This is a genomic window from Ruegeria sp. AA6 (assembly GCF_056542865.1).
In genome coordinates this window covers 57,672-115,342 of the sequence record NZ_JBQGAN010000012.1, presented here as the reverse complement: position 1 = coordinate 115,342, position 57,671 = coordinate 57,672, and the positions used below count along the sequence as shown (strand labels likewise).

46 protein-coding genes and 1 pseudogene (2 of these 47 cut by a window edge) are annotated in these 57,671 nt (G+C 57.2%); 20 read left to right on the top strand and 27 right to left on the bottom strand.

The window, feature by feature from the left end; all coding sequences use genetic code 11:
* Nucleotides 1-85: the 3' end of an AfsR/SARP family transcriptional regulator gene (locus ACR0LN_RS14840; protein ID WP_480430694.1), read on the top strand. It extends 794 nt beyond the left edge of the window; only the last 85 of its 879 coding nucleotides appear in the window; its start codon lies off the left edge, out of view; the stop codon is at nucleotides 83-85.
* Nucleotides 86-90: 5 nt separating this feature from the next.
* Here ACR0LN_RS14840 and ACR0LN_RS14835 read toward each other — a convergent pair whose 3' ends face one another.
* From ACR0LN_RS14835 to ACR0LN_RS14790, 10 genes and pseudogenes are all read right to left on the bottom strand, one after another.
* On the bottom strand, nucleotides 91-462 hold the full coding sequence (locus ACR0LN_RS14835) for a hypothetical protein (protein WP_480430692.1): 372 nt from the start codon (nucleotides 460-462) through the stop codon (nucleotides 91-93).
* Nucleotides 456-1,835, bottom strand: a complete 1,380-nt coding sequence (locus ACR0LN_RS14830) for a peptidoglycan-binding domain-containing protein (protein WP_480430691.1) — start codon at nucleotides 1,833-1,835, stop codon at nucleotides 456-458. The genes ACR0LN_RS14835 and ACR0LN_RS14830 overlap by 7 nt, the downstream gene beginning before the upstream one ends.
* Nucleotides 1,816-5,451 carry a S8 family serine peptidase gene (locus ACR0LN_RS14825; RefSeq protein WP_480430689.1) on the bottom strand — a complete coding sequence of 1,212 codons (3,636 nt, stop codon included), beginning with the start codon at nucleotides 5,449-5,451 and terminating at the stop codon, nucleotides 1,816-1,818. Before ACR0LN_RS14825 ends, ACR0LN_RS14830 begins: the two co-directional genes overlap by 20 nt.
* A 66-nt stretch (nucleotides 5,452-5,517) precedes the next feature.
* A complete protein-coding gene (locus ACR0LN_RS14820; RefSeq protein WP_480430687.1) occupies nucleotides 5,518-6,177 on the bottom strand; it encodes a hypothetical protein in 660 nt (219 codons plus the stop codon).
* Between the two features lie 27 nt (nucleotides 6,178-6,204).
* Complete coding sequence (locus tag ACR0LN_RS14815) at nucleotides 6,205-6,915, bottom strand: hypothetical protein (RefSeq protein ID WP_480430686.1); 711 nt, start codon at nucleotides 6,913-6,915, stop codon at nucleotides 6,205-6,207.
* A gap of 28 nt (nucleotides 6,916-6,943) precedes the next feature.
* A complete protein-coding gene (locus ACR0LN_RS14810) occupies nucleotides 6,944-7,372 on the bottom strand; it encodes a hypothetical protein (protein ID WP_480430684.1) in 429 nt (142 codons plus the stop codon).
* Between the two features lie 12 nt (nucleotides 7,373-7,384).
* Entirely contained in the window at nucleotides 7,385-8,230 is an 846-nt protein-coding gene (locus ACR0LN_RS14805; protein ID WP_480430682.1) for a hypothetical protein, read from the bottom strand.
* A gap of 24 nt (nucleotides 8,231-8,254) precedes the next feature.
* Nucleotides 8,255-8,470 (bottom strand): hypothetical protein, encoded by a 216-nt coding sequence (locus ACR0LN_RS14800; protein WP_480430680.1) that lies wholly within the window; start codon nucleotides 8,468-8,470, stop codon nucleotides 8,255-8,257.
* A gap of 145 nt (nucleotides 8,471-8,615) precedes the next feature.
* Nucleotides 8,616-9,189 (bottom strand): annotated as a pseudogene (locus tag ACR0LN_RS14795) (transposase); the annotation flags it as partial.
* 86 nt (nucleotides 9,190-9,275) lie between these two features.
* Nucleotides 9,276-10,136: a LysR substrate-binding domain-containing protein gene (locus ACR0LN_RS14790; RefSeq protein ID WP_480430679.1), complete on the bottom strand. Its 861-nt coding sequence runs from the start codon at nucleotides 10,134-10,136 to the stop codon at nucleotides 9,276-9,278.
* A gap of 79 nt (nucleotides 10,137-10,215) precedes the next feature.
* Between ACR0LN_RS14790 and ACR0LN_RS14785 the strand changes: the two genes are divergently transcribed.
* From ACR0LN_RS14785 to ACR0LN_RS14765, 5 genes are read left to right on the top strand one after another with little or no spacing between them, the layout of a single operon-like run.
* Nucleotides 10,216-11,790, top strand: coding sequence for a trimethylamine methyltransferase family protein (locus tag ACR0LN_RS14785; protein WP_480430677.1), 1,575 nt, complete (start codon nucleotides 10,216-10,218; stop codon nucleotides 11,788-11,790).
* Entirely contained in the window at nucleotides 11,787-13,076 is a 1,290-nt protein-coding gene (locus ACR0LN_RS14780) for an aspartate aminotransferase family protein (RefSeq protein ID WP_480430674.1), read from the top strand. Before ACR0LN_RS14785 ends, ACR0LN_RS14780 begins: the two co-directional genes overlap by 4 nt.
* Entirely contained in the window at nucleotides 13,073-15,472 is a 2,400-nt protein-coding gene (locus tag ACR0LN_RS14775) for a GcvT family protein (protein ID WP_480430671.1), read from the top strand. The genes ACR0LN_RS14780 and ACR0LN_RS14775 overlap by 4 nt, the downstream gene beginning before the upstream one ends.
* On the top strand, nucleotides 15,469-17,871 hold the full coding sequence (locus ACR0LN_RS14770; RefSeq protein ID WP_480430669.1) for a GcvT family protein: 2,403 nt from the start codon (nucleotides 15,469-15,471) through the stop codon (nucleotides 17,869-17,871). Before ACR0LN_RS14775 ends, ACR0LN_RS14770 begins: the two co-directional genes overlap by 4 nt.
* A gap of 4 nt (nucleotides 17,872-17,875) precedes the next feature.
* A complete protein-coding gene (locus ACR0LN_RS14765) occupies nucleotides 17,876-19,540 on the top strand; it encodes a thiamine pyrophosphate-binding protein (RefSeq protein WP_480430666.1) in 1,665 nt (554 codons plus the stop codon).
* Nucleotides 19,541-20,071: 531 nt separating this feature from the next.
* Here the strand turns inward: ACR0LN_RS14765 and ACR0LN_RS14760 are convergent.
* Nucleotides 20,072-20,839 (bottom strand): helix-turn-helix domain-containing protein, encoded by a 768-nt coding sequence (locus ACR0LN_RS14760; RefSeq protein WP_480430663.1) that lies wholly within the window; start codon nucleotides 20,837-20,839, stop codon nucleotides 20,072-20,074.
* Nucleotides 20,840-20,959: 120 nt separating this feature from the next.
* Here ACR0LN_RS14760 and ACR0LN_RS14755 point away from each other — a divergent pair, with 120 nt between their 5' ends.
* Complete coding sequence (locus ACR0LN_RS14755; protein ID WP_480430660.1) at nucleotides 20,960-22,561, top strand: ABC transporter substrate-binding protein; 1,602 nt, start codon at nucleotides 20,960-20,962, stop codon at nucleotides 22,559-22,561.
* Between the two features lie 82 nt (nucleotides 22,562-22,643).
* Nucleotides 22,644-24,119 (top strand): M81 family metallopeptidase, encoded by a 1,476-nt coding sequence (locus ACR0LN_RS14750; protein ID WP_480430657.1) that lies wholly within the window; start codon nucleotides 22,644-22,646, stop codon nucleotides 24,117-24,119.
* Nucleotides 24,120-24,124: 5 nt separating this feature from the next.
* Here the strand turns inward: ACR0LN_RS14750 and ACR0LN_RS14745 are convergent, their stop codons facing one another.
* Nucleotides 24,125-25,033 (bottom strand): LysR substrate-binding domain-containing protein, encoded by a 909-nt coding sequence (locus ACR0LN_RS14745; protein WP_480430654.1) that lies wholly within the window; start codon nucleotides 25,031-25,033, stop codon nucleotides 24,125-24,127.
* 92 nt (nucleotides 25,034-25,125) lie between these two features.
* Here ACR0LN_RS14745 and ACR0LN_RS14740 point away from each other — a divergent pair, with 92 nt between their 5' ends.
* From ACR0LN_RS14740 to ACR0LN_RS14730, 3 genes are read left to right on the top strand one after another with little or no spacing between them, the layout of a single operon-like run.
* Nucleotides 25,126-26,646 carry a trimethylamine methyltransferase family protein gene (locus tag ACR0LN_RS14740; RefSeq protein WP_480430652.1) on the top strand — a complete coding sequence of 507 codons (1,521 nt, stop codon included), beginning with the start codon at nucleotides 25,126-25,128 and terminating at the stop codon, nucleotides 26,644-26,646.
* Entirely contained in the window at nucleotides 26,633-27,808 is a 1,176-nt protein-coding gene (locus ACR0LN_RS14735; protein WP_480430649.1) for a mandelate racemase/muconate lactonizing enzyme family protein, read from the top strand. Before ACR0LN_RS14740 ends, ACR0LN_RS14735 begins: the two co-directional genes overlap by 14 nt.
* A 12-nt stretch (nucleotides 27,809-27,820) precedes the next feature.
* Nucleotides 27,821-30,289, top strand: a complete 2,469-nt coding sequence (locus ACR0LN_RS14730; RefSeq protein WP_480430647.1) for a GcvT family protein — start codon at nucleotides 27,821-27,823, stop codon at nucleotides 30,287-30,289.
* Between the two features lie 401 nt (nucleotides 30,290-30,690).
* On the opposite strand, the gene ACR0LN_RS14725 is transcribed toward ACR0LN_RS14730, so the two are convergent.
* From ACR0LN_RS14725 to ACR0LN_RS14710, 4 genes are all read right to left on the bottom strand, one after another.
* Nucleotides 30,691-32,433 carry an adenylate/guanylate cyclase domain-containing protein gene (locus ACR0LN_RS14725; RefSeq protein WP_480430644.1) on the bottom strand — a complete coding sequence of 581 codons (1,743 nt, stop codon included), beginning with the start codon at nucleotides 32,431-32,433 and terminating at the stop codon, nucleotides 30,691-30,693.
* Between the two features lie 381 nt (nucleotides 32,434-32,814).
* Nucleotides 32,815-34,350, bottom strand: coding sequence for a trimethylamine methyltransferase family protein (locus ACR0LN_RS14720; RefSeq protein WP_480430641.1), 1,536 nt, complete (start codon nucleotides 34,348-34,350; stop codon nucleotides 32,815-32,817).
* Nucleotides 34,347-35,699: an MmgE/PrpD family protein gene (locus ACR0LN_RS14715; RefSeq protein ID WP_480430638.1), complete on the bottom strand. Its 1,353-nt coding sequence runs from the start codon at nucleotides 35,697-35,699 to the stop codon at nucleotides 34,347-34,349. Before ACR0LN_RS14715 ends, ACR0LN_RS14720 begins: the two co-directional genes overlap by 4 nt.
* On the bottom strand, nucleotides 35,696-36,895 hold the full coding sequence (locus ACR0LN_RS14710; RefSeq protein WP_480430635.1) for a zinc-binding dehydrogenase: 1,200 nt from the start codon (nucleotides 36,893-36,895) through the stop codon (nucleotides 35,696-35,698). Before ACR0LN_RS14710 ends, ACR0LN_RS14715 begins: the two co-directional genes overlap by 4 nt.
* 73 nt (nucleotides 36,896-36,968) lie before the next feature.
* Between ACR0LN_RS14710 and ACR0LN_RS14705 the strand changes: the two genes are divergently transcribed.
* Nucleotides 36,969-37,844 (top strand): LysR family transcriptional regulator, encoded by an 876-nt coding sequence (locus ACR0LN_RS14705; RefSeq protein WP_480430633.1) that lies wholly within the window; start codon nucleotides 36,969-36,971, stop codon nucleotides 37,842-37,844.
* An 802-nt stretch (nucleotides 37,845-38,646) separates the two neighbouring features.
* Here ACR0LN_RS14705 and ACR0LN_RS14700 read toward each other — a convergent pair.
* Nucleotides 38,647-39,741, bottom strand: a complete 1,095-nt coding sequence (locus ACR0LN_RS14700; protein WP_480430631.1) for a tyrosine-type recombinase/integrase — start codon at nucleotides 39,739-39,741, stop codon at nucleotides 38,647-38,649.
* Between the two features lie 353 nt (nucleotides 39,742-40,094).
* Between ACR0LN_RS14700 and ACR0LN_RS14695 the strand changes: the two genes are divergently transcribed.
* Nucleotides 40,095-40,529, top strand: coding sequence for a helix-turn-helix domain-containing protein (locus tag ACR0LN_RS14695; RefSeq protein WP_131726293.1), 435 nt, complete (start codon nucleotides 40,095-40,097; stop codon nucleotides 40,527-40,529).
* 963 nt (nucleotides 40,530-41,492) lie between these two features.
* Here the strand turns inward: ACR0LN_RS14695 and ACR0LN_RS14690 are convergent.
* From ACR0LN_RS14690 to ACR0LN_RS14655, 8 genes are all read right to left on the bottom strand, one after another.
* The gene (locus ACR0LN_RS14690) at nucleotides 41,493-43,010 is read right to left on the bottom strand and encodes an aldehyde dehydrogenase family protein (RefSeq protein ID WP_170463253.1); all 1,518 of its coding nucleotides are present in this window, start codon (nucleotides 43,008-43,010) and stop codon (nucleotides 41,493-41,495) included.
* A 34-nt stretch (nucleotides 43,011-43,044) separates the two neighbouring features.
* A complete protein-coding gene (locus ACR0LN_RS14685) occupies nucleotides 43,045-43,389 on the bottom strand; it encodes a cupin domain-containing protein (RefSeq protein WP_170463252.1) in 345 nt (114 codons plus the stop codon).
* A complete protein-coding gene (locus tag ACR0LN_RS14680; RefSeq protein ID WP_170463251.1) occupies nucleotides 43,386-43,751 on the bottom strand; it encodes a cupin domain-containing protein in 366 nt (121 codons plus the stop codon). The genes ACR0LN_RS14685 and ACR0LN_RS14680 overlap by 4 nt, the downstream gene beginning before the upstream one ends.
* A complete protein-coding gene (locus ACR0LN_RS14675) occupies nucleotides 43,748-45,034 on the bottom strand; it encodes a glycosyltransferase (RefSeq protein WP_170463250.1) in 1,287 nt (428 codons plus the stop codon). Before ACR0LN_RS14675 ends, ACR0LN_RS14680 begins: the two co-directional genes overlap by 4 nt.
* Nucleotides 45,035-45,058: 24 nt before the next feature.
* Nucleotides 45,059-46,120 carry an ABC transporter ATP-binding protein gene (locus ACR0LN_RS14670; RefSeq protein ID WP_480430627.1) on the bottom strand — a complete coding sequence of 354 codons (1,062 nt, stop codon included), beginning with the start codon at nucleotides 46,118-46,120 and terminating at the stop codon, nucleotides 45,059-45,061.
* Nucleotides 46,117-46,899, bottom strand: a complete 783-nt coding sequence (locus tag ACR0LN_RS14665) for an ABC transporter permease (RefSeq protein WP_480430625.1) — start codon at nucleotides 46,897-46,899, stop codon at nucleotides 46,117-46,119. The genes ACR0LN_RS14670 and ACR0LN_RS14665 overlap by 4 nt, the downstream gene beginning before the upstream one ends.
* A complete protein-coding gene (locus ACR0LN_RS14660) occupies nucleotides 46,899-47,753 on the bottom strand; it encodes an ABC transporter permease (protein ID WP_170463247.1) in 855 nt (284 codons plus the stop codon). Before ACR0LN_RS14660 ends, ACR0LN_RS14665 begins: the two co-directional genes overlap by 1 nt.
* Before the next feature lie 78 nt (nucleotides 47,754-47,831).
* A complete protein-coding gene (locus tag ACR0LN_RS14655) occupies nucleotides 47,832-48,902 on the bottom strand; it encodes a polyamine ABC transporter substrate-binding protein (protein WP_170463246.1) in 1,071 nt (356 codons plus the stop codon).
* Here ACR0LN_RS14655 and ACR0LN_RS14650 point away from each other — a divergent pair.
* The gene (locus ACR0LN_RS14650) at nucleotides 48,886-50,004 is read left to right on the top strand and encodes a GntR family transcriptional regulator (protein ID WP_170666104.1); all 1,119 of its coding nucleotides are present in this window, start codon (nucleotides 48,886-48,888) and stop codon (nucleotides 50,002-50,004) included. The two genes, ACR0LN_RS14655 and ACR0LN_RS14650, sit on opposite strands and share 17 nt — an antisense overlap.
* A 4-nt stretch (nucleotides 50,005-50,008) precedes the next feature.
* The gene (locus ACR0LN_RS14645) at nucleotides 50,009-51,307 is read left to right on the top strand and encodes a nucleotide disphospho-sugar-binding domain-containing protein (protein WP_480430621.1); all 1,299 of its coding nucleotides are present in this window, start codon (nucleotides 50,009-50,011) and stop codon (nucleotides 51,305-51,307) included.
* 353 nt (nucleotides 51,308-51,660) lie between these two features.
* On the opposite strand, the gene ACR0LN_RS14640 is transcribed toward ACR0LN_RS14645, so the two are convergent.
* Together ACR0LN_RS14640 and ACR0LN_RS14635 are read right to left on the bottom strand one after the other, a co-directional pair.
* Complete coding sequence (locus tag ACR0LN_RS14640; RefSeq protein WP_170666102.1) at nucleotides 51,661-51,864, bottom strand: hypothetical protein; 204 nt, start codon at nucleotides 51,862-51,864, stop codon at nucleotides 51,661-51,663.
* 236 nt (nucleotides 51,865-52,100) lie between these two features.
* Nucleotides 52,101-52,856 carry a helix-turn-helix transcriptional regulator gene (locus tag ACR0LN_RS14635; protein ID WP_170463244.1) on the bottom strand — a complete coding sequence of 252 codons (756 nt, stop codon included), beginning with the start codon at nucleotides 52,854-52,856 and terminating at the stop codon, nucleotides 52,101-52,103.
* Nucleotides 52,857-53,009: 153 nt separating this feature from the next.
* Here ACR0LN_RS14635 and ACR0LN_RS14630 point away from each other — a divergent pair, with 153 nt between their 5' ends.
* The 5 genes in view from ACR0LN_RS14630 to ACR0LN_RS14610 are tightly spaced (at most 37 nt apart) and all read left to right on the top strand, a layout consistent with a single transcriptional unit that may run on beyond the window.
* On the top strand, nucleotides 53,010-54,122 hold the full coding sequence (locus ACR0LN_RS14630) for an ABC transporter ATP-binding protein (protein ID WP_171176816.1): 1,113 nt from the start codon (nucleotides 53,010-53,012) through the stop codon (nucleotides 54,120-54,122).
* A gap of 34 nt (nucleotides 54,123-54,156) precedes the next feature.
* Nucleotides 54,157-55,320 carry an ABC transporter substrate-binding protein gene (locus tag ACR0LN_RS14625; protein ID WP_171176818.1) on the top strand — a complete coding sequence of 388 codons (1,164 nt, stop codon included), beginning with the start codon at nucleotides 54,157-54,159 and terminating at the stop codon, nucleotides 55,318-55,320.
* Nucleotides 55,321-55,357: 37 nt separating this feature from the next.
* Complete coding sequence (locus tag ACR0LN_RS14620; RefSeq protein ID WP_142638982.1) at nucleotides 55,358-56,209, top strand: ABC transporter permease; 852 nt, start codon at nucleotides 55,358-55,360, stop codon at nucleotides 56,207-56,209.
* Between the two features lie 7 nt (nucleotides 56,210-56,216).
* Complete coding sequence (locus ACR0LN_RS14615) at nucleotides 56,217-57,038, top strand: ABC transporter permease (RefSeq protein ID WP_171176822.1); 822 nt, start codon at nucleotides 56,217-56,219, stop codon at nucleotides 57,036-57,038.
* An 18-nt stretch (nucleotides 57,039-57,056) separates the two neighbouring features.
* Nucleotides 57,057-57,671, top strand: the 5' portion of a protein-coding gene (locus tag ACR0LN_RS14610) for an SDR family NAD(P)-dependent oxidoreductase (RefSeq protein ID WP_170463241.1). It continues 144 nt past the right edge of the window; only the first 615 of its 759 coding nucleotides appear in the window; it begins with the start codon at nucleotides 57,057-57,059; the stop codon falls past the right edge of the window.

Below are 57,671 nucleotides of genomic sequence, written 5' to 3'. Positions count from 1 at the left end.
AGATCTACTGACGGCCGAGTCACGGGTGCGCCGGGCCCGTCTCAGGCTTTTGGCCACGAAACGGGGGACCGCGACGCAGGTGTAATGCGCCTATCGCCGCGCCTGGCAATTGGCGCAACCGCAAGACTCCAATCGCAGGACCGCCGTATCGGCAGGCAGTCGCTCGCCGGGCCAAACCTCGGTCGGGTCGTCCATGTCGGCGACGCGAATGTTCCCGATCGGGCCTTCGCCGAAAGCCCGTGTGACGACATAGTCACCTTCCATCAGATCGCGCAGCAATTCTCCGGGAGTGCCGATGACAGTAATATTATCTGGCACATGATGTTGCCGGGCCGCATCGAACAGCGCGGCTGGGCTCAGGCCGCCACTTGCTTCGCCAAGCCAGGACAGGCGTTCACCTGTCTCGCCACCAAGACACATCGCGTCGATATCGGCTTCAATCGGGTCATAATCTGTCAGCATGGCGATATTCCGGGCAGGTAAATGGCGCCGGGCGTGCTCAGGCGTTCCCAACGCGGGGTTGCAAGGCTGGTTTCGTTCAGTCGACTGGGGGCATGAGGCGAAAGCGAACGTATATGCGTCACAACCGCCGGGGTCGGGCTTCCGATACCCGCAAAGTGATGTTCGACCTGTTCGGCGATTTGCTCGGCCGCGTATCGACCAAACCTGCGCCCCGCCACATAGGCATAAGCCTGGGCCGCTTCTCGCGCGGCTGCGGCTGTGGCAATCGCGCGCAGGCGGCCCGGGTCGAATATACCGCGCCGGATGGCCGCAGCCGTGGCCCGCGCACCCGCCGCCGCTTTGGCAGCGGCCTGGTCGGCTGCGGCGCGGGCCTGGCTCAGGGCAGAGTTGGTCATGAAGGCAGTCGGCGATGACGGGTGGTGCTGGCTTTGCCAGGCATGGGCCAGTTCGTGGATCAAAAGCCGGCGGTCGCAGGCGGGTCTGCTGAACGGGCCGGGCCCCATATTCATGACGATAAAGTCACCGGCAGAAGATGGGACATAGGTGGTAAAGGGCCGCCCGGTCCCACCGGACAGGTTTGCCCCAAGCCCGTCCGAGATAAGCACTTTCGTAAAATCGATGCTGCCGTTGTAAACGGAATTTGCCAACGTGATCTCTCCGGCCGTCAGGAACCGCACCGATGTAGGCAGCACGATACCAATCCGTCCAAGGGGCAAGCGGCCCAGGATTCGGCGCGCCTGACGCACGATCTCCTGAATATCCGGAGGCACTGATGGCGTCACCGGCGGTGGCACAACCGGGGGCGGCGTCACGGGTGGCGGGGGAACAGGTCGCACCGGCGGTAACGCCACGCGCATCAATTCCAGCGGCGGCCAGGTGATCGGGCCGATTTTGCCGTCCCATTGCCGCCGATCCGCGAAAGTGCAGGCCTGAAACAGTTTGGTAGCGGCCTCAGTAATCGGACCGAACCGGCAATCGACGGGGATGGGAACCATTCCGATTCCGGCCCGCAACCGGTTCAACTCGGACGTCGAAGTGCCCGAGATACAGGTGTACCGCCCTGCGTCGTAACGTGACAGGAACTCGTTCAAAAGCTCTTGCGCATCGCCGACGGCCGGATTGCGCGACCTGCGCTGCGACGTGCCGCGATAGATCAGGGGGTGCAGCCCGCGCCCCTCGGGGTCGGGCAAGGCAGCGGGGGGGCCTTCGCCGGGGCGGCAGGTATGCGTTCCTTCGGCAAGCGCCGGTTCGGTTTCATCGGGCCAGATTTGACCGTCCCAGAATTCCGGTTCCGTCTCTTCGAACGCGTCCTCGATGGTTGGATACTCTTCTTCTGCGAGGTCACCTTGCTCTTCAAACATAGACATCGACATTCACACCGCCTCCCTGTTCCAAAAGCTCGTCAATACGTGCACGGCGGTTGGCGGGTACGCGCCGCCAGGCGTCGTCGAACCCGTGGCTGCGACCCCGGCGCAAATAGGGGCGATACAATCCGTTGGGCTGGGCATGCCACAACCGAACCCCCCGCGCCGCCTGCAGGTCCGATGCGCCCGCCGCCCGCAATTCGCGCCAAAGTTCCGCGTATTTTGTGATTGGGCGTTCGATTTCTTCGGCGGGTGTGCAATCCCAGGCCTGCACGCATCCGCCGCGCGCGCCGCACCCTGCCTCGCCTTGCGCAAGGAATGACCGGCTGCTCGCCCGCTCAGCAACCGGGACGATGCCGGTCCAAGCGCCACGATTGAAATTGAAAACACCCCAGGCGGTGATCAGCGGCTTACCCACCGGGCGCGCCGTTCGGGGGCGAGCATCGAATATGTTGGCAGGCAAGGCATAGGTCCCCCGGCTTTCCGAATAAGCAAGGCTGCGGCAGGTTCGGACAAAGGTGTTGCCCAGACCATGGGTTCCCGCCTCGGCCTCGACAGCCGCGTATGCCGCGCCCGTTGTACTGGCCTGCCGCGCCCAGGAGGGAAGACCCGGCGGGCGACGTGTGCGCCAGCGTCGGCCATAAGGGCGCGCGGCGTCCACGGGATAGGGCAACCCGCCGGGCGTCGGGGTGACGGGTGTTGGTGTGACCGGGGTTGGCGTCAGCGGAGTCGTAGCCCGTAATGGGCTCAGCGCGGTCCAGGTTTTCGGGCCCACAACGCCATCCCATTCGGCTGGTGTGTTCGGGAATGCACAGCGCTGGAACAGTTTGACCACGGCCTCGGTCTGAGGACCAAACCGGCAGTCGACCGTCATGCGGGTCAGGCCCAGCCCGGTCAGGCGGCGCTGTAGGTCGGCGATATTCGCGCCCGGACCGCACGGGGCCGTCCCCACGCGCAACATGTCAATGAAGCGGTTCAGCAAAATCTGCAAATCGCCCACTGATGGGTTGCGGGATTTCGACCGTGTCGTGCCCCGCCGCACCGCCGGGTGCGGGCCGCGCCCGGTTGGATCGGGCAGGGCAGCAGGCGGACCTTCGCCGGGACGGCAACTATGCGCCCCCGACGGGGCGGGAGGATCGACCACACCGGGCGGCGAAACGGGCGTGACCGCGCCTACCGGGTCCAGACCGTTCTCTTGCAGATCCAGCAGCACACGCGTCGGGTTCTGAAGGCGCGCCGGAGCCCGCCGCCCGCGCATCCAACGGCTGTTGCGCGTGGTGCCGGGCACGTAGGTTTCGAAGTGGATCATCTGGCTGCCGCCGGGATTGATCCCGATCGTCGCGATCTGTTGACCAGCCCTGACGGGGGACCCCCGACCAAGGCCAAGCCGCGTCCACGAATTTGGTTCGACCTCGCCGTAATTGACCACGACAAACCCGTGATCGACAAACAATGCCCATGAGGTCTTGGTCTTGCCACAGCAGAATCCGTAGAAATTGATGATCGTGCCATCCGCAATCGCGTGCACCGGGTCCCCCCTTCGCCCAAATAGATCGACACCGACATGAATCCGTGCCCCACCGCCGCGCGATGCACCAAAGATGCGTCCCCTGCGACCGATGTAAGCGCCGCTGTCGGTCTGGTAGCTTACCAGCCGCCCTTGCCGCACCGACGTGACAATGGGCCAGTAAGACCCCGCAGGGAACAGCGGTGCAAACGGTGCACCTCGGTGCCCGTTCGGGGCCTCGTTCGGCTCATCCGCTTCCTGAAAATCTTCCCAGGCGTCTTCATCGTCTTCCGGCAAACCCAGTTCTTCGTCGTCGTCGAGCAAGCCGAGCGGCTCGGCTTCTGAGGTTTCGGCCCAGGCATCGCCGTCGTAAGCCTCTGACCTGTTTCCACAACTACATCCACGGGACATTTCCTCAATTTCGATCTCTTCCTCAAGTTCTTCCATTGTGTCCTCCGTTTCCAGGGGCGCGACGGCGTTGAGCATGGTGTCAACGTCCAGATAGCCGCGCCCATAGCGATTGGGCTGGTCGGGTGGTCCGGGGGTGAGGGCCGCAAGAACATGACCTCGGGTCTCCTGCATCGGTAGCGCGCGGCCCGCGGCCTCGAACAGGAGTGCGACCGCGCCGGTGACATGCGGTGTCGCCATGCTGGTGCCGGACATGTGGCTGCTGCCGCCGCCTGAGCGCGCGCCCAGAACGGATACGCCCGGGGCCACCAGATCCGGTTTTTGACGGCCATCGCGGGTGGGACCTTCGGATGAAAACGGTGCAACTTCCCGCTCTTGCGAGAACCCGTCATAGGCGCCGCAGACCAGCGGCAGGTGCCCGGTGCAGATGGTGCCTATGGTGTGAGTTGGATCGGCAAGGCGGGCGGGAAATCGCGATTGGTTCCGACCCCGCGAATCCCGTTCGATCCAGGCATGAAACCGCCCCGACGGTGCATTCACAGCCCTCAGCGCAACCTGATAGGCGCCCGGTGCCGCCGCACGATCCAGAAAAATGTGGGCCACATTGTCCCCATTGGTGCTGTCGAGCGCGCGATTGTGCAGGTGGCCGACCTTGCCCAGCGGCCCGTCGATCAGCATCCGTTCACCCAGCCCGGCGGTGATTGGCCTACCATCAGGCGGAGTCAGTTCGACGGTGACATCCGCGTTGCCGGGATACCAGATCTCAAGCTCATTGTCCGTCAAATCAGCGGGGTCGATAATCCATTCCAACCGCTCGGTCCTGCCGTCCTCCAGTTGCCCTTGCATATGTGTGCGGGCCGCGCGGTAATTGCCGCAGCTCTGACAGATGGCGCGGCCCGGACGTTCACTCAACAGCCAGTCCATGGCCCGCTCGACCAGCGCCTGACCGTCTTTCGGCCCGCCCATACCACCGATTGAGCAATTGACGGCGACCGGTGTGTCCTGAGCGGTGTCGAAAATAAAATGCAGTGCTTCAAGCAACCGCAGGCTATCGCCCAGATCACGTTCCCCCTTTGTGTGGCGGGTAGACAGGTCCACGAACAGCAGATCGGCCGCGGGGGCCACGCCAGAGCGACCGGCGGCTATCGAGAGCACATGCGTTCCATGGGATCCACGCCCGCGATCAGAGCGGCTTCCGTCATAACCAAGCGCGTCGAACGGGTCCGGCGCGGCAAGCGCTTCGTTGATGTCATCGCGCGAGAAGATTCGGCCATACCCGTAGGGATTGTCATAGGTCGGTGGGCCGGATTGCCGCCACAACCCCAGCAACCGGGTCGAGCCGTCCGCGTTGCGAAACTCGGGATGGGTGAAATCCAGCCCAAAATCAACCGAACCGACGATTTGCCCGCGCCCGGTCCACCGGCGACGCCGTCGCGCGTGTCGTGTGTTCGGATCTGCACCACGCCCCCGGATGCCTTCGGTCACATCTTCGATCCCCAGCAGATTGGCAACCTTCATGCTTTCGACCACGGCGAGATCATAGATCTCGGCGGCGCGGTCACGTGGCACACGCGCAGTCACCACATCGCCAAAACGGCAAACGACCTGCAACGCCTCGGGGGGCGCGGCATCGGGCGATGACAGGCGCAACAGCACCTCAAGCTCGTCGCTTTCGTCTGTGTCGATCCTGGTGATGAGGTTGGGGTCCATAGGTCCGCCCATGCTGGCGAATGGGGAAGGTGACGCGCCACTGACAATTGGCGCGTCGTCAAAATTTTACCGCTTGCGAGACGTCGAACTGCCGCCCTTTTGCGGCGACGTCGCATCGGGTTCAACGGCTACCTCCGGCGGGGCGTCATTGCCAACCGACCCATCATCGTCTGTGCCGGCGGACACGGACGGTTGATTGCTCACGAAGGTGCCGTCGTTTTGTTGGGCGGCGTTTTGTTGCGCGATCTCGTGGATAAGCGCGACGACCGTCTGCTTCGCGGCCTGCATCGTGTCGCCCAGCGTGACTTCCGAGAATTTTTTGTCGAATTCCGGAACCGTAGCGCCCGGCAGAACAACATTTCCATCGTCCAGCGAAACGGGTTGCAGGCTCAGCATATTGGCCTCTTCACTGGTCGAACCGATGAACTGGGCAATCGCCTCGCTGCTGCCCGACGCGACCAAAGCCTCGCCCGACTTCTTGTAGAGCGACTGTGACGCTTCCGTCTGATCGGCAGACTTCTCGGTCATCTCTTTCAGATCGTCTTCGGCTTTTTTCGCTCGGTTTTTGGCAATCTCGGCCCGTCCCAGCGCATAGGCGGGAACTACACCACCCAACCCGCCGGTGCCCATGGCCCCGATCAGGCTGTAGCTTGTCTTTTTCTTCTTCGGCAGGTCTTTGAGGGCCTGGCTCAGAAGGACGAAGTTCCGGGTGTCAAAGTTTTTCATAGCGGTCTCCTTTCCTTCGCCCGATCCCTAGAGATTTCCGCTGATCGCCAGCAAAGCAATCGGATCAAGACCACCCGAAGACCCGCCCGAGCCGCCCAGACCGCCGGTCAGCGCCAGCAGCACAATGGGATCAAGGTCGCCATCCTCGCCGCCCGACCCGATCAGGATCGGCAAAAGCGCGGCTTGTTGCGCTTCTTGCTTGGCGGTTGCGATCTGCTTTTTCACCGACTTCTCAAAGCTGGACAGGCGGTTGTTCTGCTTTGTCATCGCCTTGCGGTTTGAACTGTCGATGCGCTTGATCTCTTTGTCCAGCCGGGCAATGCCGGTACCGTTCTTGCGCACGTCTTTGGCCAGCGTGTCGATGGCCTTCTTGACTTCGGCGGTGGTTGCAAAGCTCTTGCTGAAGCGGACGGTGGCACTGCGGCCCCCGCGGGTCATCACCTGGGCGCTTTTCTTGCCTCGGAACGCAAAACGGCGGCGGGGCGAGCGACGGAACCGGCGACCGCGACGCCTGCGTCCACGCACCCGGCGACGACGGAAATAGCGGCGGCGCTCGGCCTCGTCATCGTCGTCATCATCCAGATACTCGGCCTCGTCGTCATCGTCATCATCAAGATAATCAACGTCTTCGAAATACGCCTCGTCATCATCGTCATCATCGGAAATGATCTCTAAGGTCTCATCATCGTCGTCATCGTCGAGTATGGCCTCGAGCTCTGCGTCGGAATAGTAGCGCATGGCAATCTCCTTTGCCCTTGTTTGGCAGTTAGTCTTCCGGGGACGCTTCCATCGCGTCATCTTCCGTCACAAGGCCGGTTCGGATGAGAAGCGGCAGGACGAATTCATCAAAACGGTCGGGATCGGCAGGCAAGGCACCCGGGACGCCTTCGCCACGGCAACCGCGGCAGGTTTCGTCCTCGCCCCAGCAGTAGCAAGCGCCCAAAGCTTCAGCGAGCGCGTCCAACCGCGCCTGCATCGCCTCATGCGAGGCCTGAAGCCTGCGGATATGCTGGATCAGTCGGGCCTTGCCGCCATCGCCATTCGGGGTGTCTGGTCCGGTATTGCTGTCCAGCAAGCGTTTGACCAGCATTGCCTTTTCGATGCTTTGCGGCGACACGCCCGACTGCCTGGCCAGTTCCAGGAAAGCCGTGTCAGGGGCCGCCTTTTCGGTTGCGATCTGTGGTAGCTGGTTCATGTCCTCGCCTCTTCAGTGCATGGGTTCGAACTCTTCAAAAAAGTCGTCTTGCAGTTCGAACATCTCGTCCTCATCGTCGTCTTCGGCAGCAATGGCATCTTCGAGCAGCCCTTCCTCGACCAGCAGGTCCCACAGGCGTTCAGCCCGGATATCCGCGCTTTCGATGCCCTCGATCGCCTCGCCATACTCATCCATCAGATATTCTGGCAGAGCATCCGTGCCGTGCAGTTCCTCGGCCTCCATCGCGGCTTGCGCGAAAAGGGTCCCGGCCAGATTGGCCAACGCACCCACCGGTATGTTCGAACCGCCGACCCGCACCGAACCGCGGCCACGGCCTCCGGCAACAAGACTGCCTAGAGCCTGACGCAATTGCGGACTTTGCAGAAGCCCGGTCAGACGACCCGCGGCACGGCCGGGTCTGCGCCGCGCGCGACCACGTACCCTGCGAGGACGCCTGCGGGTCGGGCGACGTCCGCCGCCTTTGGCAAGCTGCCCCAGAAGCGACGCGCCCGCCTTGCCGGCAAGAGCGCCAACAGGCCCGCCGATCACGGTGCCAACGGCGGGCAACGCAATCTGCGCAAACGGTTTAACGGCGCGGGCGACGGGACGTGCCACTTTGGCCACAACGCGCCCGGCCTTGCGCAGACCCTTGCCTACTTTCTTGACCAATTTTTTGAAAAACTCGGCTTCTTCCGCCGACATGCCAGCTGTGATCTCGGTGAATACGGTGTCCAATTCCTGATAGTCCGCGTCGGCATATTCCTCGCCCAGAACCGAGCGCAGGCCCTCATACGCCTCAATCGCCTCAACCATCTCGGGCGTGATGTCATATTCCTCGTCGAAGATGTTATCGTACATGGTCCTCGCCTCTCTGGTCGGCCATCAACTTTCGGCCATGAGTTCGCACACAACCTTTGGCAATTCGTCCAGCGATCGGAACCAGCGCCGTTCCAGCGCCGGGTCGTCCGGGTTCGGCGCACCCATTGGCGGTGGCACCATCTGCACCCATCCCCGCCAGCTTTCAGACGCGCCGGCTATGGTGCGCGCCTCCTCGCGGTAGACGCAGATGAAGCGAAAGCTTCGGGGTCGCGCGTGCATCGGTCCTTCACTCCGAATCCCTTTTGAAAATCTTGCGGCGAGGGCGGTCTCAGCCCGCTCTCGCCGCGATCACAAATGGATCACAAGGACATTTCTGGTGGGTTCTGTTGCGAAGTTTCTTGCTGACCGAAGAGGTCACGCCGGACTAGCGGGTTATGCGCGGGCGACTAGAGCCCCGAAGGCTTCCCCCCTTGCTCATCAAAGCCCAACCGATATTCGCCATCTTGTTGGCCAGGGCTACGCGAACCAGTAGTGGTGGCTTGCACTCGGTCATGCGGGCAAGCCAGGGATCGTTTCCTGGCGTTTTCCGCGAACGCCATATAACAACGCTGTTGGCACGGATGATCAACAATTGTCTGAGCGAACGTTCTCCCATCTTTGTTGTCGCCCCGAGACGCTGCTTGCCCCCTGTTGAATGCTGCCTTGTTACCGGCCCGAGCCAAGCCGCGAAGTCGCGCCCTCGACAGGACGTTTCCGGCGGAGGGGCCAGGGCCACGAGCGGATGCGATCAGCGGGCCAATTCCAGGCACCGTCATAAGTCGGCGTGCGATTTCGCTTGACCGCGCACGGCGGGCAATCTCGGTACCCAACTCTTTGAATTGACACTCCAGCTGATCCAGCATGCTGATCAGCCTTTCAAGGCATTCCCGGGCCACAATCGGGATCCTGCTATCGCCAGTATTCACCAAGGCAACTAACTTGCGAATATTGACTGCTCCAACCATATAAGACCGGAAGTCATTCACCCACATTTACACAGCGTGTCAAAGGGCCAGAGTTTGCTGCAGATCGCAATAGTATTGAGTTAGTTTACAAGCCAGTTGACGACCTTTTGCACCTCCCGTCTCACAGGATCGCTTCCTCGAACTTCGAGAAAATAGCCGTGTGTTGGGGGGATGTCCTCATCAAAAAGCCGAACGACCCTTCCTTCGGCGAGGTCAGGGTCAATCAATGGCAGCCAACCGATCACGATTCCCTGTCCTTCGGCTGCGCCGCGCAGAAGGGCGTTTGCGTCCTGGAAGATCGAGCCGCGCAGCCTGTCCGCGACAGGGACATCCATGGCGGAGAACCAATCCAACCACCCCCAGTGGTTCCTTTGGTGTAGCAGGGGTAAATCTAGCAGGTCTTTTGGATCGTCAATCGGTCCATGGGCGGCAAGAAAGGATTTGGACGCAATGGCGACCGGGCTGAGTTCAAGCAGTTTGACCGCGTTGCCGGCCGCTTCCGCCATGCGATCCCAACGAATTACGATGTCGAGGTTTTCCCGAGCGCTTGTGCCGGGTTCGAAGGTTGGTAGAACTTCAAGTTCGATATCCGAGTAGGATTCCCAAAAGTCACTTATCCTTGGCATCAGCCAACGCGCCGTGAGGATCGGACCTGCGGCCAGACGGACCACCTTGCGGGTGTGCCGGTGGAGCGTGCGTACGGCTTCGTCCAATATTCCAAAGGCCTGTGCGGCAGCGCCAGCAAGCCTCTTGCCGTCTTCGGTCAGCGTGACATCACGCCCACTGCGAACAAAAAGCTTAGTCCCAAGTTGGTCTTCCAGACCGCGAATGTGGTGACTGATCGCTGTCGGGGTGACCGATAAAGCCTCGGATGCGGCGCGGAAACTGCCCAGACGGGCGGCTGATTCAAAGGCCCGCAAAGCGGAAAGAGAAGTTTTCATACCAGGTCTATTGCATAGTTTTACTCATCTATTGATGAGCATGATGCCTTTGTAAATAAAGAAAAGCTCTGAAAAGGTAGTGCTGACGAAAAGCAAATCTCATGAATTGATGGTCAAACCCATGCGCCGCCGAGGTCGAAAAGACCGACTGAAAGATACCACCCAACACGAAAAGTCCCTGCCAGTCTGGCCGGGGGTAATCGGTGGTCGTCTTAAGCCGCTTTTTACGGACGAGGTCGCGCTGGTCGAGCACACTGCTTTTTCGCTGCTGGAAACGCTCGGCTTAAATCAGGCCATCCCGTCGATGATTGACAAAGTGCTTGCGGTTGGCGGGTCGATCACGGATGACGGGCGTTTGCTATTTCCACCCGATCTGGTTCGTTGGGCGATTGACGGGGCGCAGCGCGGTTTCACTCTCTGCGGACAACAACCTGAGCGAGATTTGAAGATCGAAGGGTCGCGAGTGCATATGTCGACCGGCGGTGCAGCTCCGGGAGTGTTCGACCTTGAAACCCACGATTATCGCGACTCTACTTTGCAGGATCTTTATGATGCGGCGCGGATCGTGGATCAGATGGACAATATCCACCATTTCAGCCGGTCAGTTGTGGCGCGGGACATCGAAGATAACGCCCTGATGGACCTCAACACAGCTTATGCCTGTCTGGCGGGCACATCCAAACATGTGTCGATTTCGATCACCGAACCACAAAACGTTACTCAAATCGCCGAGCTTTGTTATCGCATCGCAGGTGGTGAGACCGCGTTTCGCGACCGCCCTTTTCTGACGGTCATGGTCTGCCATGTGGTCCCACCAATGCGCTTTGCAGAAGAAGCCTGTGAAGTGCTGGAATTGGCGATCAGGGCAGGCTTTCCCGTTCAGCTGATCAGTGCCGGACAGGCCGGGGCGACAAGCCCTGCGACGATTGCGGGATCGTTGGTGCAGGCGGTGGCTGAAACTCTGGCCGGGCTGGTCTTTGCGCGCCTGATCGACCCCGAGGTAAAGGCGATTTTTGCACCCAAGCCGCTGGTTGCCGACCTGCGCACCGGCTCGATGAGCGGCGGTGGCGGCGAACAGGCCATTCTGATGGCGGGGGCCGCGCAGATGGGGCGGCATTGGAATCTGCCCACCAGCTCGATCGCCGGGATTACCGATGCCAAGCGGCTGGACGCACAATACGGGGCTGAAAAATCATTGGCCGTGACAATGGCGGCCCACGCGGGCTCAAACATCGTCACCCAGGCAGCGGGCATGATGTCGAGTCTTCTGGGTGTCAGCCATGCGGCCTATGTCAGCGACAATGATCTGCTGGGAAACATTCTGCGCACCATTCGCGGGATCGAAGCGACGCCGGAGAACATCGCTGCGGATGTCATCGCGGATGTATGCCGCGGCGAGGGCCACTACCTGGGCGAAATGCATACGTTCCGCAGGATGAAATCGGACTATTTCTACCCCGAAATCGGTGACCGCCGGGCGCCGCGTGATTGGCAGGAGCATGGCGGCCCTAGGATTGGGGATGTGGCGCGCGAACGCGCGCGTGAAATCCTAAAAAGCCACTTTCCTACACATATCCCGGATCACTTGGACCGCGCGTTACGGGATATTTTTGACATCCGCTTGACACGGACCCAAATCGGACGACCTGAATGAGCAACTCTGAGCTTAGTATGCGCGCCTGTGCGGCCCTTCCCGGCGGTGTCAGCCACGAACTGCGCTATCGCGATCCGCACCCCATATACATTGATCGCGCGCAAGGGGCCGAGAAATGGGACGCCAAGGGCCGACGCTATATAGACTTCAAGATGGGCAGCGCCAGCCAGATGCTGGGACATGGTCATCCCGCGATTGTCGAGGCGATCAGAAAACAGGCCGGACAGGCAATTTTCAGTGCCGACTGCCACGAGGCCGAAATCCTCTGGGCCGAATGGGTCAATCGACTTTACCCCTGCGCTGAGCGGACGCGATTTACCGCGTCGGGCAGCGAGGCGACCATGCTGGCCTTGCGTCTGGGCCGCGCGCATTCCGGCAAGGATCATGTGCTGCGGGTGGACGGGCATTATCACGGTTGGCACGACCATTTGGTCAAAGGAACAAAACCGGGAACCGATCAAGCCACGTCGCTGGGCGTCCCAGAGGCGGTGAATGAGTTGATCCATGTCTGTGCGGCAGAGCCCAAAGCGATGGAACACTCTCTGCAGGATGATCGCATCGGCACAGTTATCATCGAGGCTTCGGGGGCCAATTACGGCTCGGTACCGCTGTCGACCGAGACATTGCGGGCATTACACAACGTGGCGCGGTCGGCGGGCGTGGTGCTGATTTTTGATGAAATCATTAGCGGTTTCCGCTGGTCGCCCGGTGGGCGGCAGGCCCGTGATGAAATCGTGCCCGACCTGACAACACTGGCTAAGATCGTCACAGGGGGTCTGCCGGGCGGCGCGGTTTGTGGCCGGGCCGAGATCATGGAACTGATGAACAACACAACCATCCGCAAGGGCATCGCGCCGGCAGTCAGCCACAAGGGCACTTTCAATGCATCGCCACTGGTGGCCGCCGCAGCCTGTGCTGCGATGCCGTTACTGGCAAGCGGAGAGGCGCAGGCCCAAGCCGATGCAATGGCGGCTCGGATGCGCGACGGCATGAACGCTGCTTTGTCGGAACTGGGCGTCGCCGGGTTGGTCTATGGCGACAGCTCGGTTTTTCACGTGTTCTTTGGGAGAGACTGCATAGACGGCCTCAGCCCTGCTCAGATCCGGGGGCTTCCCAAAAGGACGATCAAAGCTTACCGCGACGGATTGTTGGCGCGTGGGGTGGATATGATGTCCTACACCTCGGGCCTGACCTCGGCGGCCCATGATGCGGAATTGATCAATGAGGCGCTGGAGGCGTTTCGTGCGACCTTGGCAGATATGATCCGCGACGGAGTGCTGCCATGACTCTGCCGTCCCAAGCCCGCACCGTTGTGATCGGTGGCGGCGTCATCGGTTGCTCGATCGCTTATCATCTGGCGCGCGAAGGGCGCAAGGACATCGTGGTGCTGGAGCGGTCAAAGCTGACCTCGGGCACCACATGGCACGCGGCGGGTCTAGTGCGGCGCCTACGGCCCTCGGCGACACTGACAAAGCTGATCAACTATTCGATTGATCTGTATGGTGAGCTGGAGCGCGAGACGGGACAAGCCACCGGCTGGACCCAAACCGGATCGCTGACGCTGGCCACCAATGCGGATCGGCTGACCAATATCAAACGGCAAGTTTCACTGGGTCGTGCCTTTGGTCTTGAGGCCGAGGTAGTCGATGCATCCCGCGCCAAGGAACTTTGGCCACTGATCGAAACCGATGACGTGATCGGCGCGGTCTGGTCTCCGGCGGATGGTCGGGTGAACCCCTCGGATGTGGCGCTGGCGCTATCCAAAGGCGCACGGGCGCGGGGGGTGCAGATTTTCGAAGACACCGCGGTCACCGGTTTGCGGAAAAAGGCCGGGCGTATCTCGTGCGTCGCGGTGGGGGATCATGTAATCAAAGCCGACGAGGTGGTGATTGCCTGCGGCCTCTGGTCCCGCGATGTGGCGGCGATGGCGGGTGCTCATATGCCGCTTTACGCCTGTGAACATTTCTACATCCTGACCAAACCACTGGCCGAGGTGCAGGCGCTTGGCAAAGGGGCACATCTGCCGACGCTGAATGATCAGGACGCGTTCCTGTATGCCCGCGACGATGTCGAGGGGCTATTGGTGGGTTGTTTTGAGCCCCATGCCAAGGGCTTGCCTCTGGACCGTTTGCCCGCCGATTTCAGCTTTGACCTACTGGATGAAGACTGGGATCACTTCATGCCGATGATGGAAAACGCACTGCGCCGCATCCCCGCTTTGGAACGCGCCGAGGTACGGATGCTGCTCAACGGACCCGAAAGCTTTACCCTCGACAGCCAATTCATGCTGGGCGAAAGCCCCGAAGTGCCGGGTCTGTTTCTGATGGGCGGTATGAACTCGACCGGGATTGCTCTGGCTGGCGGAGCGGGCAAGGCGATGGCCGAATGGATCATCGCTGGCGAGCCGACCATGGAACTGAGCGAGGCCGATATTCGCCGGTTCAGCCCTGAGATGAACGTGCTGGGCGCCCTGGAGGCACGCATCCCCGAGGTTCTGGGCCGTCACTATGACAACCCCTATCAGGGGCGCGCGATGCAGACGGCGCGCGGACAGCGCCGATCCCCTATTCATGCCGGGTTGGTCGCGGCAGGGGCACAGTTCGAAAGCCGGGGCGGCTGGGAACGCGCGGTGCATTTTGGGGGTGAGGCGGCACATCTGCCTTTGACCTTCGGCGTGCCTGCATGGCGCGCACAGGTGGGGCTAGAGGTGCGGGAATGCCGCGAAGGCGCAGCAATTCTGGATCAATCGGCCTTTGGCAAGATCATGGTACAGGGGCCGGATGTATGTGCGTTTCTCAACCGTCTTTGCGCGGCGCAGATGGACATCCCCGAGGGACGCATCGCCTATAGCCAGGTTCTGAATGCGCGCGGCGGGGTGGAAAGTGATCTTACGGTACAGCGCCATGGGCCCGAAACCTATCTGATGATCGTGGGTGCGGGCGAAGTCGTGCGCGACCTGAAGCGTATGCGCGAAACCCGGCGCGAGTTTCGTGTGGAGTTCACGGATGTGACCAGCGGCTACGCCATTCTGGGGCTGGCGGGCGCACGGGCGCGCGATGTGTTGCAGGCGACCTCGAACACCCCCGTACCGGATTTGAAACGCTTTCATTTCGCACCGGTCGAGATCGGTCTGGCGCGCGGTTGGGCTGGGCGGATGAGTTTTACGGGCGAAGACGGCTATGAGCTTTACATCCCCGCCGACATGGCCATGGCCGCCCATGAGGCGCTGCTGGCCGCCGGGGCTAGCCATGCGGGGCTTTACGCGAGTGGCAGCTTGCGCATCGAAAGCGGGTTCCGCGCCTTCGGGCACGAATTGACCCCCGGCATCACTCCGCATGAGACTGGGCTTGGCGCGTTCTGCGCCATGGGCACCGGGTTCGTGGGAGAGGATGCCCTGCGAGACCGCGCGCCCGCGCGCCGGATCGTTTCGTTGCTGTTCGACGACCCGAGTGCGATCCCGATTCATGACGAGCCTATCTATTTCGACGGCAAGGTCGTCGGGCAAATCACCTCGGCCGCATGGAGTTATCGTTTCGGGCGCTCTGTTGCACTGGCGATGATCGACGCGCCGCTTGATCTGCTGGCCGCAGATGAGGTCGTTGCCGGGTTCGAGGTCGAAATCTCCTGCCAGCGCTATTCCGCCTCCGCATCGCTCAAACCCGCCAAGGAGGCCTTCGCATGACCCGCACCACTCAGGTCGCCATCATCGGCGGAGGGATCATGGGCGTCGCGGCGCAGTTCCAACTGGCTGAAAACGGCTGGACCGACACAATCCTGTTCGAAAAGGCCGAGCTGACCTCAGGCTCCACATGGCACGCGGCGGGGCAGATCGCCCATGCGGTCGGCAGCCGGATCGCGGGCTGGATCAACAAGACCTCGATCGAAACTTACAAGCGCGTCGAGGCGGAAACCGGGCAGAGCATCGGCTGGCACGAAGTGGGCGGGTTCCGCATCGCCACCACGGATGATGAGGTCGACTGGATGAAGTCGATCATGGGCGTCGGCAAGCTGCTGGACCTGCCGATGGAACTGGTCGGGCCGGACGAAGTGGCAAAGGGAAACCCGTACTACCGGACATCGGACATAAAGGCCGCTGTGCAGACCTTTGAAGACGGCCACATTGATCCGTCTGGCGTCACCATGGCGCTGGCCGCCGCCACCCGCGCACGTGGGGCCAAGATCGAGCGACACAACCGAGTCATCGGCGCGTCGCGTAAGGGCGATATGTGGCTGTTGCGCACTGAAAAGGGCGATGTGCTGGCCGAGCATGTGGTGATCGCCGCCGGCTCTTACGCCAATCAGGTGGGCGAATGGTTCGGGCTGAAAATACCCAGCGTTTCGTGCCTGCATCACTATCTGGTCACCGATACTGTGCCCGAATTTCTGAACCGCCCCGAACTGCCCGTCATGCGAGACAACGCCTTTGGCGGTTACATCCGGCAGGAACAGAAATCGGGCCTGATCGGGATATACGAGGGCCATGTCTGCCCGACGGTTTGGGAAATGCCTCAAGGCGCGCCCTGGGCGGCCGAGAATGAGCTGTTCGAGGCGGATTACGACTCGATTGGCGACTTCCTGATGGTGGCGTTCGACAAGATGCCCGTTCTGGCCGAACTGGGGATCAAGCGCGTGGTGCGCGGGGCGATCACGCATACGCCGGATGGAGGGATGCTTGTCGGCCCGTCGGGCGCGCCGAATGTCTGGTTGTCCTGCGGGTCTTCGATTGGCCTCGCGTGGGGTGGCGGGGCTGGCAAGGTGCTGGCGGATTGGATGGTGCACGGCGAGACCCAGATCAACACGCGCGGTATGGACCCGCGCCGCTATGGTGATTTCAGTACGGATCATTTCATTGTCGAGCGCACGAAGGACGAGTTCATGCGCCGCCATGACACGCCATGCCCCGGCAAACAATTTGAAAGCCTGCGTCCTCTGAACCGCCATCCGCTCTATGACCGGCTGGCCGCCAAGGGTGCGGTGTTTGGCGAGGTCGCGGGCTGGGAACGCCCGCGCTATTTCGGTCAGGTGGGCGAGGTCGAGCAGATCGGATGGGGCCATCAGAACTGGCACGACAACGCCATGGCCGAGGCCAAAGCCACCCGCGCTGCTGCGGGAGTAATCGACCTCTGCGCCTTTGCGCAGTTTGAGATTACTGGCAAAGATGCGGGCGCTTTACTGGACCGGCTGTCGGCCAATAAAATCCCGGCCAAGGACGGGCGGATCAGCCTCAACCACTTGCTGACCCCCAAGGGGCGGTTCGAGACCGAGATCACCATCTGGCGCATAGCCGAGGATCGGTATTTCACCGGCTCCGCCATCGCTCGGGCCAATCCGGATTTCGATTGGATCAGCTCTCATATCCGACCGGGCGAAGATGTGCAGATGGTCAATCGTAGCGCGGATTGGGGGATGCTGGCGCTGTCCGGCCCGGCCTCGCGCCGGATCATGGCCGAGTTGACGGGCGCCGATCTGGGTAACGCAGCTTTCCCATGGCTTTCGGGGCAGGAGATCGCAGTTTCAGGCGTCGCTTGTTATGCTTTGCGCGTGTCCTTTGTGGGTGAACTTGGTTGGGAATTGCACGCGCCGCTGGACCAGATCGGCGCGCTGTATGATGCGTTGTTCGAAGTCGGGGACAAGCATGGGCTGGTCGATCTGGGCTCCTATGCGTTTAACGGAATGCGGATGGAGAAAGCGTATCGCGCGAGTGGAGAGCTGACCACAGATGTCGGTCCCTTCGATGTCGGGTTAGAGCGGTTTGTGCGCGCCGATGGGCGGGGGTTTGTTGGAAAAGACGCCCTTTTGGCCCGCGAACCGGATTGGCAACTCTTCTACGCCGAGCTTCACGCCGACGACATCGATATTCATGGCGGAGAGCCTGTTTTGCTGAATGGAACGCCCGTCGGCCTGACCACCTCGGGCGGGTACGGTTACACGGTGGGCAAGTCGCTGGGCTGGTTGTTCGTGCGCAAGGGCACCCCGCGCGACGGGCTAAGCGTACAAATCCTGAACCGTACAATCCCCGTGACCATACATGACGATGCCGTTTTTGACCCGCTCAACCTTCGACCCCGATCCGAGGACTAGACCCATGACCAACATATCTGGCGGCGAGGCCGTCTATCGCGTGCTCAAAGCCAACGGGATCGACACCGTGTTCGGCCTCTTGGGCGGCTCGATGCTGGAACTGTACGACGCCATGTATCAGGGCGGCGAGATCGCCTATGTGGGCGCGCGCGACGAACGCGCGGCTGGGCATATGGCCGATGCATGGGCACGGATGACCGGCAAACCTGGTGTTGTGCTGGGCGCGCAGGCTGGGCCGGGTGTGGTCAATATTGTCACCGCTGTAGCCGAGGCGCAGCTGGCCTATTCGCCGCTTGTGGTCATCGCAGGTGCTATCACGCGGGCCGATCAGCACAAGGATACGTTTCAAGAGGTCGATCAGGTGGCACTGTTTGCCCCGATCTCCAAACGCTCGGTCATGGTCACGGACCCGTCGCGGCTGGCACCAATGCTGGAAGATGCGATCCGGCTGGCCAACTCGGGTCGTCGTGGTCCGGTTGTGCTGCATGTGCCGCGCGACCTCTTTGCCGCCGAAGTGCCCGCATTTGACCCGGCGCCTGTGAACATCGCTCGACCGGGGCCAGCCGCCCCACAGGACGTCGAAGCCATCGCAGCGCTGCTAAGTGGAGCCAGGCGCCCGGTAATCTTCGCGGGTGGCGGTTTCAAATGGGGCAAGGGACGCGATGCCCTGACTGCCTTGGCCGAGACGTTGGAAGTACCGGTTGTTGCCTCAACCGGCCATGCGGATGTGATGCGTCATGGTCATCCTTGGTTTGCAGGACAAGCCGGGCCGCGCGGAAACAGGGTGGCCAGCGGCCTGACGAAAGAGGCTGATGTGATGGTCGTTCTGGGCGCACGGTTGGGTTTCAATTCCACCTTTCACAGCAACGATTATGTTGGGGCAGAAACCCGTATTGCCCATGTGGATATCGATGGGTCCGCCGTTGGCCGCTACTTTCCTGCCGAAATCGCGGTTCAGGCTGACGCGCGCCTGACCGCAGAAGCCCTCACAAAAGCCACATCAAAGCCAGAGGCAGACGAATGGCGTGCGGCCTTCCGCGCTGACATGGCAAGCCTCGCGGCTGAGCGCGCAGAAGAGGCGCAGATTGCAACTCTGCCGATGCACCCCCGCCGTGCGTTGGGCGAGATCCGTTCGGCTTTGCCGGAAAACGCAATCGTCACGCTGGACACAGGCAATACTTGCCTGCAAGCCGCCGACCGGCTGGCGCATTACGAGCCTCTGTCATTGATCACGCCGCTGGATTTCGGGCTGGTCGGGTTTGGCCTGTCTGCGGCTATCGGTGCCAAGGCGGCAGCCTCCGAACGTCCTGTCGTCGCAGTGATGGGTGACGGTGCGGTGGGATATTCGATGATCGAGATTCAAACCGCCATATCACATGACTTACCCATTGTGATCGTAGTTCTGGATAACGAAGCCTGGGGAGCTGAGAAAGCCTATCAGCAGGAGTTCTATGGCGGACGCCTTCTGGGAGCTGAAATAAAATCGCCCCGTTTTGACAAATTCGCGGAACTCTGTGGCGGCAAGGGTATTTGGGTCGACGGTCCGGGTGGTTTGGGATCAGCTTTGCACGAGGCAGTATCCTCGGGGAAAACGACAGTCATTCAAGCCAAGATCGATCCCCGCGCGCTGATGACATTACGCAAAGATCTGTTCAAGGCACCGCAGTAAGGGGCAAAAGCGTGACCACCTAAGACACTACCGTGTTCGGAGCCGGAAACGCCGTGTTTTGGGTGCACATGCTGCGCGAAAAAAAAGGCGCAATCGTCCCTACGCTGGAATGCGCTCGCAAAGAGGAAACGGTAGCAGTCCCGGCTACAACGCATGCGCCATCCACTTTGCCAATCACGGGGTCGACGATATCTGCGCACGCTGTCCCGACCTTTCGGAGCACATGATCGAGATCACCGATTTCCGCGCCGATTTGGCGCTGTATGAGCGAATTGTGTGGTCTTCGCAGCAGACTATGACCTGAATGCGTTCCAAGGCTATTTCGTTGCATGTAATAAGAGTGTCGTGGTCAACCCGTACACCGCACATGGCCATAATCTCTTTCCAAATCCGATACTGTGGATGGTAGATTGAAGTACACAGCGTGAAAACTGCATGCTTTCAATGCGATCATGTCGAGACTTATTCGATGATAACAAACAACGGATCGCGCATACTCATCAATTAGCACCAAGGCCTGCGAAATATCATTCATTCGGACACGCGCAGGAGGTATTGCCGGATCTTCACGTCTACCTTGGTGCTTTGCAGATCGACGATACCGCTTTTCGAGAAAAGCTCCCGAACAGAGCGATAATTCTCAGCTCGTTTCCAAACAACAGGCGAAGAAGTCGGAGCCCGCCCGGACAACGAAGCGAGATACGACATGGTGCCGAACAACAGCTTGGACTTGTCGCGATGCGGCTTGTTCAGAATGTACATGCTAAGGGGTGCGTCAGGGCCGCGCTCGGAATCGACGACAAAAACCTGCCCTGCGCGGAATGCGGCTTTGCCGTCACATCTTGTCCAGCGGCGCGTCGATGACTTCCCTTCGCTCAGCGCTTCGACAATCCGGCTGTAGACCGTCCCGTTGCGCTCATCCAAAAAGGCTACGTTGATGATGGCTTTGGTCGCATCGTTCGGCGCACGAAAAAACACCTGATAAGACCCAAGAAAGGGCCGCAGCCGTTGCAGATCACCCGGGAACACATCGATCAGGGGGTCTCGCCGTCGGTCCGCTTCGGTTTTGGCCAATTGGGTGGTGTGGCGACGCAGCTCAGCGGGATCCCCCAGTAAGATTTGCTCGCCCACATCGAAGAACCGGCTGATACGGCGCAAGTTGTTGGGGGAGGGCTTGCTTCGGCCGTTGAGGTATTTGGCGAATTGCTGATGGTTGATGCCAATTTCCCTGCAAACAGCGGCCACCGATGGGTAATCGGCACAAAGGTGACGCAGGTTTTCAGCTAAGTCTTGGTGCATAAGCGGTCTGACCTCTGGTCGCGTAAACCCGCTAAAGAAAGCATAATGTGGCGTTATTGTTAACCCTAATTTGGTGCGTGATGTTGTGGTCAACAAGTTTATGCCCAGGGAGGTCAAACAATGGATAAGTTTCAGTACATCCGGCAGTTGGAACAGCGCTTGCAGTTGCGTCAGGTCGATCGTCGTCAGTTTATGCGCGGCGTGTTGGCAACCGGAGTGACCGTGAGTGCGGCAACGTTGTTGGTGGATCGAGCGCTCGCAGCCGCGCCGACAAAAGGCGGCAGTATGGTGGCTGGCATTGGGCACGGTGGGTCAACGGAACAGCTTGATCCGGGTCAGATCTCAGCCGGTTTCCTGATCCCGTTGAGCCTTGGAATGAATGGGTTCCTGACTGCTATTGATGCAGAGAGCAATGTCCAGCCGTCGCTCGCGCAGTCTTGGGAGGCTTCACCGGATGCTTCGGTCTGGACCTTCGAATTACGCGACGGGGTCGAGTTTCACAATGGCCGCACCGTCACAGCGGACGATGTCATTGCATCAATCAATTACCACCGGGGTGAGACTTCGACATCTACCGGGGCGCCTCTGCTGGCTGGTGTCAAGAACCTGCGTTCGGATGGGCCGAAAACGATTGTGTTCGAGTTGGAAGGCGGTAATGCGGATTTCCCGGCAATTCTCAGCGATTACCGTTTTGCCATTTTGCCGGCAGAAGATGACAGCATCGACTGGCAGTCCGGCATTGGTTGCGGAGCCTATCAGCTGAAAGATTTCCAACCGGGAATCTCGGCTGATCTGGTGCGTCACGCGAACCATTGGAACCCGGATGTGGCACATGTGGACGAATGGAAGCTGCTCGTCCTGCTGGATACTACCGCCCGTATGGCGGCGTTGTCGGCAGGTACGGTCGATATCGCAGACAAGGTCGATCCCAAGACGGCAAAATTTATTTCGCGCGACCCCAATGTCACCCTGCATTCGGTTGCCGGCACTCAACATTACTCTTTCCCGATGTTGACCAACGCAGCACCGTTTGATGACAACAATATCCGTCAGGCGATCAAGTGGGGTATCGACCGGCAGGAACTGGTCGACAAGATTTTGCTGGGCTACGGCGAGGTCGGCAATGACCACCCAATCGGGTCCGGGCAGAAATACTTTAATGCCGAGCTGGAACAAAAGACCTTTGACCCGGACAAGGCAAAGTACTTCTTGAAACAGGCTGGTTTGGACTCGTTGGATGTCGAACTGTCGTCGTCAGATGCTGCTTTCCCCGGTGCAGTTGACGCCGCAACGTTGATTTCGAACTCGGCCGCGAAATGCGGGATCAACGTCACCGTCAAACGTGAACCCAATGATGGCTATTGGTCCGAGGTCTGGACGAAAAAGCCATGGTGCGCCAGCTATTGGGCCGGACGACCGGTTGAGGATCTGATGTTCTCGTTGGCTTTCCAATCCGGTGTGGCTTGGAACGAATCTCTCTGGTCGCACGAGAAGTTCGACAAAATTCTGGTTGAAGCTCGGGCAGAGTTGGACACGGAAAAGCGTCGTCAGATGTATGGTGAGATGCAGGATATCGTGGCCAATCAGGGAGGCGTGGCGATCCCGATGTTTGCATCTTATGTCTTTGCCACGCGCCCAAGTGTCGGCACGCCAGAGAAGTTCGGCTCAAATCTCGATCTGGATGGAAGCAGCTTTATGGAGCGTTGGTGGAAAGCGGAATAGCGCTGCCACAATGTGATTTGTATCATTAAAGGTCTGGGGGTGGCTCGTTGGGCCATCCTCGGGTCATTGGAGATAGGATATTATGAAGCTCTTCATTGCAACGCTGTCGACCGAGACAAATACGTTTTGCACCATGCCGACTGCGATGTCAGGTTTCGAGGAGTATTTCCTGCGCCATGGTACGGCGACCCGAGAGCCTCCAAACCTAATGACCGAGGCGCTGCATGTGTGGCGCGAAAAGGCCGAAACACTGGGCTGGCAGGTCGTTGAAAGCCTGACCGCCATCGCCGAACCCGCCGGGCCAACCACGCGCAGTTGTTATGACGCGCTGAGCGGTGAGATTCTTTCCGATCTGGCAGAATGTGGCGGTGCAGATATCATCCTGCTGCAACTTCACGGCGCGATGGTGGCCGAGCATATCGAGGATTGCGAGGGCGACATACTGGCCCGCGCGCGCGCCCTATGTCCGGACGCAACGATTGGCGTTTCACTGGACCTGCATTCTCACCTGACAGGCAAGATGCTGGAGGCCAGCGATCTGATCGTGCACTTCCGGGAATACCCACATGACGATGCAACGGCCTGTGCGGTCGAGCTGTTCGATCTGGCCCAGCGGGCACATGCCGGTGATATCAAGCCTAAGATGGCATATTTTGATGCCCGTATGGTGAATCTCTATCTGACCAAAGCCGGGGTGATGAAGGAATTTGTGGCCGAGATGGCGGCGGCTCAAGCCAGATCCGGTGTGCTGTCGGTTTCCTTAAGCCACGGATTTCCTTGGGCAGATGTCGAAGATGTCGGCGCGCGGATGCTGGTTATAGCAGATGACGAACCTCAATTGGCCACGCAACTGGCCGAGGAGTTGGGGCGGCGCTTTTTTGAGCTGCGCAACGAGGTGACCACGCGGTATCTGTCAATTTCCGAGGTACTTGAGAACGTTGGCACGCGTTCCGGGCTGTGTGTCCTGGCGGACATGGGCGACAATTCAGGTGGCGGTGCGCCGGGGGATGCCACCTACTTGCTGAAAGCAATGCTGGCGCACGGATTGACGAATTTTGCCAGCGGATTGTTCTGGGATCCCGGTGTTGTGCGTATCTGCCAGGATGCGGGTATCGGCAGTACGCTGACGCTTCGGCTTGGAGGAAAAACAGGCGTGGTGTCAGGGGATCCGATCGACCTGACCGTACAGGTTATGAATATTGAAACGGGTTTGGGTCAGCATTTGGGCACCGGTCTCGAACCCATGGGCACCGTGGTCTGGTTGCGTATGGAGGGCGACATCGACCTTTTAGTCAACAACCTGCGTGTTCAGGTTTACCACCCCGAAGCCTTTGAGCAAATCGGTATCAGGCTGGCTGAGAAATCGGTGGTGGCGGTGAAATCCCTGTTCCATTTCTACGGTCCGTTCAGCCAGGTTTCGGATCACATCTTGCAGGTTGCCAGCCCCGGAGGAACCCAGCCGGCGTTTCACAACCTTGCACTGTCCAAACGAAAAATCCCATTCTGGCCTGCTGTTGCGCAGCCATTTGCGGATGAATTCCTTGCGGATGCCGGATAGCGGTTTCAATCGACGGTCCGAGCCGACAGTATCCAATCGCGGACAATCTCGGCTTCTGGCGTCAGAGGGCGGGATTTGGACCAGACCAGATAAAATCCCTTTCCGGTTCTCCAGGTCCATTCTGTCCGCGCGGCCAGCATTCCTTTCTGAATCAGCGGATCGACAATGTGGTGCCAGCCGAAGGCAAACCCTTCACCTGCCATTGCCGCTTGTAGAACTAAAGCATAGTCATTCAGGCGCAAGCCACTGCGGGGCGTGACTTCGGAAATGCCGAATTCGCGAAACCATTGATCCCATGAAGGGCGTTCGCGGATTGGCTCCTCAAGATGGATCAGCCGCTGATTCAATAGCCCCGGAACACTTTTGAGCGTTACGGCGGTGGCCATAACGCGGGGTGAAGCGACAGGGTAGATCACCTCGTCCGATATCAGTCGCGCCTCGCAGTCCGGCCAGTTGCCTTCGCCGAGCCGCACCGCAAGGCTGATGGTTTCAACGGTTAGGTCCGGTTCGCGGTCACTGGACTGCAGGCGCAAGTCAATATCGGGGTGATTTTGCTGAAAGGACGCGATGCGGGGTACAAGCCAGTAATTGTTGAACGCCGAAGAGGCGCTGAGTGTGACGTGATCATTGCTGGCAAACTGACGGATCGAGGCGGCGGAATGCGACAGCATCTCAAATGCTCGGGTGACGTCGGCATACAAACGGTTGCCAGCATTAGTCAAAGTGATCCGACGATGGCTACGCCGGAACAGTACAACGCCAAGCGATGTTTCCAGTTGCTTGATTGAAGCACTGACTGCCGGTTGTTGCACGTTGAGTTCCTGCGCCGCGCGCGTAAAGGATTGTAGCCGGGCGGCCGCCTCGAAGACGACAAGATGACGGGGTGAACCTAGTTGTTTCCAGAGCGTTTGCATAAATTGTGTTTATGCAAACCATACAATTTTTCAAGCGTCACAACGCTATTTTCATGGGGGTATTATCACGCGAAAAATTGGAGTGATTCAATATGGCTCGGCGCGCTCGTCAATCCCGTTCCCGCGGTTTAGAAGCCGGTTCAATTCCGGCATCCCCTTATATCAAGCGTCGCCTGGCGTTTTTTGATCCTTTGAACGAAGAGGAGTTGGCCCGCCTCGAGGCGCAGGTCGACTGGATTTTTGAGGATGTGGGGATCGCCTTCCGCGATGACCCCGAAGCGCTGGACTTGTGGCGTCGTGAGGGTGCTCGGATCGATGGTGACATCGTTCGTGCCGATGCTAGCTGGATACGAGACTTGTGTTCGAAGGCGCCCAAAAGCTTCAAACAGGTTGCGCGAAACCCCGAGCGTTCGGTGGTGATCGGGGAGGGCAATCAGGTCTTTGCCCCGGTCTATGGCGCGCCTTTTGTACGCGATTTGGAAGGCGGGCGGCGCTATGGCGACATCGAGTCCTTCGAGAAGCTAGTTAGACTGACCTATATGCACCCGAACCTGCATCATGGTGGGTTTGTCACCTGTGAACCCTGTGATGTTCCAGTCAGCAAACGCCATCTGGACATGATGTTCGCTCACATGACGCTGAGCGATAAACCGCATTTGGGCGCGATCACCGAGATGAGCCGTGCGCAGGACAGTGTCGAGATGGCCGAGATCGTCTTTGGTGCAGAGTTCATGGAAGACAACTGCGTCATCATGGGCAACGTGAATACGAACTCCCCGCTGCTGGTCGACCGTGTGGTCACGGAATCGGCGCGCGTCTATTCGGCGCGCGGTCAGGGCCTGATCGTTGTTCCGTTCATCCTGTCCGGCGCGATGGGACCTGTCAGCACCGCAGCCAGTGTCGCACAGGCCATGGCCGAAGCGATGATGGTCTGTGCCTATGTTCAACTACTACGCCCCGGAGCGCCGTTTGTTTTAGGTAACTTCCTGTCTTCGATGTCGCTGAAATCCGGTGCGCCGACCTTTGGTATGCCCGAGCCGGTGATTTCGAACTATGCCATTGGTCAGCTTGCCCGCCGTGCCGGTTTGCCGTTGCGTTGTGGCGGTTCGCTGACTGCGTCCAAGATCGAGGACGCGCAGGCGGCTTATGAATCAGCGGATTCAATGCATTCAACCATGCTTGCGGGTGCAAATTTTGTGCTGCATTCGGCCGGTTGGCTCGAAGGTGGGCTGTGCACCGGTTTTGAAAAGCTGATCATGGATGCGGATCGGTTGGGCTCCTACCAGAAAGTCCTGAACCAGGGTTTGGACACCAGCGAAGAGGCCTTTGCCCGCGACGCTTACGGAGAGGTTGAGGCCGGTGGCCACTTTCTGGGCTGCGCTCACACCATGCGCAATTATCAGACTGCGTTCTATGAGCCGAAACTCAGCGACAGTGAGAATGTTGAAAGCTGGGAAGAGGGTGGATCGAAGGATATGCGTCGCCGCGCCTATGAGCGCTGGAACCAGATGCTGAACGAATATCAGCCGCCTGCGATGGATGAGGCCAAGAAAGAAGAGCTGGCAGCCTATGTCACCCGTCGCAAGGAGGAGATCCCGGATGCCTGGTATTAAGATCACCGGCCTGCGGGCAACCCCAGTCAATATCCCGTTGGAAAAGCCGATGTGGTGGACCAGCGGGCATTATCCGGGCACCTCGAAAACCATTATCGAGGTTGAAACGGATCAGGGTCTTGTCGGACTGGGCGAGGCTCCGTCGGTTGATGTGGTTGAGCCAATCCGCGCCATGGGCGAACGCCTGATCGGCGCGGACCCGCTGGACATTGCAGGCTGCGAAAACTTGTGCGTGCCACCCTGGCAGATCGTGCAGAACACCGATGACAGTTCGGTGGTCAAAGCTTTTGGTGCGATCGAAATTGCCCTGTGGGACCTGCGCGGCAAAGTGGCCGGGGAACCCCTGTTCCGACTGCTTGGCGGCGCGGTGCGCAAGGAAATCCCCTTCACCGAATATTTCGGTTTCCGCGAAGGTGGCGAGATGTGCCCCGAGGCCGTGGCCGACTACTGCATCCGTATGCGCGAAGAACACGGCAGCACCATGTTCGAAGGCAAGCTGATCCTAGGCGACCCCGAGCTTGAGATCGATACGGTCAAAGCCCTGCGCGAAGCCTTGGGTCGCGAGGCAATGATCCGGCTGGATAGCAACATGCAGTGGAGCCTGCCCACCGCCATGCGCGTTTTCCGCGAGATCGAGCCCCACAACATCCGTAACTACGAAGACCCGGTCGCCACATTCGAGGAAATGGCAGAGCTGCGCCGCCACTTCACTATCCCGATCTCGACCCATGTACCGGATATCCGCAAAGCGGTGGCTGTGGGTGCGCCCGACTATATCGTGACCAACTTTGCCGTGCTGGGAGGGATTTCCCGCTCGGTGCGTTTCATAGGCGCGTGTGAGGCGATGGGCGTGGGCTTTTGGTGCTATTCCGGTGACGCCGGAATTGCCACCGCTGGCTATCTGCACATGTCCGCGGCGATGCCGTGGATTTCCGAGCCGTCGCAATCGCTGTTTCGCTGGCAGATCGGTGACGTGATCGAAGGCGGGCCCTTCCGCCAGAAAAACAACGTGATTTCCGTACCCGAAGGCCCCGGCCTCGGTGTGACATTGGATCGCGATTCTCTTGCCTATTGGCACAACCATCTGGTCGAGAACGGACCACTTGACCATTTCCATGACCCTGCAATGCCCGGCCGCTTCCGCCGGTTGCCCCTGAACTAGGAAAGACCACCCATGCCTGAGATTCAAAAAGACGAAAGCACGTCCGGCAAAAAGCTGCCCTCCCACGCCAAGGTTGTCGTGATCGGTGGTGGCGTTGTGGGCTGTTCGATCCTGTTCCACCTGGCCAAGTTTGGCTGGAAGGATGTTGTGTTGCTGGAGCGTGATGAACTGACGTCCGGTTCATCGTGGCACGCCGCGGGTCAGATCCACACGATCAGCTCGGACCCCAATATCTCGCGCCTGCAAAGCTATACCATTGATCTGTATAAAGAGATCGAAGAGACCTCGGGCCACTCGGTCGGCCTGCACATCACCGGCGGTTTCTACGCGGCCTCGACCAAAGAATGGTACGACTACCTCAAGCGTGAGCGCTCGAAAGCCCGCTACATGGGGCTGCACCAGGAATTCATCAGCCCAGCGGAACTGGCAGAGCGTCACCCGCTGATCGACCCGAAACATTACTACGCGGCGCTCTGGGATGAGCAGGACGGCGACCTCGATCCGTCGGGCGCGACCTATGCGTTTGCCAAATCTGCCCGCGTGCATGGCGCGCAATATTTCACCCATTGTGGCGTGACCAATATGAAGCAGCGCCTCGATGGCAGTTGGGATCTGACAACGCCCAAAGGCGTGATCAATGCTGAACAGGTGGTGAACTGCGGTGGCCTGTGGGCACGTGAAGTTGGCCATATGTCCGGTATCCACCTGCCGGTGCAACCGATGGAGCACCACTATCTCATCACAGAAAAAATTCCGCTGATCGCTGAACGTATGGAGAGCATGGGCGAAGCGGGGCGTCTGCCTGCCGGTATCGACTATGAGGCCAACATCTATTTCCGTCAGGAGCGTCAGGGCATGCTGCTGGGCACCTATGAGCCCAAGTCGACCCCGTGGAAAGTGGACGGCACGCCGTGGGATTTCGGGCATGAGCTACTGCAACCCGATCTCGACCGCATCGCCGACCGTCTGGAAATGTCGTTCGAGCGTATCCCTACCATTGGTGAGGCAGGGATCAAGGATATGATCAATGGACCGTTCACGTTCGGTCCTGACGGTAATCCGATGATTGGTCCGGTTCCGGGCATTAAAAACTACTGGGTTGCAGTTGGCGTCATGGCGGGCTTCTGCCAGGGCGGCGGCGTAGGCCTGACCATGGCTGAGTGGATGATCGACGGTGAACCTTCTATTGACGTCTGGGCGATGGACGTGGCGCGGTTTGGAGAGTTCGCGACGCCGGACTGGGGCACTATCAAGTCCTCGGAAAACTACGAGCGTCGCTTCGTAATGACTTTCCCGAACGAAACGTTACCCAAGGGCCGGATGCAGAAAACCACCGCGCTCTATGACCGTCTGGTCGCCAAGGGCGCGTTGATGGGGCAGGGCTTTGGTCTGGAGAACGCCCTTTGGTTCGCCGACAACGCCGAAGATGCGCATGAAACGCCGACCTTCGAGCGCAATCGCAGCCACGACTATGTCGCGCGCGAGGTGAAAGCCGTGCAACAGGCCGTGGGCGGCATCGAGATCGCCAACTTTGCCAAGCACGAGTTCAAGGGCGCGGGTGCGCGTGAGTATCTGAACCGCACCTTGGCTGGCTACATTCCGAAACCTGGCCGCCTGGCGCTGACCCCAATGCTGACCGAAAAGGGCCGTCTTTATGGCGATCTTACAGTGGCCTGTCTGGCCGACGATCACTTCATGTTGTTCGGCTCTGGCGCGATGCAGGATGCACACCGCCGCTGGTTCGAAAAGGACCTGCCTGCCGATTTGACTTATGCCAATGTCTCGGATGACTGGCACGGGATCGCACTGTCGGGTCCGAATTCGCGCGAGTTGCTGGCCCGTATTACGCGTGAAGATGTCAGCGCCGTTGCACTGAAGTTCCGCGATCTGCGCCAGACTTTCGTGGGTGGTGTTCCGGTTATTCTGAACCGCATCTCGTTCTCGGGCGAGCTGGGCTTTGAGATCTACTGTAAGCCGATGTACCTGCTGCGGCTGACCGAAGCGATCGAAGAGGCCGGGGCTGATCTGGGCTATCGCTGGTACGGAGCCCGTGCCCTGATGTCGCTGCGCCTTGAAAAGGGCTGGGGTGTCTGGACCACCGACTTCCGTCCCGACTTCAACGCGGTTGAATCCGGCATGGATGTCTTCATCAACTGGAACAAGGACTTTGTCGGCAAGGACGCCACGCTGAAGTTCAAACAAGACGGCGTCGCCCGCAAACTGGTTACCATGACCATCGATGTGGACGGTATCGACGTGTCCAACGACGAAGCGATCCTGAAAGATGGTGAGGCAGTCGGCTATGTCTCGTCCGGCGGCTACGGTCACCGCGTCGGCAAATCGATGGCCATGGGTTATGTCGCAACAGAAAACGCGGCACCAGGAACCAAGCTTCAGGTCGAAATCTTGGGCGAGTTCTTCGAGGCTGAAGTTTTGAGTGGACCTCTCTATGACGCCAATGGTTCAAATATGAGGTCGTGAGCCCCAGAAACTCTATCGACTGGGGTGGCCTTCCCTCAAAAACAAAATGCGGAAGACGCTAATTGTTAGGGTTTCAGACGTTTTTTGCGGTCGGGGTGAATTGGCGCTTTTACCCCACCGCTTTCACTGGTGTGTTTCCGGTTCGGCAGTTCGCATAATACGCAGGTATGGAATGATCTCCGCGGTCAGCGGGAAGCTTCGCGACTGAACCCAAAGTTTTTGAGATTTAGCCTCAGATTGCCTCATCGAGCAGCTCATTGGCATTGCTAACACCGACTATTCATTGCGTCTGCAGTGTCGTTCCTCTACTCAGCCAAAGAAACTGCAATGTGCACGTTCGGCGGAACTTCGGAAGACGGTTACGAGTTGGAAAAAGTCGAATGCAGTACTTAAGATTACTATCAGGCGGGCAAACCAGCTGCGCGCAGACCGGCCGCGAGACATTCGAAATCATCTGGTCGCCGCCACATGGTCCGATACCCACGAGCGAGAGTGGAGAGGGTTTCTTCATTCGCTTGGATACCGCGACTGATAAGCTCGTCGCGACGTTCGGCAATGAACTCATTTAAGGCTGCTTCGGCCTCGGCCTGACGTCCAAGCTTTGCGTAAGAGGCCGTCACGAAAGCCGTCGCCAGGGAATTGAGCCGCGCCTCTCCGATCAGCAGACCAAGAGCTGCTTCGAAATTTTCCTGAAAGAACTCAATCTGACCCATGATCCAGTCGATAGCTGGGGGGTGCAGTGGGTCCAACCGCATTGCCTCGGATACAACGTCTCGTGCCGTATCGTGCCTGCCAAGCAGCAAAAAAGCATATCCGCACCAAGCCATGGATTCTGCCTCATTTTCTATCAGAGACAGCGTTTTAGAGAACTGTGCCTCAGCCTCACTCCAGAGCCCCGCGCATAAATAGGCGAAACCGAGTTGGTCCTGAATGTAGACATCCCGGTTGTCCAAAGCTGCTCCCCTTCGGGCAATATGCAATACATGCTCGGTCGCCTTGGAATCTGCCAGCCCAAGCCAAAGATCGATGACGTAGGTGTCTGAGAGATACATAAACGATCGAGCGATTGAAGGATCGAGTGCCACAGCCCGTTCCAGCAGCGCCCTAGCTTTTGCCGTATCCCGAGCATTCAGGCCGTCGCGAAGGGCTTTACCCTTCAGCATCAGCTCATACGCTTTCATTTCATCTTCTGGCTTTCGAGTTGAACGATCCGCAACATCATGCTGGACGAGCCCGGGAAGGACGGCCACAATGCTTCGTGTAACGTCGTCTTGAACCTCAAGAACATTCTCTAATTCACGATCGTATCGATCCGACCACAATTGCGACCCCGATTTTGCATCAGAAAGCTGCACTGAAATCCTGACCCGGCTTCCGGCTTTCCGCACGCTACCTTCGACAAGATAGTCGGCACCCAATGCCTCCGCGATTTCAGCCGGACCGGACTCTTGTTTTCTGAAACGAAAGGAAGCGTTTCTTGAAACCAGCTGAAGCATGCGAAAACGCGACAAGCCAGTGATAATGTCCTCTGCAATGCCATCACTGAAAAAAAGCTGTTCGGGGTCATCGCTCAAGTTGTGGAAGGGTAAAACGGCGATTGTAGGTTTTAGTTTTGCCTCTGGTTGCGGACGTCGGGCGTCACCCGCATTTGACCCGCCAAACCGCCATGCGCGTACAGGTTCGGCGACGTTTTTGACGGTCAGCGTCCCGGCGTCCTCCCACGAGATTGGAAGCTGATTGCCCACAACTCGATACACCGCATCGGACACAAGCACGCCACCAGGCGGGGCGAGTTGTTCAAGACGTGACGCCAGATTTACACCTGAGCCGAAGACATCTCCGTCTCGCAAAATGATGTCGCCAAGATTGACGCCTATGCGGAAGCAAACCGGATCTGTCTTGGCCGGTGGCGCTTTTTGCCATTCAAACGCGCAGGAAACGGCATCAACTGCGCTTTCGAATTGGGCCAAGAGGCCATCACCAAGCAGTTTTATGACTTTGCCGTGATTTCGTTCAACAAGAGGGATGACAAATTCCGTCATGTAGGCTGAAAGAGTTTCAAGCGTGCCGACTTCGTCCCGCTCCATTTGGGCGGTATAGCCGACCATATCGGCCACCAGTATAGCCGCCAGCTTTCGCTCCACGTTTTCCCTCCCATCTACTGAATACCGTTTGCCGGGAGAAACGGCCACGAGAAATTGAAACACTCAATCCGACGTCAGCGCTGTTACGCATCGCGTTAGTTTAGGCTGGGCCTCGATCTCACGCCCGCCGCGACTGGCAGTATTGACAGACCGCACTGCAGCGTCGATGGTCGTGAGCCAAGTTCTGATGGGATGTCGGTGAGAACGCCTGGAGGTAAGTTTAGTGCTTCCATGATTGATCCCCGATCGAACATGACCGCCTACAACTTCAACATGACACTGACAAAGGACGATGCCACAGGGTGCTGCTAGGATCCCGACGCAAACAATATTGCTGTGCCTCTCAACGTTCGCAAATAACTGTGACACCCCGAAAGTAGGTTATGCCCATAGTGCTGAAATCTCGGGGAAACGTTGGAAGATGGCGGCGGTGGTCTCGGTTCCAAAAACGGCGGTAGCATCGTTCGAAAGTATGTCTTTGGCTCGTATGCGCGCCGCCTGGAGGGTCGATGGGGCTCCGGCATCCGACCAGGCTTGCGGCGTGGTGCGGTCGGCGAGGTCTGGATAGTAATAGTCGCTTTGCATTCGCCGCAGCGTCTGTCCGCTGCCAAGGAAATGTCCGGGTCCAGCCAGACAAACCTCGCGGATCACGTTGAAGGCCAGGGCGTCCTCACTGATTTGGAAGCCGCGTGTGGCGCGCAGGACGGACCCGATCAGGTCGTTGTCCAGCACAAAGCTCTCTTTGCTGGCCGCAAGAAGCGATCCGTACATGCCTGCCGCTTCATAGATCAGATTCGCGCCTGCCAAGGCGCTGAGCAGTTCGGTGATCCCCTTTTCGTAGCCTGCTTGGAAGTCGGGCACTTTGCTGTCTGTCATACCGGCGCTGACGGCGCAGGGGACGTTGTAGTGCTGCGCCATCTGGGCACAGGCCGCCATCAGCACGCCTTGTTCGGCGCTGCCACCCGACATCGCCCCGGTGCGCAAGTCGCTGACAAAGGGCAGAGCACCGAACAGCGCTGGATGGCCCGGGTTTAGAAGGTTTACATAGACCAACCCCGCCAACACTTCGGCCGTTTGTTGTGCGACCGCACCGGCGAGCGGCGCCGGGCTGGTAGCCCCGGCCTGACCTGCCGAGACGAGTTTTAAGGGCGTACCAGTTTCGGCCGCGCATTCGATAATGCCGAGCGCTTCTTCGGCGAAGGTCAGGGGCGGAACGACGAAACAGGTCGAGACACAACAAAACGGGCGCGCGCGCCAGGCCTCTTCTCCGCCTGCGATCATGTGGAACATCTCGACAGCGTCCCGCATCGTTTCCGGCGAGGTAAAAGATGTGCCGATAGGCTTGGCCGTGCCCGCTGCGCAGGCATAAGCAGTGTTCAACTCCATCTTGTGGGTATCTTTGATGTCACGGGCCACCACAGTGCGCTGAAACATATGTATATTCGGGAGCGCCTGGGCCAATCGGGCCATGTCGTGGAGATCGGCCAAGGTGCTATCGCGTACCGCTCCGGTCTCGCTGTCTACGATATGCACTGCTGCGCCGGAAGTACCCAAGTGGATGCGCGTGCCACTTGGATCCAAGTCGTATTCTGGCCTCTGGCCATAGAGCTTGAATCCGCGGCCCGCCGTTTGAAGTACGCGTTCCACCATCGAAGGCGGAAAGAGCAGCCTACCAGCTTCAGAGACAGACCCGCCCGCCGCAACGACGGTTTCTTTGCAGCTTGGACTTGCATTGGCGAGCCCAATTTCGGCTAGTATACGCAGTGCTGTCTGGTGAATGGCGAGGATGCCCTCCGGCGGTATCACCCGGTATTGACCGCCCTCAACACCGGGCCAGATTGCGGCGCTGGGGCCAGAGCCCGCGCCACCTTGACGTTCCGCGCGCCGTGCGGCGCGGCCTGATCGTATTGAGCTCATCGATATGGATCCTGCTGTGTTAAGAGCCTGAGAGCCTCTGGCTGTCCGGGCCAGTTGCGAAGTTTCACGGCCCAGGCGTCGGGGACCGACCCGACATTTGCATGGAACTTTTGCCAAAGTTGGTCATCGCCCATCGGGTGTTCTGGTGCGCCAATGGGATAGGAGCAGGTCTCTTCGAGGATTGCCCCGTCAGGTCTTGCGACAGACATCCGGTCGGGATCTTCCTCTGAATAGTTCAATTCTGGCCGTGCGGGCGAGAACGGATGCACACGGGTCTTACCGATTAGATCTGCCACCTCGGGTGCATTCCAATATTCGGCTGCTAAATCGGATAGGGTGAGTCCTCCGCGTAGAATCCCCATCGCGGCCACAAAGGGTAAACTAAACAAGGCTTCGGCGCGATTGTTCGGCTGCCCGAAAGGGAGTACGGCTGCGTGGAAATCGGGAAGATGCAGGTCGATTCTTTCGATATCTTGCAAAGGTAAACGGTCACGCAGGCGCAACGCACAGGTCATTATCCGATGCGTATATCCACAGCTTGGCCAGGGTTTGAAAACAATACCGTGCTCTGCCAGGGCATGCTCCAGACCCAACTTGCCCATAGCCGTGTTAAATCGATTGGCATCAAACCCGTCCATCAACGCAGGCATTCCTCGTGGGTGGTCAAGGACATGCGCTTGGCCATTCAGTCCAGCTTGCGCGAGGCAGGCCGCCTCAACCCCGGCCCGCGCAGCGAAGCCCGCCTGGATTGGTTTGGCGTGTGACCCGAACTGGCAGGTATACCCACTCGCCGTGCTGATCGCAAAAGACATGGCGTTTGCCGTTACTTCTACGGACAAGCCCATAACCCGAGAGCAGGCCGCTGCGGCGGCGGGAGCACCAAGTGTCGCGGTAGAGTGCCAACCCGCATCGTAATGCTGAAAGTTCATCGCTTCGCCCAGTCGGGCGATCACTTCAAATCCAGCGAGATAGGCGTGCGCGATGTCCCTACCGTGTGTCTGCGGCCCCGACACAGCTAGCATAGCCGGCAAGAGCACCACAGTCGGGTGCGTGTTGCCCGGGATTTCCCAATCGTCAAAATCCAGCGCATGGCCCGCGACAGCGTTCAAGAATGCGGCCTGCGGTCGCGATTTTTTCATCTCAGCACCAATCACCTGCGCAGGACCATCCGAACCCATCGCTCGCACACCGTCTCGCGCCATTATCGCGACATCGGTGCGTGCGCCTGCGTGAATACAACCAAGCGTGTCGATCACTCCGTTGCGCAGGACGGCCAGCGTAGCGTCATCGGCATCCATCGGGTCCTCTGCTACGAAGCGGGCAAGACGTATCAGCGCCTGTTGGGTCAAAGGACCGGCTCATCAAAAAGGATCACGCCGCGCCCAGGCTTTCCAGCGAGCATGTCGTTCAAGGCGACGTTGATCTGACCAAGCTTGTAGCGTCTTCCGATCAACTGCTCGATAGGCAGTCGTCCCTGGGTGAAATGCCGGGCATAGGTCACAAAATCGCGTGAGGTGCAGGCCGATCCGAAAATGGAACCAGTGACTGTGATCTCCGACCGGGTAATACCTGTCGTAGGTAAGTCTATCGTGGCGTCATTTCCGTCCAGCCCGACGAAAGTCACCTGTCCGCCGGGACGACAGTACTCAATCGCCGCCCTTTGTAGGGCGCGTTGCCCAACCGCTTCGAACACATGGTCAGCACCGTGTTCGGTCATCTCATGGATTCGAGCCGCGACATTCTCACTCGCAAAAATAAAATCGGTGGCACCTAGCTCTCGGGCCTTCGTCTCGGTTCCCTTTGCAATGTCAATGGCAATGATCCTAGCGGCGCCTGCCAGGTTCGCCCCCATGATGATAGAAAGACCGACCCCACCCGCACCGATCACCACAACGGTTGATCCCGGTGCCACCTTAGCCCGGTTCAGCACTGCACCAACGCCAGTTGTCACGGCGCAACCCAAAAGCGCGGCGACCTCAAACGGCACGACCTTGCTTATCTTAATGCAACTTTCCTGCGGGACCACAGCGTGATCGGCCCAGCAGGCCAGCATGGACAGGTGCCGTACAGGGCCATTGGCGTTGGTCAACCGGCACGTCCCATCGAGCATTGTGCCGTCCCAGAGTGGGGTCACATAGGTTTTACACAAATGAGTCTGCTCATGGGCGCAGAAGAAACAGTTGCCACAATGGGGGATCCAACTCAGTACGACATGATCCCCGAGAGCAAAATCGGTGACACCTTCGCCCAATCCGATTACTTCGCCTGCTCCCTCGTGACCCAGCACGACAGGCAGGTCATGCTCCGCCTGACCAGAAATCACGTGATAGTCGGAATGACAGATGCCAGCAGCGCACATGCGGATCAATACCTCTCCGACACGCGGCATTTCGAGGTTCAGTTCCTCCACCACAAGCGGTTCTTTCGTGCCGTACATAACGGCGGCCCGCGCCTTCATGACAGGAATGGTCCGTCCGATCCGTTGGATCGGCCCGATTTGCGAGGCGACATAGCGTGTACCCTTCGGAATGCAATTGCTTTCCAAGCAATTCTATTTCGCCTTACCTATTGTTAGAACGTCTGAAACGCTTATACCTATTATTCCCTGGAGGAATGCTATGGCGGCACTGAACTGGAAACGCCTAACCGCGTTCGAGGCCGTAGCTCGGTATCGCAATTTCACCCGAGCGGCCCAGGAACTGAACGTGCAGCAGCCGGCGGTCAGTCGCCGCGTGGCCGACTTGGAGGCTGAGCTGGGCGTGAAACTCTTGAATCGGACACGGCCTTTTGCGACGCCCACGCGGGAAGGCGATGTGCTTTATCGGGCAATCTCGGGTGGTATTACGCAAGTCCGTAGTGCAATGGAGCAGGTGCGTCAGCAACCGACCCGAGCGCGTTTGACCGTCAACACGACCATCGGCTTTGCCAGTTGCTACCTGATGAAGCGCTTGCCTGAATTTCGGGTCATGCATCCCGATATTTCGATAGAGTTAATTTCACGTGATCAGAGCGACGCCTACGAAATGGACAGCGATATCGTTATCGCTTTCGACAGTCCCGACCGCTTGCCTGGTATGCGAAAGGCTTTGATTTTTGAAGAGAGTATGGTCGCGGTAGCCCGACCGGACGTGGCAGCTTCGATTGGAGATGACCTTAAAGCGCTTTCAGAGCACGTGCTGCTCTATCTTACAATGGGCCGTCATAGCGACGACTGGACCACGTTCTTTGACGGGACAGGGCTTATTCCCTCCGCTCCTGTATCCGAGCAGAAATTTACCAGTTTCATGGTGTACCTTCAGGCGGCCTTGAATGGCGACGGCGTGATCCTTGGCTGGGAGTTACTGCTCCAGGATCAATTCGATCTTGGGTTGCTTGAGCCGATCACCAACAGGCGCATCAAAACTCATCGTGGCTATTTTGGCTGCTTGATGCCCCGCGCAGCGGATCGCGCGTCAGCAGGCAAATTCCTCGATTGGGTCTCTGGTCAGGGTTAGAGATTTCGACAGGTTTGCGACCGGTCAACTTCCGACGTGCAGGAGTGCGTCTGAAATGCTGACTACGAGTGAAGAATATGGATGCTTAGCTCAAAGTCGGCTTTTGGCCGCAGGCAACAAATAGCTGGCGTGTTATGAACAATGTGAAATTAGTCGAATTTTGGTGCATCATTGATCTGGCCAACGATAAGCTCAATTTGAACAGGCACAACCCAGCAAGTTCGTTCCCAATACGCAAGTCGGCGATGACCTGAAAGCGCGCTGCTATTTTGCCATGAAGCTCGCAATGCGTTCGTGAATCTGAATTTCCAGCACTGCCGAGACAACTTGGTTTGCGGATTATCTCAGTTTCTCCGTGAGCTGGGCAGGTCGTCCTGTGTAGTGGTTTTACATAACTCGAACTTTGAAGCAAATCCGTTTAACATTCGCCAGACGCGAGGCGGCGGTCGCAAATTGGTCAGTTGCTTTGCGGCTCTTCGATTGCCCCACGCCAGAAAACGTTAGCAGAGTATCGATCATACCGACGCTAATCTTTTTTTCAGGTGGATTTGGCGTGCGGAGGAATCGTAGAAATGTTACGGCAAACCGTTACGCGTAACAAAAACAACGATATTTTGAGGGGCTGAGAATCAATGTAAGTAATTGATTTTATTGGTCGGAGTGAGAGGATTCGAACCTCCGACCCCTGCCTCCCGAAGGAACGGGCCTGACTTTAACCCATTGTAATTATTGTAATGTACTATCATTTCACTGTTCCTTTGTTCACGTTTGTACCGATCTATATCCGGAAATGATCTGGATATCAGATTGCATCCGCCGCTCCTCTCTGGTGATCAGGGTGATGATGCCCATAGTTCTTCTCAAGCGTTTCGTGGGTCATACCCAGGAAGCCGCAGGCGTCCCACTTGGGCGCCCCCTTTTGCATTAGCCAGGTCGCACAGGTGTGCCGCAGAGTGTGTGGAACGACTTTTCGGTCCCCCTCGGTCTCCAAGCCTGCCGCCACAACGGCAGTCCTAAATGCGCGTTTGACGTTCTGCAGTGACTTGCCGCGATGGGTGACTACGAATTCGTCTACCGGAAACCGCCTTCGTCGGCATAGCAGGTGCTTCTTCAGACGCGCAGGCAGCCTAGAACTCGGGCGTTCCTTTTTCGTGCGGCGCCGTCCAACGGGGTTCCAGTAGATGATGTTGCTATGAAAATCGATATCAGACCAGCGCAAGGATAGGATCGCCTCCTTTCGCTGGCCGGTCAGCAATCCGATCCTAAGAAACAGAGTCAGGTGCTCAGTCTTTGACTCGGTCGGCACGCCATCCTCCAGAGGCGTATCGAAGCTCCGCGATACCCGGATTAGCCTTAGCGCTTCATCACATGTCAGGAATCGGATACGACCCTCGGGTTTCGGAGGTAGTCGGACCGCTATTTTGCGCGTGATTAGCTGATCTTCCTCGGCACGCCGGATAGCAGTGGAGAGCAAACTGAGCTCCCTTCGCAAGGTGCCGTCCTTCAGCCCCTTGTCTCGACGGCTCTTCCGGCGTTTCTGGCAGTATTCTTTAATGAGCACATCGTTGATATCGCCCACGGCATAGCCATCAAAAAACCTGATGATTGGCTTTGCTGCATTGGCCAAACGCTCCGGGTCAGTAACGTCGTCAAATCGCTTCGCCAGATAGTGCGAAACTGCGTCAGTCACATAGAATTCGTGTGGCTCGACCGCGCGATCCGGCCTGAAGCGCCTTAGCTTCCATTCTGCGAAGTAGAGTTCAGCCTGGTCGCGATCCCCAGTGCCAGTCGAGTGCTCACGGCTGCGTCCCCCTTCGGTCCAGTAGATGTACCAATTGCCATCGGCGAGGCGTTTTCGGTCGCGTGCAAGGCGGGGCGGGGTCGGTTTGCGGGGCATGCTTTCACCGTAAATTGATCGAGGTATCGTTCCCACGCACCATTGGGAATCTTGGGGTTTCGTCGGCCTGGGGCTGTATAAATATGATCCAGCATGTCTTCGCGGATTAGATAGCGAACGTTGGAAACGGGGATGCCCACTCGTTCAGCTAATTCCCTTGGTGTCTCGAGAATTTTTTGCAATTTCAACTCCTCAATGACTGCACACATATCGAGGCAAAATTTTCGTTTTGCGTTCAGATCGAAACAAAACTACGATAATGCTACCTAAAACGAACCAAATGCCTCTATCAGCGGTTACATTGAATAGAGATAACCATAATCGTGGTCAATGCAACCACAAAAAGGTACATCATGACTGTTCCTGACCTAGGGGTGCGCCTTGCGGCTGTCCGAACCGAGGCGCGTCTGTCACAAGAAGAAATGGCGCAACGACTTAGCATCAGTCGAAGTGCATATCAGTACTATGAACGTGGCCAACGCGACCTAACCGCCACCCTACTTCTGAAGGTTTATGAAGAATTCGATGTCGATCCGCTCTGGATGCTCGAAGGGGACACTGCTGAAGGCAAAAGCCGCCGACATTCGGAAATGGCGCATGCCTATCGTAAACTTGGAATCGCAGTTGAGCACAGAATAATTAATCGCGGCCTTGTTGTAGCACCCGAAAAGAAATGGGACGCTATAGATTTTCTTTTCAAAGAAGCTCTGAGCCCCGAAACGATTGAGGGCCTTAACCAAGTGCCCGATATAGCCAGAATTGACACCATCTTAAGGTTAGTCGCTTGATGTTAGAGAACGAAGTTTTGCGAAAAGCCGAGCAATTGAGGCCGCGCAAAGTGGGCGTGTTGGGCAAGGTAGATAGCATCCTAGAAGAGACCCAACTTGATGCACCGTACCAACCTGGAAGCTCCAACGGAGTTAGGCCGACTAGAGGTTGCCCGAATGCCACGGAATGTGAGGCCTGCGGAGGGATTGAGTATCTTTCTAGAGAGTTTTGTCGTTGCGGCCATTTTTTACGTGGCCAACTAGAAGACGAGTACTTGTCATGGGTGCGTAGGCTGGAGCATGAGGTTGAGGAAATATCTACGGATTATTTGCAGAAGCAGAAGAAGTTGAAAAAAGGTTTGATGCTTACAATTCTTCTTCTCACCCCTCCGATAGCCGTTCAAGTTACCAGCCCAGATCTACTAGGGCTTTTCGCGTACCTTTGGATACTAGCCGGGCTTGTTGTTGTGTGTATTCTTGCGTTTATAGAAGCAAGACTTGCGCGCCCAACCAATGATGCTTCTGAATTTCTGCAAAACTCCTCTCTCCAAGTCTATCTGGAACACAGAAATCTAATCTTGAACTCAAGTCCGGATGCTTCTGGATAGACTGGTTCCCTCAAAAGTATGATGGAAGCATGAGTTTTAGTTCTATCGATTTATTTGCAGACTGCTGCGGCCTTTCGCTCGGGCTTAGGATTTGCATTCCCTGGAACTTGTACTTCAACATTTGGTTGCAGCGCGTGTTTGCCCTGATAGGATCATTGAAAATAAGAGATTTTTTCAGGCTAATATTCAGCGCCTCGACAGGCTCGTTGAGCCCGTTCCTGCCGTTTAGCGAGAGTCGGTCTTTCGCATATGCGGTAGGTCAAAAACCGCACATTCCGGACGTTCAAATTCCAGTGTCGGATGGCAAGGCTGCGGACAATCCTGCCGTTAGCTCATCTTCAGTTGTAGAGTCGATCAGGTCGCACCGATCATCACCCTAGCCGGTGTGCTTTCTCCCGCCCTGTACGTCATCTGAATAGAACCAGTCGTCGGGATATGGATACCACCAGTCCGCCTCCTTCGCCTTCGGATCAATCACGACCATCTTGGGTCGTCTGAAAGCCTCGAGGCCTTGAAGGCCTAGCGTACGCCCAAGCCCAGAATTCTTGACGCCGCCAAAAGGCAAGGCATCGTTGTCCACGAGCGGGTTGTTGACCCAGACCATCCCCACCTGTAGCTTGTTCACCCCTTGAAATGCCTCGTCCAAGTCGCCGGTAAACAGGCATCCGCCAAGACCGAATTGTGACGCGTTTGCCAGTTCAAGCGCTTGGTCAAAGTCGCTCACCCGAATGACCGAGGCGACTGGCCCAAAAACCTCTTCCTGAGTTAGCGCCATGTCCGTCGTCACGCCGGTCAGGATCGTTGGTTCGAAAAACCAACCCGGCCCGACGTGATCCGGGGTACCGCCTCCTACCTCAACCACCGCGCCTTTCTCAGTTGCATCGCGCACCAGACGCTCGACCTTGTCGCGTGCCTCCTTGGAGGCCAAAGGTCCGATTTCCGCCACCCCCATTCCGTCGCCGATGCGCAGTTTCCGGGTTCGGGTCACGAATTCATCGACAAAATCGTCGTACACGTCATCCACTACAAAAATCCGTTCAGACGATGTGCAAACCTGGCCCGACTGCAAAAATGCAGCGGTAACCGCCCCGGCAGCAGCGACCGCGATGTCGGCGTGTTTACTGACGATCAGTGGATCGCTTCCCCCAGCCTCGATCACTGCGGGTTTCAGGTTCTCCGCTGCGGCCACTGCGACTGCACGACCTGTCGGCACGGACCCTGTAAAAGCGACCACATGGGTTTTGGGGCTGGCAATCAGCTGTTTGCCCACGTCTGCACCACCCGGCAGGCAAGCAATCAGGTCTTGGGGCAACGCCCGAAAAAACTCCATGAACGCCATCGTGCACAAAGTTCCTGCAGGTGAGGCTTTCAACACTACACCGTTACCTGCCGCAAGTGATGCGGCCATCGACCAGCAGCCAAGAATGAGGGGGAAATTGTACGGAACCACATGCACGGACACGCCGTAGGGCTCGTATGTCTGATACTGAAAAGATCCAGTTTGCATCGTGCCGGCAATCTTGCCCGCGTCATTGCGCGCCATCTCGGCATAGTAGCGGAAAACCGGCGGGATGTTCGCAATCTCGCCGATCGATTCAGGGTAAGGTTTGCCCGTTTCCAATGTCATCAAGCGGGCGATCTCAGTCATGTCGCCGCTTTCGATGTCGTTGGCGATCTGGTGCAATACCCGCGCGCGAGATTTGCAGTCCATCGCGGACCACCTCCTTTGCGCCGCATTGACCCGGTCCAGGACCTGGTTCACGATCTGCGGCGACGGCTCACCAAAAACCCCGACGGGCTGCAAGGTAGACGGGTTGACCAGAGTGGTCCCACCACCCTCCAATGGCACATGCTTGGGGTTGAGGTAGTAGGTAGATTTGAACGGGTCACGCATTGGGCAGCCCCCTTGTTTGACAGGCATTGCGCCGTTAGCGGATCATGTACACTTTCTTGACCGTCTCGTGGACAGTGCAAACGCCTTTCCAGTCCTGCGGAAAAAAGGCCGCCGTATCGGGCGTAATCTCAATTACCTCGCCGCTTTCATGGATATAGGTACAGCGGCCTTCCAGAAAGTGGCAGAACTCGTCCTTGGTGACGTGACATTCCCACTTACCGGGAGTGCAGACCCAAAGGCCGCATTCGGACTGGCCGTCAGGCCCCTTGTGGATCAGCTTTCCCGAGGTGCGGGATTGCCCTTCAATCATCGTCGGGATTACCCCCCAATCGACAAGATCAGTCTGCTGGAGCGGGTTTTGCATACGTGGCGTGGTCATGTTTCAGGTTCGCGATCCGTTAGGTAGTAGGTGTTGCGCAATGTTTCCTCGACCGTGCATTCCCCTACCCAACCGGCGAGGAATAGTACGGCCGTTCCGGGCGTAACTTCGATGCTTTCGCCTGCATCCGACCGATAGACCGCGCGGCCCTGCACAAAATAGCAGAACTCGTCACGCGGTATCGTTAGGCGCCAGCGGCCTGGAGTGCAGACCCATGCGCCGATCTCCGGCCGGTTGTCAGGACCCTTGTGAACCAGCATACCCGATGAATGCGACTGGCCTTCAATCATGTCCGGCTGTAGCCCCCAGTCCGTGAGGTCGGTGCGGGTCGAGATTTCCGAAAGATGCGGGGCGCTGCTCATTCCGCGGCTTTCAGGATTTCGTCGAGAATGCCAGCTGCCTTGGTCGGGCCATGCCGTGACTGCATGTGAGCAGAGGTTGCCGCCATCTTCGCCTGCATTCCTGGATCGTTGATACATTTGTCGAGGGCAATAGCCAATTCATCATCGGTCCAGTCGTATCGGTGAAACCCGAACCCGTGGCCGGTTTCCTGAACACGGGTGGCGTTATCGTGGCCGTCCCAGACATAGGGCATAATGATTGCTGTTTTGCCGAAATATAGGCACTCTGTGAACGAGTTGTTACCGCCATGATGTATCACCGCGTCAACCTGCGGAATTACCGAAGGCTGGGGATACCAGCTCTGTATGTGCACGTTGTCGGGAATGTCTGTGTATTCGTCAATGTAATCCCCGACATTTACGAGCGCCCGGTAGGGCAACCTGGAAATGGTCGAAATGATCCTCTTTAGCAGGTCGGTGTCGCCTGCGCCAAGCGACCCGAAAGATACATAGAGAAGTGGTTTGTCATTGTTGGACTTAAACGTTGGCACCTCAAAGGGTTCTTCTTCGCGCACGCAACCTTCAAGATACTGAAACCGGTTTGGGTCCAGTGGGTTCTGCCGTTCGTACTTTGCCGGCTCGGGATAAAGCAGAAGGTTCATTGTGGGCGACGCTTCGAAAAACTCTCCAATCGGATAGGGGTCTTCGTTGCATCTGGCTAGGAACGCATTGTAGTCGTCGTGGATCGGCTTGATCACATCGTGGAACTTTGCCTCATAGGCCTCCATGCCCTCGCGGTCATCCACCCGACAGCCCGATAAGTGCGGCGGCACAATCGGGTCCGGGATTTCGTTTTCGGAACATGAGATGATCCGCACCCACGGTACGCCGAACTGCTTGATGGCTGGGAACATAATGACATTATCCACGCAGATCATATCTGGTTTGATTTTTGCCAATACCTCGGGCAGATCTTTTTGCGCCCATTTTGCGCTGTCGACGATCGCCTCCCAGCAATCCTTGACGTAGTTATCGATTTGGTCAATCGGGGCTTTGCGAAAATTTGGGATGTGACCGTTGATGAAATCCTCCCAGAACTTTGCCATCGCCTCGGGTTCCATCGGCTCGGACAGGGCAACAGGATGCGCCTCAAACCCATAACCTTCATATACCTCGACAAAGCCGGGATCGCTTAGAAATACAGCCTTATGGCCCAGTTTCTCGCAGGCCTGCGCGATGCCAACCGAATTCAGCGCAGGGCCAAAGGCAGCTTCGGGGAAGAAGGCGATGGTTTTCTGTGACATTGTAGGTCTCCGGTTAGATTTGGCTTAGCAGTTAGGAAGGATGCGGGAATGTTTCGCGTCCCATACGCAGTGGACATCCTGACCCGGCTGGATATTTTCACTGTCGGCTTGGCTGGCGGGAACGCGGGCGGAAAGGGTGCTCCTCCCACCGCGAACGCGCACATGCACACCCAGGTCTGATCCGTGATAGGCGACTTCTTCGACAGTGCCTGGAAGGCAGTTGCGCCCATCTCGAGGGGCGGTCTGCATCAGGCTGACCCGTTCCGGGCGCACAGCAATCGTGGCAGCACCGCGCAGCTCGGAAACGCCCCTCAGCATTCCCGCCCCGTGGACATCGACACCGCCGTCGACGGCGTTACCATCCAGAAAGTTCATCACGCCTATAAAATCTGCAACAAAGCGCGATCCGGGGTGTTCGTAGAGCTCGTGAGGAGTACCGACCTGCGCCAGCTTACCATCATGCAAGACCGCGATCCGGTCGGCCATGACCAAGGCCTCTTCCTGGTCATGGGTCACAATTAGAAATGTAATCCCCACCTCGTGTTGCAACCGTTTGAGCTCCAGCTGCATCTCTTCTCGTAGTTTCTTGTCCAGAGCTGAAAGGGGCTCATCCAGCAACAGGACTTTTGGCCTTTTGACCAGCGCGCGCGCCAAAGCAACCCGCTGTCGCTGCCCACCAGAAAGCTGATCCGGCTTGCGCCCGGCAAATCCCGAAAGTTTCGCACTTTCCAGAACCTCGGCCACTCTCGTGGCAATTTCGTCCTTAGGCAATTTCTCCATTTCTAACCCATAGGCGATGTTTTTTTCGACGCTCATGTGCGGAAACAAGGCATAGGATTGGAACATCAGGTTCAGGGGCCGCCTGCTGGGACGTATGTTTGTCACGTTCTGCCCGGCAACGATTACCTGTCCTTCCTGTGGCGTTTCGAATCCCGCCAGCGTCCGCAATAGTGTGGTCTTGCCGCAGCCCGATGGGCCCAAAAGTGCAAAGAACTCGTTATCGCGAATATCCAGTGAAACATTGTCGATCGCGGTCACCAAACCGTATCGCTTGGTTATATTCCTGAGTTGAACCCCTTGGTTCATCGGCTGAAAACCTCTTTGTCGGTACGCTGTGCGAAGAAGACCAGCGTGAATGAAACGAACATGACGATGGTAGCCATCGCATTGATTTCCGGCGTGACGCCAAATCGGATCATTGCGTAAATCTGCATCGGCAACGTGGTCGAGGATTGCCCAGCACCGGCGGTAAAGAAGGCAATAATGAATTCGTCCACAGACAGGGTGAAAGACAACAGCGCCCCGGCGATAACCCCCGGCGCGATGGCGGGCAGCAGGATGCGGCGAAAGGTGGTGAATTCGCTGGCCCCAAGATCGGCACTGGCCTCAAGTATCGAATGGTCGAAATTGCGCATCCGCGTACGCACCACGGCGACAACAAAGGCTATGTTAAATACGACATGGCTGAGGATGATCGAATGAAGCCCCAACGTCATGTTGAGTAGGGTGAAAAAGGACAAGAGCGCGATGGCCAGAACTATGTCGGGGATGATCATCGGTGCGAACAGAACCGCGTCTAGAACTGAAGAATTACGCCGTGTCTCGACACCGACCGCCAAAAGCGTGCCGATTATTGTCGCCAGAACGGTCGAGATTAAGGCCACGATTAGCGTGTTGCGCGCCCCCGACAGTATTGGATCCGCGGTAAACAACTTGCCGTACCATTCCAACGAAAACCCGGTCCATACAGTTGGAAGTCCGGCCCGGTTAAAGCTTAACGCCATGAGCACAAGGATCGGCACATAGAGAAAGGTGTAAAACAAAACCAGGTGCAGCTTCAGGCCCATGTTGGATCGGTCCCGCATCAGTCCTGCCCTCTCTGTCCCGCTGCGCGATTGGCCAATACCGCCTGTGCGAACAAAAGCCCCATCATAATCGCAATCAGGAACATCGACAGCGTTGCTCCGAACGGCCAGTCGCGGGCGCTCAGGAACTGGTCATAGATCAGGTTTCCAACCATCTGAAGTCGCCCGCCGCCAAGCAAATCGGGCGTAATGAAATTGCCGATCGACAATACAAAAACAAAGACACCACCTGCCGCAATCCCGGGAACGGTCTGTGGCAGTATCACCCGGTAGAAAGTGGTCCAAGCGGGCGCTCCAAGATCTTCCGAGGCTTCTATGGTTTCGACATTTATGCGGTTCAGCGACGAATAGATCGCCAGAACCACAAAGGGGGTGTAGTTGTAGACAAGCCCAACGATCACCGCGAAATTGTTATAAAGCAGAGACAGCGGCTCATCGATCAAGCCTGCCCCCTGGAGAGTATTATTGATCAAGCCCTCGCGGTTAAGCATCACGATCCAGGCGTAAGTGCGGATTAGGTAGTTGGACCAGAACGGCAAGATCACCAAGATCAGCAAACCGGTCTGCCAACGGCGCGGCGCCAGCGTGATGGCATAGGCCGCCGGATAGGCGATCAGGATCGCGATTATCGTGGCCAGAAACGCGATCTTGGCCGAGCGTAAGAAGATCCCGAGGTAAAGAGGATCGGCGGCCCGCACAAAATTTTCAAACGTAAAGACGTGGTCGATGCCGCCATAGATACCGCGTTCAAAGAACGCATAGGTAAAAATAAGGCCACACGGCACCACCATAAGAAGCGCAAGCCAGCCCAGGCCCGGCCCCAGCAAGATCACCGATTTCAGTCGATTGGTCATATACTTGGCAATCTGTGGAGTGATGTCGTACAGGCCCGACCCTTTGTTCGGGTCGGGTTTTGCTCAGGGTTTGATCACTTACTGTGCGGCCATGATTTCGGTCACGGTCCGTGCAAAGGGTTTCTGGCCATTGCCGAGATCGCGCAACTGCTCGTACTTGGTAAGGTCTGCAGGCGACATTCCCATGTTCGGGAAGGTTTCGATCAAGGACGGGTCCAGCGCCTCCATCGCAGCCTTGTTCGGCGTTTTGTAAAGGATATTGCTGGCAACCCAGACACCGACGTCCGCGCCCAAGACATAGTTCACAAAGGCATGCGCCGCATCTTTGTTTTCAGATGCATCCGCGATGACTAGCGCATCTACCCACAGATCCGATCCTTCTGATGGTATCGTGTACTTGATGTCCGCGTTTTCACCGATGCCGTAGTTGCACCAGCCATCCCAGGCGTGAACCATCGTTGCCTCGCCCGATACCAACTTCAGATAAAAAGTTGCGTCATCGTAGGCCAGCAGATCCTGCTTCGCCGCAACCAGCAGGTCCTTTGCAGCCGCCAACGTCTCATCCGACGTATCGTTAAGCGACTTTCCGAGGGCTAGCGCAGCAGCCCCCATCAGCCAGCGATCCGTCGAGAGCATTGTCACTTTGCCTTTAAGGTCTTCAGAGGGTTTGAGCAGATCGTTCCACGAAGTTGGCTCTGCCATCAGGTCAGACCGGTAGCATAAGCCCGTCGTGCCCCAAGCGTATGGCATTGAATAGTTGTTGCCCGGATCATGGGCTAGTTCTTTAGCTTCGTCATACAGGTTAGAGGCATTCGGAACCTTGTCGTGGTCGATTGCAGCCACCAGCCCCAGGTTGTTTAACGCCTCGGCAAAAGGCGACGAGACGAAAAGAACGTCGTAGCCCTTGCCTCCACCGGCTACGACCTTGCCCATGATTTCTTCGTTAGTGCCATGCACCGAGAGCTCGGCCTCGATACCTGTTTCCTTGGTGAAATTCTCCAGCAGGTCCGGCGGCATGTAGCCGTCCCAGTTCGAGATCACGATTTTTTCTGCTTGGGCCGCTCCGGCGAATAAGCTGAGTGCGCAGGCCGCCCCGGTGGTGAGCCAAGCAAATGGCAAACGGAACGAATTGGTGAACTTGTTGGTCATGTCTTCCTCCCTTGACATCCGCGCTCGCTTCTGGGGCGAGATATATGATGCAATCACGGTATTTTTTGATGAAATAAAACTCAACATTTTTTTGAATCATTTTTGTATGGCCCGGAGAAGCCATTTAAGATACCGTTTTTATTGTATATTAACTAGGTATGACGAAAGCCGTCTTCTTATGCCACCAAGCAAATACTTGAAACTTGCTCAAAAAATACTGGATGTTGCGATGGATCTCGATTTGCATCAGGGCGACAGACTGGTGGAAAAAACCCTTGCTGATTCGTGCAGCGTCTCTCGCACTCCGGTTAGATCCGCATTGAGGCTGCTGGAAAAGGAGGGGATGGCACGCAAAGCGGCAGAAGGCGGGTTTGTCCTAGAATGCGAACCCGAAAAGGGGCATTCGATACTCAACCAGCATGCGGTCGGAGCAGGTGTGGATCTCGCTGGTGCCATCCTACGAGATCGCGGCGCCCGACGCCTGGACGGTGCCATCAATGTCACAGACCTGATCCGCAGATATTCGGTTTCCCGCAGCGCTGCACAGCGTGCGCTCGAAGCCCTCCTGGCCCAAGGCGTGATTCAGAAAGCCGAAGGTCAATCCTGGGTTTTCACGCGCATGCCGGGAGACCGCTCCGGACGAATAGAGAGCTACGAATTTCGTCTGATACTGGAACCGCAGGCCATTCTGTCCGACGGTTTCAAGTTGGACACCAAGCGCGCCGATCTGGTCCGCAGCCAGACCGAAGCGCTTCTGGCGCAGTCGGAAAACTCTTTCAATAGCCAGGATTTTCAAGACGCGGATCTTGCCTTTCACAAGCTCATCGCTCGATCGTCCGGAAACCAGTATCTAGCTTCTGCTCTCATGGCCCATCATGGGTTGCGCCACCTGCCGGGCGGATCATTCGGTATGATCGACTTTCGGATGAGGCAGGCGCTCGATGAACATCTGCGTATACTTGATTTCATCGAACAAGATCATTTCGATCTTGCGGCGGATCAGATGAGGGTGCACTTGCGGCTTTCAATGCACCAAAGGCCCAGCGTCGCCAATCGTGGTGCTCCGGCGCTAGTCCAAGCAACCTGCGGGTCAATCCGGTGAGTGAATGATGAACCGCAAGGAAGCACCCGTAATCGCGTTTTTCCCCGAAGCTAGTTTTGGGGCTGCACTGAATTGTGTGGGGATCGCTCAGGAACTTCGCGCAATGGGTGCACACCCCGTTTTCCTGACCCACGGTGGCTTTGGTGGCGTATTCGCAGATTACGGTTTTGACGAGTTCGCCGTCCCTGTTCAATCAGAGTTGACAGAAGAGGAAACCCAGACCTACTGGCAGGAATTCCTGAGCCATCATCTGCCGCATTTTAACATGCATCCAACTGACCAACTGATCACCTATGTAGAGCCCGTTTGGAACGCAATCGTCGAGACAGCGGAATCGGTCGAACAGGGGTTGGAAACGGCGCTAGAGCGGACCAACCCAGATGTCGTCGTCCTCGACAACGTCATCATGTTCCCGGCCATCGTACGATCCGAGCGCCCATGGGTCAGGGTTATTTCTTGCGCGGAAACCGAGTTGCCAGACAACTGCCTACCGCCGTACCTGTCCGGTCTGCCGGCATCTGACGCCGCCGGGTGCGCGGCATTCCGAGACCAGTACCTGGAGACCCTTGGCCCAATTCATGCTCGCTACAACAAATTTCGCCTGGATAAGGGGCTTGAGCTATTGCCTGAAGGTGAGTTCCTAGAAACATCACCGCATCAAAACCTTCTTTTAGCGCCATCTATCATTCGCCATGATCGTGATCAGGTACTGGACTCTGGACAATTCACCTTTCTCGAAGGCTGCGTTCGCCAGGAAGGTCCTTACCGTGTACCTCAAATGCCCCGTAACGACGGGCCTCTGGTGTACGTGAGTTTTGGCAGTCTGGGTGCCATGGATGTCCCATTCTTTGAGAGCCTGTTCGACGTATTCAAGACAATGGACATGAGGTTTCTGGTCAATGTCGGGGCCCAAATCGACGCCTATTCCAGAGTCCCAGACAATGTTCATCTGCAGGAATGGTTCCCGCAGCCTTCCGTGGTTGAACAATGCGATCTGTTTATTCACCACGGCGGCAACAACAGCTTTTGCGAAGCGCTTTATTTCGGGGTCCCGTCGCTGATCCTTCCCTATTGCTGGGACGGACACGATAACGCCCAGCGGGCAGTTGAGACCAGTGTCGGACTCAGGGTAAATCGATGGGATTGGACACCGGAGCAGTTGGATAATTCGATTAACCAACTCCTTGGGGACGCGGAGATGAAGGCCCGGCTGGCTGCGAACTCAGAGATCATGCAGTTGAGAAAGTCGGTTCAGTTAGCTGCTCAGAAAATTCTGGATTGTGTAAATCCTAACCGAATCTAGGTTATTCCCGTCGGTCATCCGTTTTGTCATGAAGGATGGAAGGGTGCATCGCAATGACCTCTAAATCACTGAACCTAAAGTGTCGGTTTGGGCTCGAGACAGACGCTCGCTGAAATGTCGCGAGCGGCAGCAATACGGGCAAAGCGGTCTATGGTTCTCCAAACAAATCGGCCATCCTTGGGTTTACAGTACACGGTTGTGGAGAGTGAGAAGGACTAGTAGTCTTCACTTTCGGAAGTATAGGGTCTCAATTGGCACCCTCATTGCATGCTGAGCAGTCCTTTATGGCTCACGAGCGTCTAGATACCCTCCGGTTAAGCCCTTTTGGGTGTCAGACGGTATCGTCCGCAAAATTAGGTTGTTGGTTGCTCGGGTGCGTCACCCAGAGCCAGCAGCAAAAGGATAGCCAAAAGGGGTGATCCAACCAAACCGATCAGGAACCAGATAAAACTAGATCGGTTGCGCCGTCCCGCCATCGTGATCGGCAGGATATAAAGCCAGATCACGACAACCAGCAAGATGAACATAAAAATCAACTGGATAACTGGTGCGTCCATGAAATTTTGCCTTTCGAATCTTGACGCCATTTTTAAAACGGCTGATCCGGTTAGATAGACAATGGCCCGAAAGCGTTTTCGGGTATTAATTTAGCCCGACACGGGTCCCGGGCGTCCCAATCCTCTCACTTTGGGTTCCTTGGCTATCAGACAGTGCCGTCCAAATGTTTGGTGCTTTCCGGGTCACAAGGTAGCAAGGTCGGCAAAACGGATAAAGTGGGTGTTCAAGGAACCTTTTAAAGAGCCTTTTCAATGAACTTTGAAAAAAGCTCACCCTGCGAGTTGATCCTAAGTTTCGCGTAAATGTTGCGTCTGTGGATGCGGACTGTGCCTGGAGAGATGCCGAGAATTGTGCCAACAGCTTCTGCCGAATGGCCCTTCAATGTGAACTCAACGACTTCTCGTTCTCGTGGCGTCAGAACGCCATCGCCAAATGCCTGGAATGCTAGATCAACGCGACGACTAACGCCATTCGCTGCGGCGCCGCGGGCCATCGTTGGAAAGTCACTCCAATGTTTGCAACAGGCTGCCCGAACGAGCGGCCATAGAGCGTGCAAATGACGAATTTCCTTGGCTGAAAAAGGCTTCGCTGATCGCATGAGCGAGACCACAACCATCCCAGTGCTTGGGATATCGATAAAGTAGCCAATCTCCTCTGCTAACCCAGTCCTTTTGTAATAGCTGCGATAGTATTCGCCCTGATAGAACCTGTCCGGTGCGATATCGCGCATGCGGTACAGACCCGGTGTTATCGGTTTTGTCGCGGCCAAAAAAAATGGATCAAGTACGTAGGGCCCTGCTTGGTAATCCTCAACAAAAATACGCCGTTTGCTTTTGGGAAAATCGTCGTGAAGGTCTATTGGTGCTTCGGTTCCGACATGGCCAAACACCACCGTAAAATCAAATGGTGCGACCTGCCGTAAGCCATCTGCCAAAGCACATGGAAATTCTGGGGTTCCGATCTTCTCTACGACCCTGCCGGCCTCTTCCATCCAATCGTACACACGCCGCTCCAGATTTTCGAAAAGCACCTCTATACCCTAATTGTGGTATATACAGTTAATCCGAGTTATTGTTACTTTTTCCTTGTTTGAGTGGTATGCCAGCAAATGCCAAAAAATCAAGCAAAAGGAAAACAGCAGTATATGAGCTTTGACATGAGCGTCACCATGCAGACGATTGCGGAACTCAGAGGAGTGACCAAGACCTTCGGGAATGTGGTCGCCGCCAAAGACCTGAATCTTTCCATTGGGAAAGGAGAGTTCCTGTCGTTCTTAGGCCCATCTGGTTGCGGCAAAACCACTGCACTTAGGATGCTGGCGGGTTTCGAGAAACCAACCGAAGGTCAGGTGTTGCTCGATGGCGAAGTCGTCAACGACTTGGATGCGCACCATCGCCCAGTCAACATGGTGTTTCAGCACTACGCTCTTTTTCCTCACCTAAGCGTGTTCGACAACATCGCGTACGGCCTGCGCCAACGACGACCACGCGTAGACAAACAAACAATCGCGACAAAGGTTGAGCAAGCGCTGGAAACTGTCCGTCTTGGTGGGTTTGGCCCACGTCGCATCTGGGAGATGTCTGGTGGTCAGCAGCAACGCGTCGCTTTGGCGCGTGCGATCGTAAACGAGCCCAAGCTTTTGCTGCTTGATGAACCAATGGCTGCTCTGGATCGAAAGCTTCGAAAAGAAATGCAGTTTGAACTGCAGAACCTGCAACGACAACTGGGAATAACTTTTGTCCTCGTCACGCACGACCAAGAAGAAGCGCTTTCAATGTCCGACCGAATTTGTGTGATGGAAGGCGGCAGTATTGTGCAGGTTGGCAGCCCACGCGAACTCTATGACATGCCCCGCAGCCGCTACGTGGCTGGATTTGTAGGCACCTCAAATTTCTTTGATGCAACTGTAACTGACGCAGTAGCCGACCAAATCACTGTGCGTTTAGCGAGTGGCCAAAAGGTGCACGGAACTCCGGAGATTCCAATAGATGCAGGGCAGGAAGTTTGCGTCAGTATCCGTCCTGAACAGATCACGCTGACCCGCGCGCTGCCCGCAGCTGAAATTGCTTTGCCAGTTACCATTCAAAATCGGATCTTCCTTGGGGAGCACACAGAATACCTTGCGCGCAACGAAGCACTGGGTGATTTCCACGTACTTGTGCCAAGGCAAGCGGAATTGAACGAGGGGACGTTCAATGCAGGAGAACAGGCCTTTGTTTCATGGGGCGAAGGCGCACTGCTGATCCTGGAAAATTAACAGATCCCGCAATCCAACAACAGAGAGGTTCACAATGACTAAGGATAATGGGACTATTTCCAAGCAAAAGTTCATGGAAGAGCTTCGCCGGTACCAAAAGGGTTCGGTCACACGGCGACATTTTTTGGGCGTGACAGGTCTTGGGATGGCAACGGCCGTTCTGGGCACGGCTATGCCTGGGTTGCGTCCACGCCCGGCATTTGCTGCCGGAGACATTGGCGACCGAGTGATCCTCGCCACGTGGCCGAACTACCATGACGAGATGAACTTCGAAGCCTTCACGGAAGCCACTGGCGCCCACGTTCAGGTCAATGTTTTTGGCTCGAACGAAGAGATGTTGGCAAAACTGCAAGCCGGAGGGTCTGGCTGGGACGTGTTCGTTCCAACCAATTACACGATCACTACGTATGTGGGCGAAGATCTGATCATCCCGCTCGATACGTCCAAACTGCCAAACTACGACGCAGGTTCATTCGAGCAGCGCTTTTCAGATGCCGGCTCTGTCGATGGCCAGCTTTACGCGGTGCCGAAAAACTGGGGCACGACCGGCTTTGCAGTGAATACTAGTAAGCTTGACGGCGCTCCGACTCCAACCACTTGGAAAGAGTTCTGGGACCTTACTATGGAAGGTTACTCAGGTCGGACAATGGTGCATGATTACCAACTCACCACCATCGGTAATGCCCTGAAATACTTCGGCTACTCCTTCAACTCGGTCGATGAGAAGGAACTGGCGGATGCCGAGAAATTGTTGCTGGATGCTAAACCGCATCTGTTTGCAATCTCGTCGGATTATCAGCCACCGATGCGTAACGGTGACGCGTGGATGACGATGTGCTGGACAGGTGACGGCAAGCAGATGAATGTCGACATGCCTGAAATCGCCTACGTTCTGGGAGCCGAGGGCGGTGAACTCTGGTCCGACTACTACGCTATTCCTAAGGGCGCACCCCATATGGATGCCGCTTATGCCTTGATCGACTTCCTGCTGAACCCGGAAGTTAATGCGAAAGAAGTCCTCGCTCATGGCTATCCATCGGCTGATGCTCGCACCAATGCGTTGCTGCCGAAGGAATTGCTGGAAGATCCGATCCTTTATCCGGCAGCTGACCTTCTGAATGCGCTCGAGTTTGGCGCGGCGGCTACGCTAACCGATCCAAACCGTGCCGAGTTGCTCGCCCGCTTCAAGTCGGCCTAAGCGGCAAGGCCGCAATATCGGAAAAGACGAGGACAATATGACCGAACGAGGCAGAAAAGCACTGTTGCTGGCACCGGCAGGAATATGGCTTTTGGTAATGCTTGCCCTTCCACTACTGGTCGTCTTCGTCTTTTCCTTTGGCGAACGGGGTGCCGCCGGAGGCTATGTTCCAGCGTTCACTTTGGAACAATATGCCAACCTTCCTGCGCGATGGACGGCGTTTAAGAACACCTTGATCCTTGCACCTCTGGGGACTATCGCTGCGTTGGTAATTGCCTACCCGCTCGCCTACTTTCTTGCGGTGCGTTGTTCACCAAAGTGGAGAACTTCGCTGTTGATCCTGGTGATCGTGCCGTTCTGGACATCGATCCTGATCCGATCATACGCATGGATTTTCATCCTTGGGGGGCGTGGCTTGCCCGCTCTACTGGAGTCGATCGGCATCGACGATGTCCGCCTGATAAATACGCCATTCGCTGTGCTTGTGGGAATTGTCTATGGGTATCTACCTTTGATGGTTTTCCCAATTTTTGTAAGCTTGGACAAACTGGATAAACGCCTTCTGGAAGCCTCAGCTGATCTCGGCTCTACCCCATGGCGTACGTTCCGTCAGGTGACACTTCCTTTGTCAGTACCAGGTATCGCAACTGGCTGCATGCTGGTCTTCATCCTGCTCATGGGCGAGTTTCTGATCCCAGCGATCTTAGGTGGCGGAAAAGTGTTTTTCGTCGGAAATGCGCTGGTGGACCTGTTCCTGCAGTCTCGAAACTGGGCGTACGGATCGGCGGTCGCAATGACGCTGGTTGTCGTAATGCTTGTCACTGTCTCAATTTACATGAAATTCATCTCGCGCCTGGGTGGCCAGCGCGAAGATGTCTCGCTGATGTGAGGGTCCGATGCGCTTATACGCGATTTGCGTCTACCTTTTTCTCTATATTCCAATCGGCATCATCGCGCTTTTCAGCTTTAATGCCGGACGACACGCAAGCCAGTTCATGGGGTTCTCGACCCGATGGTATGGCAAAGCGCTCAACAACCCATTTGTTATGGACGCGCTCGAGACCAGTCTGCTTGCGGCATTCATAACTGCTTGCCTCGCATCCACACTCGGAACCATGGCGGCCATCGCTTTACAAGGGGTTAAGGGATGGCTCCGAACTTTATTCGATGCGATGATTTATATTGCGATAATGATACCAGGTATCGTCATCGGTATCGCGACACTCATTGCCCTGGTCACCGTATTTGGCTGGCTAAACCCGCTTCTTGCGAGCCTATGGCCCGATGGAGCAAATCCCCCGCAACTTTCCATGGGGATGCCCACGCTTGTCGCCGCACACACCATGTTCACAATGGCGCTGGTCATAATCATCGTACGTGCAAGGCTATCGGGTATGGACCGTGCCCTCATGGAAGCATCGGCTGACCTCTTTGCGACGCCCTGGGGCACCTTTCGGCAGGTGACCCTGCCGTTGATAGCACCGGCAATTTTGGCGGGCTTCCTGCTCAGCTTCACTTTCTCATTTGATGATTTCATCATAGCGTTCTTCGTAGCTGGCTCAGAAACAACCCTGCCTATCTACATATTCTCATCCATCCGGCGCGGCGTAACGCCCGAGATCAATGCCATCGGCACTATGGTTATGGGCGCGTCGCTCTTGTTGCTCGTTGCAGCGCAACTGCTTTTGCGCCGAGGCGCCTCAAAATCGAATAGTTAAATAAAGGAGCCAAGTGAAATGCGGCTTGCAGGTAAAGTCGCGCTCGTGACGGGCGCGGGATCAGGAATTGGTCGGGCGGGTTCAATGGCAATGGCACAAGAGGGTGCGCATGTTGTGGTAACGGATCGCGATGCAACACTTGCTGAAGCCACTGTGGCCGCGATCGTTGCGCAGGGGAATCAAGCATCTGCCATACAGCTTGATGTGACCGATGACGATGCCCTTACCAAAGCCATAGACGAAGCAGTAAAAAACTTCGGTCGGCTTGACGTGTTGCACTCTCATGCTGGGTTGCAGATCGAAGGAACGCTGGAAGAAGTGGAACCAGATGGAATGGATGCTTCTTGGGCATTGAATGTCCGCGCTCACTTCATTGCCGCGCGCGCAGCCGTCCCCCATATGAAATCACAAGGTGGAGGCAGCGTGATCGTCACGGCCTCCAATTCTGGGGTTCAATACGACCGGGGCATGATCGCCTATGCGACTACAAAGCACGCAGCTGTTGCGATGGTCCGGCAGATGGCAGCCGACTACGCTGTCCATGCAATCCGTTTCAATGCCCTTTGTCCAGGATTTGTAGACACCCCCTTCAATGCAGGCTTCGAAAAGCAGATGGGTGGCCGTGCCAAACTG

Excerpts from the sequence above, each read along its gene's own strand:
- ACR0LN_RS14835 (WP_480430692.1), bottom strand. The coding sequence starts at position 462 with ATGCTGACAGATTATGACCCGATTGAAGCCGATATCGACGCGATGTGT.
- ACR0LN_RS14830 (WP_480430691.1), bottom strand. The coding sequence starts at position 1,835 with ATGTCGATGTCTATGTTTGAAGAGCAAGGTGACCTCGCAGAAGAAGAG.
- ACR0LN_RS14825 (WP_480430689.1), bottom strand. The coding sequence starts at position 5,451 with ATGGACCCCAACCTCATCACCAGGATCGACACAGACGAAAGCGACGAG.
- ACR0LN_RS14820 (WP_480430687.1), bottom strand. The coding sequence starts at position 6,177 with ATGAAAAACTTTGACACCCGGAACTTCGTCCTTCTGAGCCAGGCCCTC.
- ACR0LN_RS14815 (WP_480430686.1), bottom strand. The coding sequence starts at position 6,915 with ATGCGCTACTATTCCGACGCAGAGCTCGAGGCCATACTCGACGATGAC.
- ACR0LN_RS14810 (WP_480430684.1), bottom strand. The coding sequence starts at position 7,372 with ATGAACCAGCTACCACAGATCGCAACCGAAAAGGCGGCCCCTGACACG.
- ACR0LN_RS14805 (WP_480430682.1), bottom strand. The coding sequence starts at position 8,230 with ATGTACGATAACATCTTCGACGAGGAATATGACATCACGCCCGAGATG.
- ACR0LN_RS14800 (WP_480430680.1), bottom strand. The coding sequence starts at position 8,470 with ATGCACGCGCGACCCCGAAGCTTTCGCTTCATCTGCGTCTACCGCGAG.
- ACR0LN_RS14790 (WP_480430679.1), bottom strand. The coding sequence starts at position 10,136 with ATGAAAACTTCTCTTTCCGCTTTGCGGGCCTTTGAATCAGCCGCCCGT.
- ACR0LN_RS14780 (WP_480430674.1), top strand. The coding sequence starts at position 11,787 with ATGAGCAACTCTGAGCTTAGTATGCGCGCCTGTGCGGCCCTTCCCGGC.
- ACR0LN_RS14775 (WP_480430671.1), top strand. The coding sequence starts at position 13,073 with ATGACTCTGCCGTCCCAAGCCCGCACCGTTGTGATCGGTGGCGGCGTC.
- ACR0LN_RS14770 (WP_480430669.1), top strand. The coding sequence starts at position 15,469 with ATGACCCGCACCACTCAGGTCGCCATCATCGGCGGAGGGATCATGGGC.
- ACR0LN_RS14765 (WP_480430666.1), top strand. The coding sequence starts at position 17,876 with ATGACCAACATATCTGGCGGCGAGGCCGTCTATCGCGTGCTCAAAGCC.
- ACR0LN_RS14760 (WP_480430663.1), bottom strand. The coding sequence starts at position 20,839 with ATGCACCAAGACTTAGCTGAAAACCTGCGTCACCTTTGTGCCGATTAC.
- ACR0LN_RS14755 (WP_480430660.1), top strand. The coding sequence starts at position 20,960 with ATGGATAAGTTTCAGTACATCCGGCAGTTGGAACAGCGCTTGCAGTTG.
- ACR0LN_RS14750 (WP_480430657.1), top strand. The coding sequence starts at position 22,644 with ATGAAGCTCTTCATTGCAACGCTGTCGACCGAGACAAATACGTTTTGC.
- ACR0LN_RS14745 (WP_480430654.1), bottom strand. The coding sequence starts at position 25,033 with ATGCAAACGCTCTGGAAACAACTAGGTTCACCCCGTCATCTTGTCGTC.
- ACR0LN_RS14740 (WP_480430652.1), top strand. The coding sequence starts at position 25,126 with ATGGCTCGGCGCGCTCGTCAATCCCGTTCCCGCGGTTTAGAAGCCGGT.
- ACR0LN_RS14735 (WP_480430649.1), top strand. The coding sequence starts at position 26,633 with ATGCCTGGTATTAAGATCACCGGCCTGCGGGCAACCCCAGTCAATATC.
- ACR0LN_RS14730 (WP_480430647.1), top strand. The coding sequence starts at position 27,821 with ATGCCTGAGATTCAAAAAGACGAAAGCACGTCCGGCAAAAAGCTGCCC.
- ACR0LN_RS14720 (WP_480430641.1), bottom strand. The coding sequence starts at position 34,350 with ATGAGCTCAATACGATCAGGCCGCGCCGCACGGCGCGCGGAACGTCAA.
- ACR0LN_RS14705 (WP_480430633.1), top strand. The coding sequence starts at position 36,969 with ATGGCGGCACTGAACTGGAAACGCCTAACCGCGTTCGAGGCCGTAGCT.
- ACR0LN_RS14700 (WP_480430631.1), bottom strand. The coding sequence starts at position 39,741 with ATGCCCCGCAAACCGACCCCGCCCCGCCTTGCACGCGACCGAAAACGC.
- ACR0LN_RS14695 (WP_131726293.1), top strand. The coding sequence starts at position 40,095 with ATGACTGTTCCTGACCTAGGGGTGCGCCTTGCGGCTGTCCGAACCGAG.
- ACR0LN_RS14690 (WP_170463253.1), bottom strand. The coding sequence starts at position 43,010 with ATGCGTGACCCGTTCAAATCTACCTACTACCTCAACCCCAAGCATGTG.
- ACR0LN_RS14685 (WP_170463252.1), bottom strand. The coding sequence starts at position 43,389 with ATGACCACGCCACGTATGCAAAACCCGCTCCAGCAGACTGATCTTGTC.
- ACR0LN_RS14680 (WP_170463251.1), bottom strand. The coding sequence starts at position 43,751 with ATGAGCAGCGCCCCGCATCTTTCGGAAATCTCGACCCGCACCGACCTC.
- ACR0LN_RS14675 (WP_170463250.1), bottom strand. The coding sequence starts at position 45,034 with ATGTCACAGAAAACCATCGCCTTCTTCCCCGAAGCTGCCTTTGGCCCT.
- ACR0LN_RS14670 (WP_480430627.1), bottom strand. The coding sequence starts at position 46,120 with ATGAACCAAGGGGTTCAACTCAGGAATATAACCAAGCGATACGGTTTG.
- ACR0LN_RS14665 (WP_480430625.1), bottom strand. The coding sequence starts at position 46,899 with ATGCGGGACCGATCCAACATGGGCCTGAAGCTGCACCTGGTTTTGTTT.
- ACR0LN_RS14660 (WP_170463247.1), bottom strand. The coding sequence starts at position 47,753 with ATGACCAATCGACTGAAATCGGTGATCTTGCTGGGGCCGGGCCTGGGC.
- ACR0LN_RS14655 (WP_170463246.1), bottom strand. The coding sequence starts at position 48,902 with ATGACCAACAAGTTCACCAATTCGTTCCGTTTGCCATTTGCTTGGCTC.
- ACR0LN_RS14645 (WP_480430621.1), top strand. The coding sequence starts at position 50,009 with ATGATGAACCGCAAGGAAGCACCCGTAATCGCGTTTTTCCCCGAAGCT.
- ACR0LN_RS14640 (WP_170666102.1), bottom strand. The coding sequence starts at position 51,864 with ATGGACGCACCAGTTATCCAGTTGATTTTTATGTTCATCTTGCTGGTT.
- ACR0LN_RS14635 (WP_170463244.1), bottom strand. The coding sequence starts at position 52,856 with ATGGAAGAGGCCGGCAGGGTCGTAGAGAAGATCGGAACCCCAGAATTT.
- ACR0LN_RS14630 (WP_171176816.1), top strand. The coding sequence starts at position 53,010 with ATGAGCTTTGACATGAGCGTCACCATGCAGACGATTGCGGAACTCAGA.
- ACR0LN_RS14625 (WP_171176818.1), top strand. The coding sequence starts at position 54,157 with ATGACTAAGGATAATGGGACTATTTCCAAGCAAAAGTTCATGGAAGAG.
- ACR0LN_RS14620 (WP_142638982.1), top strand. The coding sequence starts at position 55,358 with ATGACCGAACGAGGCAGAAAAGCACTGTTGCTGGCACCGGCAGGAATA.
- ACR0LN_RS14615 (WP_171176822.1), top strand. The coding sequence starts at position 56,217 with ATGCGCTTATACGCGATTTGCGTCTACCTTTTTCTCTATATTCCAATC.